This is a genomic window from Arcanobacterium haemolyticum DSM 20595, assembly GCF_000092365.1.
In the GTDB taxonomy this organism is placed as follows: Bacteria; Actinomycetota; Actinomycetes; order Actinomycetales; family Actinomycetaceae; genus Arcanobacterium; species Arcanobacterium haemolyticum.
This window is the reverse complement of record NC_014218.1, coordinates 1-57671: the sequence shown is the minus strand read 5'-3', so window position 1 is coordinate 57671 and position 57671 is coordinate 1. Positions and strand designations below refer to the sequence as shown.

The 57671-nt window shown below is 51.8% G+C and carries 36 protein-coding genes and 2 tRNA genes (1 of these 38 running past the window's edge); 8 read left to right on the top strand and 30 right to left on the bottom strand.

What is annotated here, in order from left to right:
• Positions 1 to 498, bottom strand: partial view of a LacI family DNA-binding transcriptional regulator gene (locus tag ARCH_RS00185; protein ID WP_013169300.1) — the 5' portion only. It extends 531 nt beyond the left edge of the window; the window shows 498 of its 1029 coding nt (coding positions 1–498); its start codon is at positions 496 to 498; its stop codon lies off the left edge, out of view.
• A gap of 174 nt (positions 499 to 672) precedes the next feature.
• Here ARCH_RS00185 and ARCH_RS00180 point away from each other — a divergent pair, with 174 nt between their 5' ends.
• Entirely contained in the window at positions 673 to 3696 is a 3024-nt protein-coding gene (locus ARCH_RS00180) for an alpha-mannosidase (RefSeq protein WP_041640250.1), read from the top strand.
• A complete protein-coding gene (locus ARCH_RS00175) occupies positions 3693 to 4931 on the top strand; it encodes a glycoside hydrolase 5 family protein (protein WP_013169298.1) in 1239 nt (412 codons plus the stop codon). Before ARCH_RS00180 ends, ARCH_RS00175 begins: the two co-directional genes overlap by 4 nt.
• Positions 4932 to 5055: 124 nt before the next feature.
• Here ARCH_RS00175 and ARCH_RS00170 read toward each other — a convergent pair whose 3' ends face one another.
• The 16 genes from ARCH_RS00170 to ARCH_RS00100 all read right to left on the bottom strand — a co-directional run bounded on the left by ARCH_RS00170 (position 5056) and on the right by ARCH_RS00100 (position 31495).
• Positions 5056 to 5931 carry a class C sortase gene (locus ARCH_RS00170; RefSeq protein WP_013169297.1) on the bottom strand — a complete coding sequence of 292 codons (876 nt, stop codon included), beginning with the start codon at positions 5929 to 5931 and terminating at the stop codon, positions 5056 to 5058.
• Between the two features lie 102 nt (positions 5932 to 6033).
• On the bottom strand, positions 6034 to 7500 hold the full coding sequence (locus ARCH_RS00165) for a SpaH/EbpB family LPXTG-anchored major pilin (RefSeq protein ID WP_013169296.1): 1467 nt from the start codon (positions 7498 to 7500) through the stop codon (positions 6034 to 6036).
• A 33-nt stretch (positions 7501 to 7533) separates the two neighbouring features.
• The gene (locus ARCH_RS00160; protein WP_041640248.1) at positions 7534 to 7719 is read right to left on the bottom strand and encodes an LPXTG cell wall anchor domain-containing protein; all 186 of its coding nucleotides are present in this window, start codon (positions 7717 to 7719) and stop codon (positions 7534 to 7536) included.
• Positions 7720 to 7729: 10 nt separating this feature from the next.
• The gene (locus tag ARCH_RS00155) at positions 7730 to 10162 is read right to left on the bottom strand and encodes a SpaA isopeptide-forming pilin-related protein (protein WP_041640246.1); all 2433 of its coding nucleotides are present in this window, start codon (positions 10160 to 10162) and stop codon (positions 7730 to 7732) included.
• 262 nt (positions 10163 to 10424) lie between these two features.
• Complete coding sequence (gene rarD / locus ARCH_RS00150; RefSeq protein WP_013169294.1) at positions 10425 to 11423, bottom strand: EamA family transporter RarD; 999 nt, start codon at positions 11421 to 11423, stop codon at positions 10425 to 10427.
• A 305-nt stretch (positions 11424 to 11728) separates the two neighbouring features.
• Complete coding sequence (locus tag ARCH_RS00145; RefSeq protein ID WP_013169293.1) at positions 11729 to 13573, bottom strand: BCCT family transporter; 1845 nt, start codon at positions 13571 to 13573, stop codon at positions 11729 to 11731.
• A 233-nt stretch (positions 13574 to 13806) separates the two neighbouring features.
• Positions 13807 to 14076, bottom strand: coding sequence for an Abi family protein (locus tag ARCH_RS09825; protein ID WP_145961595.1), 270 nt, complete (start codon positions 14074 to 14076; stop codon positions 13807 to 13809).
• A 135-nt stretch (positions 14077 to 14211) separates the two neighbouring features.
• On the bottom strand, positions 14212 to 16869 hold the full coding sequence (locus tag ARCH_RS09165) for a sialidase family protein (protein ID WP_013169292.1): 2658 nt from the start codon (positions 16867 to 16869) through the stop codon (positions 14212 to 14214).
• Between the two features lie 176 nt (positions 16870 to 17045).
• Complete coding sequence (locus tag ARCH_RS00135) at positions 17046 to 18761, bottom strand: bifunctional metallophosphatase/5'-nucleotidase (RefSeq protein WP_013169291.1); 1716 nt, start codon at positions 18759 to 18761, stop codon at positions 17046 to 17048.
• Between the two features lie 195 nt (positions 18762 to 18956).
• Positions 18957 to 20432, bottom strand: a complete 1476-nt coding sequence (locus tag ARCH_RS00130; RefSeq protein WP_013169290.1) for a SpaH/EbpB family LPXTG-anchored major pilin — start codon at positions 20430 to 20432, stop codon at positions 18957 to 18959.
• Positions 20433 to 20456: 24 nt separating this feature from the next.
• On the bottom strand, positions 20457 to 22904 hold the full coding sequence (locus tag ARCH_RS00125) for a prealbumin-like fold domain-containing protein (protein WP_231958047.1): 2448 nt from the start codon (positions 22902 to 22904) through the stop codon (positions 20457 to 20459).
• A gap of 764 nt (positions 22905 to 23668) precedes the next feature.
• Positions 23669 to 24358: a LutC/YkgG family protein gene (locus ARCH_RS00120; protein ID WP_049765777.1), complete on the bottom strand. Its 690-nt coding sequence runs from the start codon at positions 24356 to 24358 to the stop codon at positions 23669 to 23671.
• Entirely contained in the window at positions 24319 to 25845 is a 1527-nt protein-coding gene (locus ARCH_RS00115) for a LutB/LldF family L-lactate oxidation iron-sulfur protein (RefSeq protein ID WP_013169287.1), read from the bottom strand. Before ARCH_RS00115 ends, ARCH_RS00120 begins: the two co-directional genes overlap by 40 nt.
• Positions 25845 to 26633: a (Fe-S)-binding protein gene (locus tag ARCH_RS00110; RefSeq protein WP_013169286.1), complete on the bottom strand. Its 789-nt coding sequence runs from the start codon at positions 26631 to 26633 to the stop codon at positions 25845 to 25847. Before ARCH_RS00110 ends, ARCH_RS00115 begins: the two co-directional genes overlap by 1 nt.
• 63 nt (positions 26634 to 26696) lie before the next feature.
• A complete protein-coding gene (locus ARCH_RS00105) occupies positions 26697 to 28349 on the bottom strand; it encodes an L-lactate permease (RefSeq protein ID WP_187286518.1) in 1653 nt (550 codons plus the stop codon).
• 221 nt (positions 28350 to 28570) lie between these two features.
• On the bottom strand, positions 28571 to 31495 hold the full coding sequence (locus tag ARCH_RS00100) for a YhgE/Pip domain-containing protein (RefSeq protein ID WP_013169284.1): 2925 nt from the start codon (positions 31493 to 31495) through the stop codon (positions 28571 to 28573).
• A gap of 119 nt (positions 31496 to 31614) precedes the next feature.
• On the opposite strand from ARCH_RS00100, the gene ARCH_RS00095 reads away from it, so the two are divergent.
• A complete protein-coding gene (locus ARCH_RS00095) occupies positions 31615 to 32322 on the top strand; it encodes a TetR/AcrR family transcriptional regulator (protein WP_013169283.1) in 708 nt (235 codons plus the stop codon).
• Here the strand turns inward: ARCH_RS00095 and ARCH_RS09160 are convergent.
• Positions 32300 to 32905, bottom strand: coding sequence for a GNAT family N-acetyltransferase (locus tag ARCH_RS09160; protein WP_013169282.1), 606 nt, complete (start codon positions 32903 to 32905; stop codon positions 32300 to 32302). The two genes, ARCH_RS00095 and ARCH_RS09160, sit on opposite strands and share 23 nt — an antisense overlap.
• 126 nt (positions 32906 to 33031) lie before the next feature.
• On the opposite strand from ARCH_RS09160, the gene ARCH_RS00085 reads away from it, so the two are divergent.
• Entirely contained in the window at positions 33032 to 34267 is a 1236-nt protein-coding gene (locus tag ARCH_RS00085) for a sodium/glutamate symporter (RefSeq protein ID WP_041640244.1), read from the top strand.
• On the opposite strand, the gene ARCH_RS00080 is transcribed toward ARCH_RS00085, so the two are convergent.
• Positions 34254 to 35426 (bottom strand): ROK family transcriptional regulator, encoded by a 1173-nt coding sequence (locus tag ARCH_RS00080; protein ID WP_013169280.1) that lies wholly within the window; start codon positions 35424 to 35426, stop codon positions 34254 to 34256. The genes ARCH_RS00085 and ARCH_RS00080 overlap by 14 nt on opposite strands.
• 258 nt (positions 35427 to 35684) lie before the next feature.
• On the opposite strand from ARCH_RS00080, the gene gnpA reads away from it, so the two are divergent.
• Together gnpA and ARCH_RS00070 are read left to right on the top strand one after the other, a co-directional pair.
• Positions 35685 to 37841 carry a 1,3-beta-galactosyl-N-acetylhexosamine phosphorylase gene (gnpA, locus tag ARCH_RS00075; protein ID WP_041640242.1) on the top strand — a complete coding sequence of 719 codons (2157 nt, stop codon included), beginning with the start codon at positions 35685 to 35687 and terminating at the stop codon, positions 37839 to 37841.
• Complete coding sequence (locus tag ARCH_RS00070) at positions 37826 to 38917, top strand: phosphotransferase enzyme family protein (protein WP_041640240.1); 1092 nt, start codon at positions 37826 to 37828, stop codon at positions 38915 to 38917. Before gnpA ends, ARCH_RS00070 begins: the two co-directional genes overlap by 16 nt.
• Positions 38918 to 38991: 74 nt before the next feature.
• Here the strand turns inward: ARCH_RS00070 and ARCH_RS00065 are convergent, their stop codons facing one another.
• Positions 38992 to 40809 (bottom strand): LTA synthase family protein, encoded by a 1818-nt coding sequence (locus ARCH_RS00065; RefSeq protein ID WP_013169277.1) that lies wholly within the window; start codon positions 40807 to 40809, stop codon positions 38992 to 38994.
• Positions 40810 to 41360: 551 nt separating this feature from the next.
• Here ARCH_RS00065 and ARCH_RS09155 point away from each other — a divergent pair.
• Positions 41361 to 44309: a discoidin domain-containing protein gene (locus tag ARCH_RS09155; RefSeq protein ID WP_013169276.1), complete on the top strand. Its 2949-nt coding sequence runs from the start codon at positions 41361 to 41363 to the stop codon at positions 44307 to 44309.
• Positions 44310 to 44562: 253 nt separating this feature from the next.
• Positions 44563 to 46299 (top strand): RNA-binding domain-containing protein, encoded by a 1737-nt coding sequence (locus tag ARCH_RS00055; RefSeq protein WP_013169275.1) that lies wholly within the window; start codon positions 44563 to 44565, stop codon positions 46297 to 46299.
• A gap of 560 nt (positions 46300 to 46859) precedes the next feature.
• Here the strand turns inward: ARCH_RS00055 and ARCH_RS00050 are convergent.
• The 10 genes from ARCH_RS00050 to dnaA form a co-directional block, all read right to left on the bottom strand.
• Positions 46860 to 46932: transfer RNA gene (locus ARCH_RS00050), tRNA-Ala, on the bottom strand.
• Between the two features lie 20 nt (positions 46933 to 46952).
• Positions 46953 to 47072, bottom strand: coding sequence for a DLW-39 family protein (locus tag ARCH_RS10410; protein WP_013169274.1), 120 nt, complete (start codon positions 47070 to 47072; stop codon positions 46953 to 46955).
• Positions 47073 to 47094: 22 nt separating this feature from the next.
• A tRNA-Ile gene (locus ARCH_RS00045) sits at positions 47095 to 47168 on the bottom strand.
• Positions 47169 to 47373: 205 nt separating this feature from the next.
• Positions 47374 to 47808, bottom strand: a complete 435-nt coding sequence (locus ARCH_RS00040; protein WP_013169273.1) for a DUF3566 domain-containing protein — start codon at positions 47806 to 47808, stop codon at positions 47374 to 47376.
• Positions 47809 to 47843: 35 nt separating this feature from the next.
• Positions 47844 to 50408, bottom strand: coding sequence for a DNA gyrase subunit A (gene gyrA / locus ARCH_RS00035; RefSeq protein ID WP_013169272.1), 2565 nt, complete (start codon positions 50406 to 50408; stop codon positions 47844 to 47846).
• A 24-nt stretch (positions 50409 to 50432) separates the two neighbouring features.
• Complete coding sequence (gene gyrB / locus ARCH_RS00030) at positions 50433 to 52481, bottom strand: DNA topoisomerase (ATP-hydrolyzing) subunit B (RefSeq protein ID WP_013169271.1); 2049 nt, start codon at positions 52479 to 52481, stop codon at positions 50433 to 50435.
• Between the two features lie 182 nt (positions 52482 to 52663).
• A complete protein-coding gene (locus tag ARCH_RS00025; RefSeq protein WP_013169270.1) occupies positions 52664 to 53248 on the bottom strand; it encodes a DUF721 domain-containing protein in 585 nt (194 codons plus the stop codon).
• Positions 53245 to 54477, bottom strand: coding sequence for a DNA replication/repair protein RecF (recF, locus tag ARCH_RS00020; protein ID WP_013169269.1), 1233 nt, complete (start codon positions 54475 to 54477; stop codon positions 53245 to 53247). Before recF ends, ARCH_RS00025 begins: the two co-directional genes overlap by 4 nt.
• 5 nt (positions 54478 to 54482) lie before the next feature.
• Positions 54483 to 55601 carry a DNA polymerase III subunit beta gene (gene dnaN, locus ARCH_RS00015; protein ID WP_013169268.1) on the bottom strand — a complete coding sequence of 373 codons (1119 nt, stop codon included), beginning with the start codon at positions 55599 to 55601 and terminating at the stop codon, positions 54483 to 54485.
• Between the two features lie 359 nt (positions 55602 to 55960).
• Positions 55961 to 57556 (bottom strand): chromosomal replication initiator protein DnaA, encoded by a 1596-nt coding sequence (gene dnaA, locus ARCH_RS00010; RefSeq protein ID WP_041640490.1) that lies wholly within the window; start codon positions 57554 to 57556, stop codon positions 55961 to 55963.
• Between the last annotated feature and the right edge of the window lie 115 nt (positions 57557 to 57671).

Below are 57671 nucleotides of genomic sequence, written 5' to 3'. Positions count from 1 at the left end.
GGCTTCGTCGCCGGTGACGGAGGCTGTGTGTGGGGTTTCGGTTCCGACCACGACGGCGGGCATTCCAATATCGTTGAGTGTTTCGATTCGGGGATCGCCTGGGATTGGATCGACGACGACGACGCCGTCTACTCGCCCTTGCGCCCACCAGGTTCGGTAGGTGGAGATTTCTGCTTTGAGGTCTGGGCCTGTGTGGAACACGAGGTCATAGTTGTGTGTGGTGAGTGTTTCTTGGAGGCCGATGATGAAGTTGAAGAAGAATCGTTCGGTTGTGTAGGAGTCTGGTTGGCGGGCGATGAAGAGTCCGACTGCGTCTGCTTTGGCGAGTGAGAGGGATTGTGCGCGGGAGTTGGGTACCCAGTCCATACGGTTGGCGATTGCGAGGATGCGTTCGCGGGTGGCGTCGGAGATTCCTGGCCGGTTGTTGAGGGCGAAGGAGACGGCAGTGATGGAGACGCCGGCTTCGTGGGCGATATCCTTGATCGTTTTTCTACTCATGAGGGATACCTTTTGGCTTTCTGGTGCGATTCTTGCTCGGGGTCTATCTTAGTATCTTGAGGCGGTAACGTCAGTGTTATAACCTCACGAAAATACGGACTTGCTCTAAATCGGTTTAGTCACTAATCTGAATATACAACGGGAACAATGATGCTCTCAAGTGAAAGGGTCGCTATGGACGCCGGATTACTCCTTACTCGTGTGAAGCGCACACTCAGCGAACGAATCGCGCGCGCCCAGTACACGCCAGTCTCCCAGCTCCAGTTAGAAACATGGCGCGTCCCTGATGAACTAGTGGACGGCCAAGAAGTTATTGGCGAACCAACCACTCCGCCGTCGTCGGCTATCTTCACCCCACTAAACGTAGGCGAAACCTGGGGAAAACCGTGGCAAACCGTGTGGTTCAACGTGCGCGGAACCACCCCGCGAACCGTACCTGCGGGCGATACTGTGGAAGCGCATATCGATCTGGGCTGGGCGGATCATTCCGCGGGGTTCCAGAGCGAAGGGCTGGTGCGTGATACGGCCGGGCGCACAATCAAAGCCCTCAACCCACGCAACCAGTGGATCCCGCTCCCCCAAACGCCGGAAACGGACGTGCAATTCAGCATCGAAGCCGCAGCAAACCCGCTCCTGCTGGAAGTCCTGCCGTTCCAAGTAACGATGGACGGCGATAAATTCACCTCCTCACACAACGATATGTACACGCTGGCCAAGGCCGATATCGTGATCCGCCATACGGAGGTTGTTGGGCTCACTACGGATATCACGGTGCTCTACGAACTGCTCGAAGCGAAGGGCGTGGCCGCCTTTACGAATGACGATTTCGAAACGCTCTACGTGCTCAACGCCGCGCTGGATCGCGTGGATCTCGATGACATCCCCGGCACTGCCGCCTACGCGCGCGAAGCCCTCCAGCCGATCCTGTCTCGTAGCGCGCTCCCGGGCGCTCACCGCCTGTCGGCCGTGGGCCACGCCCACATCGATTCGGCCTGGCTGTGGCCGATCCGCGAAACGAAGCGCAAGGTCAACCGCACAATCGCCAACGTGGTGCGCCTGATCGAAGACGGCACCGGCCTGGTGTTTGCCCTGCCGGCCGCCCAGCATGTGGCGTGGTTGCGCGAAGAGGATCCGGAATTGTTTGAACGAGTGCGCGAATGCGTGAAGAAGGGATCGATTGTGCCGGTTGGCTCCATGTGGGTGGAACCGGATGCCGTGTTGCCTAGTGGTGAGGCGATGGCCCGCCAGCTCACGGAGGGCATTAGTTTCTTCCGCGAGGCGCTGGATTACGAATGTAAGGAAATCTGGTTGCCGGATTCGTTTGGCTATTCGGCGGCGTTGCCGCAGTTGGCGCGCGAAGCGGGGATCGAACGGTTCTTGACTCAGAAGATTTCGTGGAACCAGACTAACGTGTTCCCTCACCACACATTGCAGTGGGAAGGCATTGACGGTTCGCGGATCTTTACCCACTTCCCACCTGCGGATACGTATGGTTCGGAGATCACGGGCGCCCAGATTCGCCACGCGGTTGAGAATTTTAAGAACAAGGGTGAGGCGAATTGTTCGCTGCTTCCGTACGGTTATGGCGACGGCGGTGGCGGCCCAACCCGCGAAATGATGGAACGCCTGGATCGGCTTGAGGATTTGCGCGGGGCGCCGCGGATTGTGCGCGAATCGCCGCATGATTTCTTCGATCGCGCCGAAGAGGAGTTCCCGGAGCCTCCTGTGTGGGTGGGCGAACTTTATCTTGAGTTGCATCGTGGCACGTTCACGTCGCAGATCGCTACGAAGCAGGGGAACCGCCGTAGTGAAGCATTGTTGCGTGAGACTGAGTTGTGGTGCACGATCGCGGCGTTGGCGGGCGCGGAGTATCCGTACGCTGAACTTCGCGATACGTGGCGTAACGTGTTGTTGTGCCAATTCCACGATATTCTCCCCGGCACGTCGGTGGCGTGGGTGTATCGGGAAGTTGCAGATATTTATACGGCTGTTAAAGAGACGTGTGAACGCCTCATGAATGACGCTTTTGAGTTCTTGCGTCATGGCCGTACCCCTGTCCGTGCCCGTGCGAACGCCACATCTTTCTCCTCACATGGCGTTGTGGCATTGGGTGCGGAGCCATTCTCCGGTGGCGCCGATGATCGCGCGAATGCAGCCGAATCGAGCCTCTCCAACGGTGTACTCACCATCGATTTCGCACCTTCTGGCGCGTGCACCCAAATCACCGACGCCACCGGGCGCACGTTCATTCCAGAAGGCCAGCGTGCCGGCGAGTTTTCGATTTTCCAGGATTTCCCGAACATGTGGGATGCGTGGGATATTGATCCGTTCTACAAGGGGTCCGAACAGGTTTTGCCGCTTGAGTTTGTGGGGACGGGGATGGACGACGCGGTTGCTACAGCTCGCGCTCGTTCCACTTTCGGTAAGTCTGAGATGAGTATTGAGTGGCGGTTGGCGCCGGGCGCTGATTTTGTTGATGTTCATGTTGAGGTGGAGTGGCATGAGCGGGAGAAGCTGCTCAAGCTTGGGTTCCCTGTGGATATTCATACGAATAAGGCTCAGTATGAGACTCAGATGGGCTTTATTGAGCGGCCTACGCACACGAACACGTCGTGGGATAGCGCGAAGTTTGAAGTGAGCACGCATCGTTGGGTGCGGTTGGAAAATGCTGGCGCGGCCTGGTCTATCGCTAACGATTCCACGTATGGATGGGATGTGAGCCGGCACAGTTCTGGGCGCCGCGGAACCTGGAGCTTGGTTCGGGCAACGCTGGTGAAGTCTGCAGTGTACCCGGATCCGCATCAGGATCAAGGCCGTTTCACGTGGAACTTCCGCATCCACCCGAACGCATCGTTGCGTGAAGCAATCGCGGACGGCCAGCAGATCAACCTGCCTTTGCGTGACGTCCCCGTCAGCATCGCCGCCCCATTTACGGTTGACGGCGCAATCGTTGAATCTGTATCGATGGCACCGGACAAGAGCGGCGACGTCGTCGTCCGTCTCTACGAAGGCGAAGGAACCGAAACCACCGCAACCCTCACGTGGCCAGGCGTAACTGTGCGCGCAACGGACCTGTGCTACCGTGAATCGGCGCACGCGCCCGCAATCGCTTCGCACGGCGATACGCACACGTTCCAGATTGGCGCGTTCCAGATAGTCACCCTGCGCGTCACCCAGAATAAGGAGAATCAGGCATGAAATTCGGCGTCAACTACACACCGCGCATCGATTGGTTCCATTCGTGGCTGGATTTCAACCCGGATCATGTGCGCGCCGATCTTGATTCGATCGCCGGGCTGGGAATCGACCATGTGCGTATCTTCCCACTGTGGCCAGTGATCCAGCCGAACCGTACCCTGATCAGGGAAAAGGCACTCGACGACGTGGCCACCGTTGTAGAACTCGCGCACGAACGCGGAATGAACACGTTTGTGGATGTGTTGCAGGGGCACCTTTCGTCGTTTGACTACCTACCGTCGTGGGTGAACGCCTGGCACCGCCGGAATATTTTTACTGATCCGGACGTGATTTCGGGTGAAAAGGCGCTGGTAAACGCGCTAGCTACACGGCTGCGTGACGTGCCTGGGGCGTCTGGCTTAAGCTTGGGCAACGAATTCATTCAGTTCGCGGCCGATCGCCACCCAGAACAGCATAAAATCACTGCCGACCAGGCCAAGACCTGGCTGGGTGAACTCTTGGGCGTGGCTCGTGACGTGTGGCCGGAAGGGTTGCACGTGCACACGCATGATGACGACGTCTGGTTTGATACCGGCCACCCATTCGGGCCTGAATCTGCTGTGACATTCGGCGATCACACCACGGTACATTCGTGGGTTTTCGGCAAGGTTGGGCCACGGTTTGGCGCGGGCACTCCCCAGCTTGAATGGTTCTCTCGGTACTTATGCGAATTGGCTGCTGCCTGGGGCGATGCTCACGGGCAGGTTGGCCGGAAGGTGTGGCTGCAAGAAATCGGTTCACCTTCGAACTACGTAGATCCGGCCGATTCGGCTGCGTTCTTGACCGCGAATGTGGAGCGGTTGATGGGCGTGCATGGCGGCGGTACCTCGCCTCGCTTGGATGCGATCACCTGGTGGTGTTCGCACGATGTTTCCCGTTCGCTGGCCGATTTCCCGGAACTTGAACACACGTTGGGGCTGTTCGATTCTGAAGGGGCTGTGAAGCCGATCGGGCAGGCGTACGCTGAGGCTATCGCGGCTTGGAAGGCTACTTCGCCGGTTGCGGTAGGCGATCACGCTATGGGCGCGTCTACCTCAGGAGCGGACGTACCTTCCGCTCCTGAGGAGGATCGCCCTGTTCTGGAGCTGGAACTCACCCCAGAAACGCGCGATTTGGCCGATGCCAACCATGCTTTCTTCGATCAGTGGATGGAATCTGCGCTGGACGGGCAGGTGCCGGCGATTCGGGTGCGGTGATGAGCTCCCGGCAGTGCGCTTTGCTGGCCTTCCGGCCTGATCTCGGTGCCCAATGAGCGGCATACTGAACGGGAGTGCCGTATATGGCACTCCCGTTCAACTGGGCGCTTGTTTGGGATCCTGATTATGCCGTCATAGGCGCCTGAGCGTCCTTCTTTTTGTGAAGGCCTGCCAGGAAAAGCCCACCCAGCGTGAAGGTTACGGCTGATGCCTGGATTACGAGCCACCATGGGAAGCCAATATCAGTTGGGCCGCCAATGTTGTTTTCGTGCACTGCTGGTGTTGGGATTACTCGCGATCCTGTCACGATTACACGCTGGGAGTTGATGCCTAATGGAGTGCAGGTGATGAGGGTGAGAAGGTCGCGGTTTTCTTCGGGGAGGATCTTGTAGGTGTCTTCTGGATCGATCACTTCGATGCGTTCAATCTGATAGACGAGGGCTTGATCGAGGACTTCTACGATGATTTCGTCGCCCTTTTTCACGTTTACAAGATCGGTGAAGAGTTTGGCGGAAGCGAGGCCACGGTGGGCTGTGAGTACGCTTCGGGTTGATAGGCCACCAACTGGGAGCGATGTGCCTTCCAGATGGCCTACCCCTTTGAGAAGTGTTTCTTCGGTGGTGCCGTGGAAGATGGGGAGATCAATGTTGACTGATGGGACTTTGACTCGGCCCATCATGGCTTCTGGTCCTACTGCAAGGAGTTCGTTGTATCGTTGCCGGTTGGACTCCGCTGAGCCTTCTGCATTGTTAGCGTTGGCATGATAGGTGGCGCCAGATACGAGTTTCTTGTTGTATTCGTTGGCGGCTTCTAGCTGTTCAACTGCCGATGGGTTGCGCTGCTGGACTGCAGCGGCGTGATAACCGGTGAGGATGGCTGTCTGATTGTATTGGTAAAGCCAGGTAGACATGGGCGAATAGGTGAGAAGCGCGGTCGCCATGAGGAAACTTAGGGCAGCGATAACTGTCCATCGGTCTGTTTTCCAGTAATACTTCTTCACTAATGGCCTTTCTACCTACTGTTCTTGCTCTAGCTATTGTTAATGCACTGTGGGCTTGATGCAAAATGTTTTGCATCAAGCCCACAGCTTCAGCCTTTACGTTCAGGCAGCCTTGCGTGAACGGGCCTTGTAAACGGCGAAGACGCCGAGGAGGATCATCGCACCACCGGCAAGGGTGAGCACGAGGATGCCGGTTGCACCGGTTAATGGGAGACCTGGCACGATTGGCTTGTAGTTGTCGATGGCGATCTTCACCGGATCAGTTTCGTTCAAAGAACTGATCTTTACCGGAGTCACTGCATCAGATGGAAGAAGGTAACCCTTTGGAGCATGAGTTTCCTTCACTAGAAGGTTCATTTCTTTTGCCTCGCCACGTCCAATGTAGGTGGTGAAGCGAGCTACACCTCCAGCAGGAACAATGAGTTGCCCGATCTTACGATCCGTATCGGTCACTTTCGAATCGTTATCAACGTCCTGATAAATATCGAACTCTGCACCTGCCAGCTTTTCCTTCGACGCACTATCTTGCTTGGTGAGCTCAACATTTCGGAAGTTAACAATATCCTGTCCAGGAATCTTGTTACCGTTTATATTGACGTTGCCTTCGTTCTTGATAGAACCATTACCTGGTTGCAACTTAGTCTTCACTTTAACAGTAATTTTCTGTCCAGCTTTTAGTTTTGCTAACCCTTCTGGGGTAAAAACATACTTCACAAGATTATTATCAGTCGTTCTCGTGTAGTAGCTAGTTAGGGGAATAGCACCATCCATTTTAATATCGGCATCTATAAGTTTTGCACCACCTGGTAGCTTGTCCGAAATTTCAAACTCACGATATTCAGCTAGTTCAGGAATCACATATTCAAGATCCCAAGTTACAACTACACCTTTTTGATAATTCTTCACAATGCCAGGCTGATCAATGGTTCCCCCGATTTGAAGTCCTTCAATAGCGGTAGCTTTCTTCGAAAGTGGCGTTGCTTTGGACCAAACATTCTTTGGATATGCAACTACATCATAATTCCACCCGTCAGTTTTCTTTGGACTACCTAAAGCGACATCCTTTTTAGGTTGAGGAATAGTCACAACAAAAGGTTCAGAAATCTTCTTAATATAACGAGAACCAATGGATTTTTCAGTAACTAAGTACGCCCCAATCTTGAGGTTATCAAATTTCACCTCGCCATTAATATTAGTTTTATCTGATTTTATGGGAGTAAGACCTAGCTTCTCAACGGCATCAAGATCAATCTTTTCCGCTTTCAGATCCGCAACTTTCTGCCATCCTTCAATTTTGCTAAGGTCAATATCGTTAATCTTCCGGATCTCAAAAGTTACGCCTTCAAGTGCATCTTTTTCATCTGGATTTGGTTTTTTAATATCTTCTTCTTTATCCACGGCCTTTTTGTGAATAGTTAGACTACCTTCTTTTTCTTTATCGATATTAACGACTTCCGCAGACGATCTCTGGCTGTTCGTCTCTGCTACTGCAGCACTCACGCCGAGACCGACAAATGCCAACGTCGTCGTCGCTAGAAGAGCGACTGAACGCTTAAAATTCCGACTCATCAGAATTTTCCTTTCCTAGTGTGTAATTTGCCATCACGCGTGAGATTTACGTGAACGCCACAGTGCAAATACTGTTGCACCGAAAAATATCAATCCTCCAAAGAGGAAAGCTTGAGAACTCATTCCGCCAGTCAATGGGACCTTGAGAGCCTGAGCTCGAGTATTTTCAATATTTCCAAGATCTGCAACGATAGCCTGATCATTGATAGAAATATTCACATCTTTACCATCAGTTTTTTTCTGGATTAATTTCGAATGTACGCGTCGAATTTGAATCAATTAAGTACCCAAATGGGGCTTGAGTTTCGGTCAATGTCCAAGTACCCCACTCAAGGTTATCTACACTAAAGACACCATTATCATCTTGTTCTACAACAACAGGTTCACGCGAAATAGAATCCTTTTTCGTTAGCTTCCATTTAGATCCTATTAGACTTTCCTTGGATTCAGAATCAATCTTTTTCCACCGAACTTTTCCAGGTAAATCTTGATTCGTGAACGTACAAGAAATCTTATCGCCAGGTTTTACAGACAGCTTCTTATCTTTGGCATTAAAATCTTGAAGCGACTTTCCACTTTCATCAGCACAAACCAAATTTTTGAGTTTATAACCTGACAAGTTCTTTTCACTCAAAAGATAATCTCCAGGTTCAATTACTTTAAGGATTGTTTTATCCGATGAATCAGCGTTCCAAGAATACTTTTTCTGTTCGGCCCCTTGCTTAGAAGCAGTTAATTCAAAATCTTCAGGTTTCTTTGTGCCACCATGGTTATTCTGAACAACTTTCTTCAGTTCGAGAGTGGCCTCTTGAAGCTTATTTGTGAATGTACACGTCACATCTTGATTGTATTTAAGGTGAATAAAATTCCTATTACCAGATTCGTCATGTTCGATCTTCAGATTCTCATTCGCAACTTGGTCATGGCAAACTAACGATTCAAGCTGGTACCGCTTCACGCGTTCATCATCAGCACGCGTTGGAGACTCCGTCAATTCATATCGCCCAACATTAACAACTTTTTTAACGGATGATTTCCCTTCAAAGACAGGCTCTTTTCTAGACTCTCTTTCCTCCTGCCAGGCAGCGAGAGTCCAGTCTTCAGGAACCAACATCTCGGCAGATTTCCCAGCGTCCACTTTTTTCACAAGAGTTAATTTAGGTTTTGGTTTATTAAAGAACGTACATTCCACACTAGAGCTATGACCTGCTTCAATACTCAAATTCAGGGTTATAGTACCCCTCACCCCCTTATTTTGCGAAAGGAGGCGCTTTTTTCCATCAACAGATCCATCAGAATGGCGTACTGTAGAATAACATTTCCACTGCGCTTCGTATGCATCCTCGCCCGAAACCGAATTCTCCGCCATTTCTTCAGAAATTGCTAGCTGTTCACCCGGAATAAATGGAATAGGTCCAACCTGATTTTCGACAGTTTTACCACTCCCGTCAGTATCTACGCTCACCGCTTTATTCCTACCGGTTTGAAGCGATAGCTTAAATTGGTCTGTTGAATCTAAACGATTGCCAAGCAATTCCTTTTTCAAGGTAACCGTTGGAGGAACACCACAGGAAGCAAGATCTGTCGACGACAGAAGATTCTCATCCTTACGAGTACCCTCTATCGTTTTCCGCATTTTATATTCAGATTTCGATGAAACATCCGTCTTCAGAACGCTGATCGCTTCGCCTACGAATATTCGCCCATCATAATCAAATGCAATACCATTAATAGTCGATTTAGGCTCTACCGAAACTTCTTTCACAAGAGTGTAGTCGTTGCCTGAAATTTCATGCCGCACCTTCGCTTTGGCTTCATCCAGAACGTCGGAAGATATTGTGGCAAGTTCAAAAATACCGCCGCCTTCATCACTCACAGGCTCAGCATTAATGAGGAACATATTTCCAGAAGAATCAAACGCGATATCACCATTATTACTAGGACGCCCATCACTAGTATAAAAACGAGTCAAGTCTTTCACCACTGCTACTACACTGTCCGAGAATCTACCCTGACTCATAGAAGCTTTGACTAAAACCGCAGCAGCTGAATTCTCACCTTTCTTCCCGCCTGGCTTTACGTTCGTCCCCGTCATCGTAACCGTGGTAGAAAAATAAAAATCCCCATGTTCATCCACTGCGCCGGAAATGAACCTGTTTGCTGCTAATTCAAGTCTAGAATAGTCACCTTTTAAAAGATCGATCTGCCCAACCTCAGCCCAATCTTTTCCTTCAAACCGATAGAGAATTAATTTATTTTCCTTCGCATACGGATATCTACTACCATCAGCAAACACTCTTCTATATGCCCAAGCTACATCACCCTTGGGACTAATGCCTAAGCCATTGTAATATTGATTTGCTTCATCATCTACAGCAACAGGAAGATCCGGAACGTTTGATCTAGAAATATTACTATTTTCCCCATAGTTAATTTTAGTAATACGCCCATCTCCACGCAGAGAGTACACCTCACCAACACCGCACGTAAATCCACTCTTTTTACCTTCGGAAGTAGAGCCGACAGTAGGAGTGAGGTCAGCAGATTTTTCAGCAATGTCAACAATTTCAGGTGCGGCAGTATTACCCTCCCCATCAACCACCGGGGCGGCCAATGCAACACCCGCCAGCGTGAGCGCCGTCAAAGAGCCAACAGCCAACATCACCATTCTACGGGCCGACTTTCGAACATTTATCACTCTAATCAACAGCCATCAACCCCGCAAACACAACACTCACACAAAAAACTACTTATCTAAATGAACACTAACAAAGAAATCAAGAGTTCATTTTAGACAAAAGCTCAATAAAGGATTTTATTCACGAAATTGCCATGTCGTAAATATGTCATTGCTATTTTTAGTCAGCAGAAAAGGCAAAAGGGGTTGATTCTAAAGTCAGGAATAACTATAGGACGAGTCAGTTTTACCGCGGCTTCTCCACCAGCTCGCCCTTGCGAGTCCGGAAAAACCGCGCCCACGAATCAGGTTCGGTACGGGGATGACGAGGGCGCCGACGTCGCCAAGGACGCACCGCAGGAACCGACCAACGCACGCGCTTAGACAAGGCGATAACGCCGTCGACCCCAAGTAAAAACACCGAAAGCCAAATCCCAACGTACGTCCACCACTGCGTGGGGTCAATACGCTCCCCAAGCAAAATCGCAACGATGATGACAAGGACGGGCTCGACGTACGAAAGAAGCCCAAACATCCCATACGAAAGCCACTTCACCGCCAAAACATACGTAATCACACCCAAAACAGACAGTGCGCCAAGCGAAAGCAAAATCAACACAAGCGAAACCGACGAAAACGCACTCTGAATCGAATGGCTCCCAGCAGCAACCCACAACGAAACCGGCAACGCAAGAGCCATTTCCCAGGCGAGGGCGCCAACGCCGTCGGTCTCAAAATAACGCCGAACCACAAAATACGCCGGATAGCCAAGCGCAATAAACGATGCAACCCAGCCAATCCCGCCAGCACGCCACGCCTCATACGCAACCGCACACGCAGCAATAACCGTTGCAACCATCATCAAAGGAGTCATGCGCTCCTTATAAAAAACGCGCCCGATCACAACCATCACAAGCGGCATCAAAAAATAACCCATGCCCACTTCCAACGTACGCCCAACCTGCGGCGCCCAACCAAACAACCACATCTGGCCAGCCAACATCGGCGCACAAAACGCATACGCAATCAGCTTCTTCGGATCAGAACGAACCCGATCCCATTCGCCCGTAAACCAGGAAAAACGCTTTGTTATCAGCAAAACAAGGAGGACGCCAGGAACGGTCATCACCATGCGCCAAGCCCACAGCTCCACGCCGGTCAGCGGCTCGGTCAAGGCCGCGATATACGAAAACATCGCAAACGCCACCGACGACAACAAGGAGATAACAACACCGCGGTTAGACATGGAACCCCGCAAAAAATTGAGCTGGAAAGTGAACGGGTGAGGCCAAGGCTGGCCCCACCAAACAGGTTAGTGGGTTTTCAACAAGCCCGGCTGAGCGAACCGCTGTGAGGTTGCACTATTTCGGGCGGTTTGGGGCGGGTGGGGTGGCTGATATGGGCGGGGTTGGGGTGGATTTGCGGTGGCTACTGTGCGACTCGGTGCCCGATCGGCGGGAGGGTGAACAGGAGTGCCGTATATGGCACTCCTGTTCACTGTGGCGCTATTTTGGCACCATCACGCATTGGCTTCCGGCACCAACCAGCTGGCTACGCCTTCGGATTTGCCTTCGCTTTCGGATTTGCCTTCACCTTCGGCTTCGCGGCACCGGCTCCGCTCGCATGTGCCATCCGCGCCATGCGCTTCTTGGCCCGGCGGATTTCTTCGCGTTCGCGATGGTGACGGCGCTCCACGGCCAACTGGCGGTTGAAGCGTTCTTGTTCGCGCTGATCGAGGTAGATTACGTCGCCGCGCAGATCCTTCACTATTGCAAACATGAGTGCAACAACCACGAACAGGAATGGCGTTGCAGCAACGATGGTGACGCTCTGGATCGAATTGAGCGCCTTATCGCCGCCGGATACAAGCAAAGTCAGCCCGATTAGCGCCGTGACCAGGCCCCACGCGCCCGTAAGCCATGGCGTTGCGGTGGAGCGTCCGCCTTGCGAAAGCGACCCCATCACGGTGGAAGCCGAATCCGCGGACGTAATGAAGAACGTGGCGAGCAGCAACACCGCAACGATTCCCATCACGAAGCCACCTGGGAGTGAGTGAAGCAGGTTGAAGAGCTGTGCTTCCGATGCCCCATCTGCGTAAATACTATTTCCACCCTGTTCCATGGAGATCGCGGTTCCGCCGAAGATCGCGAACCAGATTGTGGAAAGGCCCGCCGGCACCAGCAGCACGCCCGTACAGAATTCGCGGATGGTTCGGCCACGGGAAATTCGCGCGATGAACATGCCCACGAACGGCGACCACGAAATCCACCACGCCCAGTAGAAAATCGTCCAGGAGGAGATCCATTCGCCTGCGGTTCCGTCTACGGACGACGCCGTTCTCCCCGCCATTTCGAAGAATTGGGAGGCGTATGCGCCAAGGGACGTTGGGAGCAGGTTGAGTTGCACGATCATCGGCCCGAACGCGAACACAAACACCGCGAGCGACGCCGCGAACACCATATTCACGTTAGAAAGGATACGGATTCCTTTTCCGACGCCGGACATTGCCGATACGAGGAAAGCCAGCGTTAGTACGGAAACGATTGTGACGATCAGGCCTGTGTCTGGATTTTCTACGAAACCCGCGGCTTTAAGGCCGGCGCGGATTTGGAGAGCGCCGAGCCCGAGCGAGCAGGCGGTTCCGAATACGGTTGCGAAAATGGAGAGGGCATCGATTGTTTTGCCAACGAATCCGTTGGCGTGTTTTTCGCCGATGAGCGGCGTGAATGCTGCTGAGATGAGCTGGCGGCGGCCCACGCGATACGTGGAATATCCGATGGCTAGCCCAACAATCGCATACATTGCCCACGGATGGAGCGTCCAATGGAACATGGCGGTTGCCATCGCAGTGCCGACTTCATGCGGATTGTGTCCTGGCACGCCGTCGCGATAAAACGCGAGCGGCTCCGATGCTCCATAGAACATAAGGCCGATTCCCATACCGGCCGCAAACATCATGGCGATCCATGACGAGTTAGAAAATTCTGGCTGTTCTTCAGCTGCACCCAGCCTGATCGTGCCAAACTTACTGACGGCAATAAAAATAACAAACGCCACGAATATGGTTGTGAATAGGACGAACGCCCATCCCAAATTATTGAGCACCCATGCGAATGCTGCGCTTGACGCTGTGGAGAAATTTTCTGGAGCACACAGCCCCCACACCACCGTCCCGAGAACCAGGATCATAGCGGGAACAACAACCGACCACGCGATCGTCGTATCTTCTGTCTCCGACGCAAGCTCAACTGGTTTTTCTTGAATATCTGCAGCGTTGATATGTTGCTCAACTGAAAGAATTGCCGCAAGCGCGGACGTGGCGCTGGAAGTAGCATCTAATGGCTTATTTTCGGTCTTTTCTTCTACGTTACTATCAGGTCTATCGTTACTATCCATAGGAACATTCTTCCCGAAACTGCCGCGTTTGCCAAAAATCGGGGCTTTTGTGGGCGATTTAGGGTTTTTATCTGGTGGGATCGTGGCAGATTTGCGGCGGCTACTGGGTGACCCGGCTCCCGATCGGCGGGAGCCGGCACAGCGGTGCCGTATACGGCACCGCTGTGCACCGTGGCGCTTTTCTAGCCCCATATCCAAGGTTATGCGGCCACATACTCACCTCATAACCGTGTTCAAGCACGTGGATAATAGTATCCGCTCAAAAAATCTTCAGTGGAATGAATTCGATCTAATAAACGCGTTGAGTACTGGTTACTCTTCAAAATCTGATCCACAAGTCCAGCTATTAAAGCGATCATAGCTGCGGGAGTCTTAGGATTCACATAATCTCGTTTCACTCTTAACGCAATATCAGGCAGTGCAACATACCCATCAAACTTACGATTCCACAGACGCCCTTGATGCGCCGCAATATTCCTTAGATAAGTCATATTCTGAACCATTTGAAGGAATTGATCAGCTGAGTCGATATCTAAAGATTTTATCGCAGTATTTATTAGAGAAATCCCGGAGCGCTGTGTGGAGTACGCTCCGGGATTTCTGTGTAGTGGCGTGCGTGGTGCCGCCACTATTTTTCGTCAGTCGTGACGGCGGCGGGTGGCTGTGGTTCCTCCGATGATGCAGAGGGCTGCCAGGACGGTGATGATGCCCAGGGACAGGCCAGTCTTGGCCAGACCTTTAGATTCAGCCTTGGTGTCTGCCGTGATCTTGGTGTCTACCTTGTCCTGTGGAACATCCTTCACCTGCGGGCTAGGATCCTCGCCTGGCGGAACTGGTGTTGGATCAACAGGGCGTGCTGGCGTGTCACACTTGAGTTCATCACGATTTGGAGCAGTCCACGACCAGGTGGTCTTCGCCCCCTTAGCTAAAGTGAATCCGTCCTTGAGAATGGCGTTAACCTTCACGGTCTTCCCGTAGAGGTATTCATAAGTAAAGAGATCATCCTTGGTTGGGCTGATCACCTGACCGTCAACAGTAACCTCATAGGTGACACCTTCTACAGGACTGACCTTGACATATGGAGTGACCATACATGCTGCTGGATCAGACGCGTCAGGAGTAATACCATCAACGTGCGGGGTGACACCCTTAACCTCAGGAGCCGGCTCAGGCTGCGGTGCCGGCTGCGGTGCCGGCTTTGGCTTTACATCATCCTGTGGAACCTTCTTAGCCTCTTCCAGTTCCTTCTTAACCTTCTCAAGTTGAGCCTTGAGGTCAGTGTTTTCCTTGGTGAGTTTGTTTATCTTGGAACGAAGAGCATCGTTTTCATCGGCAAATTCAGAAAGATTACCTTCTAGTCCTTCGATGGACTTGGCGTCTTCTTTGGCTTTCTCCTCTAAATTCTTGGCGGATTCAGTGGCTTGATCGCGTTCAGATTCAGCCTTCTTCACCTTGGCGTTGAGATCTTCGATCTGCTTGTGCTGTTCGGCAACCTTCTTTTCGGCGGCAGCCTTCTGCTTTTCGGATTCGGTGAGCTTAGCTTCTTTGACAGCAAGATCCGAGGCTACGCGTTGTTTTTCAGCCTTAGCAACCTCCAGTTTCGCGTTGATAGAGTCAAATTCTTTCTGCAAGCGTGCTTTTTCAGCGCGTGTAGTTTCCGAATCAGCCTTCAATTCATCTAACGCTTCAGTTTTAGCCTTGATATCCAGAGCTAGCTTATCTACATTTTCTTGTAGTGCAACAGCCTTATTCTCTGCTTTTTCAAGGTTTTGCTGTAACTTCTCAAGCCCTTCTGCTTGCTTGGCTACCTGCTTTTCTAGCTTAGCCTTCTCAGATTTAGCCTTTTCAAGATCAGCTTTAGCCTTATCGAGTTCAATTGCTTCTTTTACGCCAGGGCAGGTGCCAACCCAGTCGAGGCCAAAGCTACGGTAGTAAATACCATGCTCTTTTTTACCATTCTTTCCATCTTCAGAAAGCATCCCTATACGCCCATCATGCTGGGTAGTAATAGTAACGTATCCTGTCGATCCTTTATTAAACTCTTTTGACGTCCAATTTTCCCCATCATTACAAGACAACCATACAGTCCCATTATGACGGTCATTATCTCCTATATTGCTCGTGGAATTAGCAAATAGTAGAACTTTAGATCTTGGATCTTCAGATGGAATTCCTGGGAATACCTTTAGAATTTGACCATTTGTTCCATGATCAACAACATCTGGCATCACAGATTCTCTCTCCCATGAGAAACCACCATTTTTAGAAAATGCTTGTATACGCTTACCAAGTCTTTTCCCATTTTTATGGCGTGAAGTGAGCAATAAACGCCCATCTGACAATTCGACTACTTTATTTTCATCCATATCCGCGCCGACAGCATCACCCGCGTTCCAGGTGGTTCCGCCATCTTTAGAAATAAAAGAAAATGCTTCTTGTTTTGTCCCCGGCTCTCCTTGTCCAAGGGTGAATTGCTGTATTAACCAACCTTTATGACTGCGATGAGTCAATTGAATCCCCTGGCCAGATGTCGCAAATCTCCACTTGACATTCCCATCAGGAGTTACATTTTTGGTTATAATTCGAGAATTCCAAGTCTTTCCATCATCAATTGATTCAGAAATTTCAACTTGCACTACATCATGGCTTGCTGCATCATTACCACTCTTAGATTCATGTAAGCCCGCACGATAAGAACGCACGTGAAAATTAAATATTTTGCCTGTATCCCAGTCAACAACATAAGAGGGATCAGAACATCCACTAATTTTTTCCATATCTGAAGTAACAGTACCGTCACAGATATTATTTTCTTTTTGCCAAGATTTTCCATTATCAACAGAACGATATTGCACAATAGAATTAGGATTTGGTGAGTCTCCACCATTTTTCCAATGACGACGTCCAAACAATTGAGTCCATGAAGCTTTTTCAGAACTCAAAGGACGTTCGTCGAAAGCAGCAATAAGATCACCTTTGGGTGTGGCCGTAATCGCAGGAATTCGATAATTAATCCCCTCAACATTTTCTTGAATCGCAATAGGTTCTGTAATATCACTGAAGCCAAGGCCTATCTGCGCCGAAGGCTGCGGCTTCAGGCCTTCCTTCGCAGGCAGATTGACTGCCTCTGCAGTACCTAGTGTTTCTTCAGATGCCGGAGCAGCAGTAGCAGCTTCTGGATGCGGCGCTTCCGCGTCGGCTGCGTGGCCGAGCGGCGCCATCGCCAAGCCCGAAAACACGAGCGTACTAGATGCGATTCCGGCCAGAACGGCCTTGCGGATGTGCTGATATTTCATGGTGTTCTTTTAACTCCTCTATGAGATCGGCATCATTGCCGGTGGATAGAGTTATCCATAACTTCAAATAATAACCAAAAAAGTATCAGTTGTCTGATCAATATTGAAATCCATCATCCTTTCACCCATGAATGTGCAGGCGGAAAAATTTCCGCCTGCACATCACCGATCAACCATCAGTTAACCTTCACTTTACGCCGCAAAACCACACCAATCATGAGCGCTACACCCGCAACCCCACACACCCACAGCACCGACGAACCCGTATTCGCCAGCGCCCCCGGAGCTACCTTGCGCGAGTCAGATCCAGTCGCACCAGGAGCCGGGGACAGAACCGGCGCAGGCGATAGAGACGTTTCAGGAGATGGAGACGGTGCAGGGTTTCCGCACTGCGTCGTCGTCAAAAACTTCTCCAACGCCTCAAAATCAGTATCAAGCGTGCCCTCGCCCGCAAGCACCCGCGCGCCTTTGAAGGCCTCAACCTTGTTTCCGCCGTTCACAACGTAATTCGTCACGGCCAAAACCACGCGATCCGCGTCCTTGATTTCGGAACCGTCAGCGCGAACCAGCCCAGAAATCTTCGCACCGGCCGGCGCGCCCGCATCGTACACGAAGTCAAAACCGGCTACTAACGGGTACCCAGCACTATTGCCCTCGGGCACAGAATCGGCACCCTGCTCCAACGCGGCCCGGAGCTGCGCACCAGTAGCCTCGATCTTCATCACCTTATTTCCGTACGGGAAAACGGCCCACACATCCTTCATGGTCACGGGCCCGGCAGGCAAATCCGCCCGCACGCCGCCAGCGTTCACCCACCCAAAATCGGCGTCTGCAACGCGGCGGAAAGCTTCGGCGGCAACGTGCCCAAGCTCAGTCGGCTTCGCCAGCGCACGCTCCGAACACCCAACCTGCTGAGCAAGCCGCGCATCCAATTTATCCTGGTATTCACCCGCCACCTGCGCAATTGCCGGATCCTCAGCCACGGTACCATCCACCTGAACTTCACGATGCTTCGCAACCACATGGCCGTCGGCACCCCGCACAAAATCAATCCGCGCCACGGAACCATAATTTCCCTCGGGCGCAACGGCGAAACGGCCATCTGGCAGCATGGTGACGTCGTTGCCCTCCTGCTTCGCCTCGTTTTCCTCACGCAAAACCACGGAAATCTGCGGGACTTCCTGGAGAAGTTTCGTTGCGTCGGCCGCCTTCGGGAATTGAGCAAGAGCGACGACGATGTCCACCTCACCCAACCGTACCACCGCCGACTTCGCGGCGGAAACATAATCTTCCTCCATGACCTGGCCGCTCACAGACGTGGTATCCATGCCTGCGGTCAAGCCAATGTAGCCGATCTTCAAGCCGCCAACTGTGCGCACTGCGGTTATATTTTCGGCACCGTTAAACGGGTGGCCTGCCACCGTGAGGTTCGACGATACCCACGGGAACCGTGAATCGGCAACGTTCTTGCGGGTCTGCTCCACGCCGTAATCGAAATCGTGCTGACCAAACCCAGCCAGATCCACGCCGATCTTGTTGAACAGATCAACCATCGCTTCGCCATGGAACACGGCACCAAACAGCGTGCCACCGCCCAGATCGCCGCCAAACACCAGGTCAGAGGGCACGCCGTCCGCCCGCTGATCCTTCACAACCGTGGCCAAACGTGCCGCGCCGCCATGGAAATTAGGCGCATCCTTCTTACCTTGGTTCACAGGCATCGCATCGTGGCCATCCTGGAAAAACAAAATCGAAGCCTCTGGCGTTGATGCTGGATTCGGCGCCGAAACTGGAGCTGGCGCCTCAGACCCTTCGGCCGCCGCCACCGGCAACACCCCCAACGATGCCAACACTGCAGCGCCACACGCCGCCGTAACCCGCACACCCTTCATACCCGCATTTCCTCTCCATTGAGAACATCATCTAGTAGATATGCTGGCGGGGCGCGCTTTCGTGCGTTTCCATGCACGATCGCGCGCCCCAAAACCCAGCTCACCTTCAGCATACCGCGGTATCACGGACGTAAGGAAAAATAGGTTCCCTCTCCTAAGTTTACCTAGAGTAATAAGCGTTTCTCTGGCCGCTCATCAATCCTCCACGCCCTGCCGCGCCTTCCGCGATTGACGAACCGCAAACGCGCCAAGCCCTAGCAATCCCACGCCAATCGCACTCATCGCCACAATCCCAGATGCACCCGTCAGCGGCAACCCCGGAACCAGCGGCTTGTAGTTGTCGATAGCAACCTTCGCCGTTGCAGGCTCCCCCATCGCGGCCAGTTCCACCACGGTCACCGCGTCAGACGGCAACAAGTATCCCGCCGGCGCCTCCGTTTCCTTCAAAAGAATCGTCCGGTACACGGACTCCGAATCGCCACGGCCCAGGTAAACGTTCATTTCCTTCACGCCGCCCTTGGGAGTCACGAATGAACCGATCTTACGATCCGCCGAGTCCAGCTTTTTGTTGCGATTAACGTCGTCGTAAATATCAAATTTCGCGCCCGCAAGCCGCTGCTGCGAGGTTGCGTCTTGCTTCGTCACCTCAAATTTTTGGAAATACACGGAATCTTTGCTGGTGAACTTGTTTCCATTGATAGTCAATTCGCCCGAATTATCAACGTTTCCAGTCGCGTCGACGTGCGTCGTCTCAATCTTTGCCGTAAGTTTCATTCCCGCCTTGAGTTTCGCCAAACCACTGGAAGTAAACTTAAATGTAACTTTGCCGTCCGCTTCCGTGCGCTCGTAATCGGAACGCAACAACATCACCGAATCCAAGACGAGCGATTCAGTCACGTGCGTCGCACCCGCCGGCAACGTATCCACCAGCGTCAGTTCCGTATATTCGGCCAGGTCAGGGATATCATATGCGAGTTCCCACGTCACCTTCGCGCCCGCCTTATCAGACTTTACAACGCCCGTTTGCTCCACCTCCGTTTTCTTTTCCAAGCCGTCAACGGCTACGGCTTTCTTGGAAAACTGTGTTTGTTCCGAAAGAACATTTTTTGGATAGGCGACGACGTCGTACTCCCATCCGTCAATCTTTTCCGGCGTGCCAAGCGGCATATTGTCAGCCTTCGGGCGTGGGATCGTCACGATGAACGGCTCCGCCTTGCTCTTCACGAACTGCTTGCCGATCGAGGTTTCGGTGACCAGGTATGCGCCCAGGGGCAGGCGGCCAAATTTGGCTTTGCCTTCATAGTTTGTCACCGCACTCTCAGCCTTCTCAGTATCAAGACGTTCAGGCTTAACGTCAGCGGCCGTCAGCTTCGCAACGTCTTTCCATCCCTTGACCTTGGTCAGATCGATGTCCTTGATCTTTTCGATCTTGAAGGTGATGCCTTGAAGAGGTTTCTTATCCTTCGGATCGCCGGTTTTCGCAGCCTCGTCGTTCTCCGCTCCCTTCTTAAAAACGGTGACGCTACCACGCTTGTACGTGCCAATATTTTCGACCCGAACGTCGTCGTTCCCTTTATTTTCCGCGCCCGCTGCCAACGCGCCACTTGTGCTTACGCCCACAAGCGCAATCGCGATCGCGATCGCCGTTTTGCGGAAGATTTTCTTGGTCATTAACGTTTCCTTTTCGTTGTATTTTTAGGCGTGCGCGCGCCGTGAACGGATAACTGCGAATCCTGCGATGCCCAGGAGGAACAGCCCTCCGAGCACGATTGATTGCGTTCCCATACCGCCCGTCAGTGGGATGACTGGCGTGTGGGCTTTTTTGTTTTCGATCTTGCCTAGGTTTTGTTGCGTTTTGTCCGGGCCGATTGTGATGGTCTTCTTCTGCGACGCATCAATCAAGTATCCAAACGGCGCCTTCGTTTCGACGAGTTCCCATTCACCCCACGCAAGGTTTTTCACGTGGAACTTTCCGTTGGTTTTTTCGGTATCTTTTTCGCTATTTTCGACGACGGTGATCTTGTCTTTGTCTGTGCCACCTTTACGAACAAGCGTCCATTCGGAGCCTTCAAGAAGTTTCTCTTTGGCTTCGGCATCAACCTTTTCCCAGGTGATTTCGCCTGGGATCTGTTTATTGGTGAAGGTACACTCAACGTCTTGGCCGGGCTTCAGGTCGATGAAGTGCTTGTCTCCAGCAGTCACAAGTTCAATCGGTGATTCGGCTGATTTCTCAGGCTTCTTCGCATCTTTACAAACCAAAGATTCAAACGCATATCCGTTAAGCGTTTCTTCCTTGAGTTCATATTTGCCTGGATCGATTTCCTGCTTCTGCCACTTGCCGTCCTTGAATTCAAACGCACCTGAATGAACGGTTGGTTTTCCTTCAGAATTGTCAACACGTTGTGCAGTGAGCTTTCCGCTCCATGACTTCTCATCAAGCACACCTTGCCCACCAAATTCATTCTTCACTTCTTTCTTGAGTGTGAGCTTCGCCTTTGGGGAATCATACTTGTTGGTGAACACGCAGGTGATCGGAAGGTCTTCAGTAGTTTTTGCATACAAGTTCGCTGGCAGAGTCAATTTGGTGTTTTTTAATGTCACACCCATTAACGGTTTCTTTTCATCCTTGTCTGAACCCTCATAACACTTCGCTGAATCCAGCTTCCAATTCGCAGGAAGGTCCTTCTCTTCGATCGAGAGTTCCTTACCCACAACAAACTTCGCCGGGGTCGTAAACACCTTCGCGCGACCACCTTTTCCGGTGGTTGTTGGCTTAGCCTTTAGATTTTGTAGATCTTTTTCTGGGTCTTTGAAAGTCACGTCTCTAGAATCAATACCAAAGCTAAATTCATTTTTATTTTCAGACTCAGGCCCATTGACTAATTCTTTCGAGATCTGCAAGGTACGAACTTGTTCTAGTGAAGCCCACAGACACCCAGAAGTTTGTTGATTTTCTTTTGTTTTCAAAGGTTTGTCTATCTGAGAATCATCAATTTTATTCTCACATTTATGTCCATTTGCCTGCGAAAATCCATGAAGGCGTAAGGTATATTCAACGTTACCTACTGTAATTTTCTTTTCGAGATTTGTTTCTTTGTCAAACGATAACGTGTCATCTGCTTCATCTGCTGTCGAATCATTTCCATTATCTGTCTCGGTTAATGTATAGGGGAATGAAAACGTTTGACCTAGAATTCCAACTTTAATATTTCCTAAAAACACCCCTGGAGCTCCAGAAACAATCGTTACTCGATTGTTGTAATGAGTGAACATACCAATAGGAAACTTCTCTCCAGGCTTCACTTTATACTCATTCGCTATTGGCTTAAAAGCCAATACACTGTGCCCATTACCGATGTTGTAGCCATCACCAAGTTGACCCATTTTTATTTTTTTCGGTAAGTAATGAATACCTTTATCTTCAATCCGTTCGTTTGGATTCAGGCGAGTATACGGTGGATACAGGCTAGTACGCAGTGGATACCACGCTCCAGCATAAAAAACATACTGCCTTACATCAAGATTCTTTATGCGACTAACTAAGTCTGACTGAGCTTCTGTCAACTGAAATCTGTTAGATGTCCCTGCAGAACGTATGGTCGTTTGACCTGAATATCTCTCAAAAATATAAGTCTTATTATGTTCTAGCTCATATTCCATACTAGATCCCAGTTTAAGAAAGTAGTTTTCATCTTCTTTTTTTGGAATCACTTGAAACGGTTGTCCATGAGAGACCAGAGCAGTCTTATTTTCACCACTTTTAACCTCTGGCGATTTTCCTGTAGAAATCATATCGCGTGTTTCACCACTAGGAATAGCCTGACCGCCTTGAGTAGTAGCAACCCCAAAACGGATCTTGTTACCCGCATCTAATTCAGGATGGCCCTTAGTCGTGTGCCCAACGAGCTGACCAGTGACCTCACCGATCTCGATTTCTGGAAGATTTTTTCCATTTTGGTTCGGAAGAGTCTCTGGGGTAGCCATGATTTTAGCCCCAGGAGCAGGAGCCTCGGCAGCGCCCGAAGTGCCATTCGCCGCATAAGCCGGCACCAACCCGCCCAGTCCAAAAAGTAGAGCCGCTCCCAGAAAACTAGTAACTGATCGGCGGAAAGACGTCGTCTTCCCAGGATGCTGCACGCGCATTGCCACCGTTATTCTCCCTATCGTCAAACAAAATGTCTTTGCAACCAAGCGGCTGCAAAGACCAAACACAATCGCCTATATTAATAGACGCTAGCTGGAAATATTCTGAAAAAATCCTGATTACGGTTTGTTAAGTTAGGTTGCTCATATGGATGTTTATGCCGCGTGATTTTTTGGCATGAAATCGCCAAATTTCACTTGCATTTCTTCGCCAATGTGGTGTACGTTTTCGATTTTTCGCGTTCGCGCCCGGGAGCCGGAAAATTTTTGGGCGAGTAGCCGGGATCGAGTAGCCGGGATCCAGCACGTTTGATGACGTTAGCGACGACGTGCTCCCTGATTATTTCGAGAGTAGTGGCAAATATTGCCACTACTCTCGAAATAATCAGCATTACCAACCCATAAGTTATTGAAATCGGACATATGGAAGCGCCAGACCCATGATTTTCACGAAAACGCAGCATTTTTGGCTCAAAATACTGCCTCCCTATGTCGATCGGGGCTTAATCAGCGCACGGCTAGTGTCCGCCCATGCACCCCAGTTGATGCCGGTCCGGCAAACGTCCGCCAGGACATCTTGCTAGTGTCAGCACACGTTGGCGCCAACACCTGCTGACGCCAACGGGGGCCGGATCTTGGAAAAATCCAAGATCCGGCCCCCGAGCTCAGCTATTCAAACTCCGAGTTGGTTATGGCTAGCTACAAGGTAGGTAGCCAGGCTAGCTCAAGCCGCTTCATGCGAGCCCAAGCCAGCCAAACCCCAATCAGTCAGTCACGATGATGACGCGCAGGTTTCGCGGCCCGTGAACGCCGTCAACACGGACAAGTTCGATGTCCGAGGTGGCGGATGGGCCAGCGATCCAAGTGATTGGGCGGGTTGGGTTCTCGTTGAGAACCGAAACGGCCTGTGGAACGGTTGGGTACACGTCCTTAGCGCGGAGCACGATCACGTGGGTGTCTGGCACCAAGGTGATGGCGCGGCGGCCCTGATCTGGTTCACCGTCAAGAACAATGGTGCCGGACATGGAGATTGCCACGCGGGAAGCGGTCACAACGGCGTCGATCTTGTCCAGATCGTAGTTGCCGAGTGCCTTTTCACGGGAATCTTCAGAAACGGAACGGCCGTTGCGGCCAGCCGCAGCCTTCCATTCGTCGTTCAGACCGTGAGGAACAACCACCGAGGAGACGTCTTCCAAGTACTTGTCGATAGCATCTGGGATGCCGGCTTCATCGGTAGTCACAACAACCGCGGTGTAATCCACGAGCTTTTCGATCAGGTCGTCGATTACCTCAGGCGCACCTGGAGCGAACTCGCCTTCGCGAATGTATTCGCGTGGTGGTTCCGGTGCTGGTTCGCGCTGAGAGGCGGCAAGCGCATCGTTAATGCGCTGCATGATTTCGTCGCGTGCGCTGCTCACTTTTCGGTCTCCTTCTTCTGCTCTTCCTTGAGCCATTCACGGAATGTTTGTGCTGGTGGCGCAGGAACGTCACGAACCATGGTCCACCGCTTAGCGATTGGGAGTGGAACGTTGTGAATCTTGCGATCCTTACCGGCCACGGTACGCCCTGCCTTCACACCCTTAGTGGCGGCAGCCCACACCTTGCCGTTGCCCATCACCTTGGAAGCGGCCTTCATGGAGACGTCCCAAATATCTGGGATACCGCCACGGTTGGCTTCGGTGATGCGGTGGCGCAAATCAACCAGAACTTCTGGAATGTTGATCTTCACTGGGCACACTTCGTAGCACGCACCACAAAGCGAAGATGCGTATGGGAGCGACGATGCTGGATCGTGGTGATCCATCGCGCCAAGAAGCTGCGGGGTGAGGATTGCGCCGATTGGGCCTGGATACACAGAGTTGTATGCGTGGCCGCCAACGTGTTCGTACACTGGGCATGCGTTCATACATGCTGCACAACGGATGCAGTGGAGGGCCTGGCGGCCGATTTCGTCAGCCAGAACCTTGGTACGGCCGTTGTCCAACAGAACGAGGTGGAATTCCTGAGGGCCGTCACCTGGGGTAACGCCGGTCCACATCGAGGTGTATGGGTTCATGCGCTCACCGGTGGAGGAGCGTGGGAGGAGCTGAGCAAAGACTTCAGCATCCTGGAAGGTTGGAACCATCTTTTCGATGCCAACAACGGAGATGAGGGTTTCTGGAAGGGTCAAGCACATACGGCCGTTGCCTTCAGATTCGAACACGGAAAGAGTTCCGGTTTCAGCAATCATCATGTTGGAGCCGGAGATAGCAACCTTCGTCTTCAAGAAGAGTTCACGGAGGTGTGCGCGGGCCGCCATAGCAAGAACGCGTGGTTCCGTGGTTTCGATTGGAGCTGGAAGATCCTTCATTTCACGGTTGAAGATCTCACGAACTTCCGCACGGTTGCGGTGGATTGCTGGAACCACGATGTGGGATGGCATATCCTTACCGAGCTGAACGATCATTTCAGCCAAATCGGTTTCGTGGGCAACGATGCCTTCCTTCTCAAGAGCCTCGTTGAGGTTGATCTCCTGAGTAACCATGGATTTGACCTTGATAACTTCTTCAGCGTTCTTTTCGCGAAGGATTTCAAGGATAATCTTGTTGGCTTCTTCCTTGTCACGTGCCCAGTGGACGATACCGCCACGCTTGGTGACGTTTTCTTCCATCTGTGCCAGCAACTGTGGAAGGTTGCTCATGGTCTTGTGCTTAATGGCCGAACCGGCATCACGCAGTGCCTGCCAATCTGGCATTTCTTCAACACGCTGTGCACGCTTGTTACGGATAACGGTGGTTGCGTGGCGAAGGTTCTTGCGCAGCTGGTTATCACGGAGTGTAACTGCTGCACCTTGTGGGAAAGCGGTGCCCCAATCGAGTGTGTGCTCTGGCAACGGATCGCCATTGACCCACTGTTCGTTGTGGCGCTTCCCGAACTTCGGAATACCTAAAAACGTACCCATTACACACCAGCTTTCGTGGTTGTTTCTGGAGCCGACCATGGCTCATCTTGAGTACCGGCAAGGACTTCTGCAAGGTGCATTGCACGAATGCCAGCACGGTTACGAGAGAGACCACCAGCGATGTTCATGAGGCAGGAGTAATCGCCTGCAACGAGAACATCAGCCTTGGTAGCAATAATGTTGTTCATCTTGTCGGTCAACATCGATGCAGAGGTTTCATGGTTCTTCAAAGAGAAGGTTCCACCGAAGCCACAGCAAGATTCGGCGCTTGGGAGATCAACCAGATCTATGCCACCAACCTTGCGCAGGAGCTGGAGTGGCTTATCGCCAACCTTTGCAACGCGGATCGAATGGCAGGTTGGGTGGTAGGTGACGCGGTGAGCGAAGTATGCGCCGACGTCGTCAGTTCCCAGAACGTCAATCAGGAACTCGGACAGTTCGAAGGTCTTTTCTGCAATCGCAGCGGCCTTCACTGCCAACGGGTGATCATCCAGCGTGTTAGCAACCATTTCCTGCTGTTCGCGGATGGAACCGGTGCAGGAACCGGATGGAACAACGATCGCGTCCCATTCGCCGTCAAGAACTGGTTCGAAGGTCTTCACATGGTTCTTGATAAGCGGCATCGCTTCTGGATAGTAACCTGTGTTGATGTGCATCTGCCCGCAGCAAGCCTGGCTTTCCGGGAAGAACACTTCAACCCCAAGGCGTTTGAGTAGATGCATTGTTGCCTGCGGTGCCTGCGGGAACATGGCGTCCGCAATACAAGTTGCAAATAGTGCTACTTTCATTTCTTTTCTTTCTTATCGGTGCATCATTGAACGATTACGTGCATCATGAGACGTTTAGGTGCATCATTGAACGATTGGCACAATTCCTTGCGTTGCCAGGAAGGTGAGAACGCACAAGATAAGGAGCAACGTTCCAGAGAACGGGGCTGCCTTGCGCAAGATTTCTGCTTCTGATCCTGGCTTGTTGATCGCGGTAGCCGCGATAGCAAGGTTTTGTGGAGAAACGATCTTTCCTAGGCCGCCACCGATGGTGTTGGCGGATAGGAGAACGTTTGGATCTAGGTTCGCACCGGCAGCCGCTGTGGACTGGAGGGAGGCGAAGAGTGCGTTCGCGGAGGTTGCCGAACCAGTAACGGCGGTTCCGATCCAGCCAAGGATTGGGGACAGGAATGCGAATGCTGCGCCGGTTGCTGCGAGTGCAGCACCGATTGCGGCGGTTTGGCCGGAGAAGTTCATGACGTATGCGAGGGCCATCACCAGCGCAATAGTGAGGAGCGACCAGCGTAGCGCGTGGATCGTGTTGAACAAAACGGCAAAGCCGCGGCCGAAGCTGAACGTGAAGCGTTCGGTGGAGTTGATTCCGTACACAAGTGAGACGATCAGTGCGGTGAGCACGATCATTGTGCCTGGGTTAGACAGCGTTTGAACGTTGAGGATCGCACCAGTTGATGGTTCACCGGTGTGGGTGAGGAGCGATCCATAGAGACCTGGCCATTCCACTGGGATGGTGGTTTTTGCCAGAGTTTCCGGGATGTTCACGCCGATTGTCCAGAGCTTGGCGATCGCGAAGATCACAACAACTAACCAGTATGGCATGAGTGCAAGGGTGATGCGGCCTGCGTTTGGCACGCCTTCTGCGGAAGATTCGGAGCGCCATTCTTCCGGAGTGGTTGGGGTAAGGAGCACGAGTGCGCCGGCAACCACCGCGAACCCGAGGAGGGATGCGAATACTGCGGTGAGTTCGTAGGAAACGTAGTGTGCGGCCACGAAGTGCCCGATTGCGGTGACGATTCCCTGCAGGAGTGCCACGTGCCAGAGTTGGCGGATTCCACGCGCGCCATCAAGGATGAGGAGCAGAAGGAATGGCACCAGAACGATGATCCATGGGGTGAGGGACGACGCGGTGTTGGCAACTTGCGCACCGGAGACCCCGCCGATCTTTCCAGCAGTAGTGACTGGAATAGCCATAGCTCCGAATCCAACGTTAATGGCGTTACCGACCATGGTCACGAGCGCGGCCTTGATTGGATCGATTCGCAACGAAACGATCATTGCGGCAACGATGGCCACTGGCGCACCGAAGCCGGCAAGGCCTTCGAGGAGGCCACAGAATGAGAAGCCGAGGAGGAGGGCTTGGATACGGATATCGCCCTTTCCTACTGCCGAGAAGACGGATCGGACATCTTCATCACGTCCAGAATCTACCGTGAGGTTGTAGAGCCACACAGCCGCAACAACAATATAGAGGATCGGCATGATGCCGAACGCCATACCGAAGAGTGCCGAATTCGCAGCCATTGCTGTTGGCATCTGGAATCCGAAAACCGCGATAATGAGTGCGATTATGAGGGATCCGAGCGCGCACCAGTGTGTTTTCATCTTGAACACGCCAAGCATGATGAAGAATGCGATAAGCGGCAAAATACCTACCAGTGCGGATAGGACGGTTGAGCCGCCAATGGACTCAGTGGACGGCACGAAAGTGACCGCGTGCATCACCGTTGAATACAAATGTTCTCCTAGGACAAAAGTAATGGAATGATTCCATTGTCAGATAACCTAGCGATATTAACAAACGGCAAAACGAACAAATCCCACGATTTCCGTAAGTATATTTCGATACCCTTACTTTTCGTTGATTTCCCAACGTTTGTAAAACGTGAGACTTTTCTTCGTTAAATCATCACACTGCACATTCGTGCACATCCACTGAAATATCAACCGGCAGTAGGGGCAAGTGCCTCGTCGTGAACACGCGGACTATTCCGCACAATCCTCACTTTTGAGGCAAATAGACTGATGGTAAACGAAACCACAGTCCAGAACACAAGTACTAGGACTGTTTTCCCAACTATGCCATCCACACCCCCACCGGCGATGAGCGAACGGAACGCAAGTTGCGTATCACTCATCGGCAGGAACCAATGGATCCACTGGAAGAATCGCGGCGCGGTTTCGATCGGGAACGTTGCACCCATGGATGTGATCTGCAAACTGAGCAACACGATCGATAGGAAGCGGCCACGGAACGCGAACGCAGCCACGCACGCCTGGTTGATCGCCATGAAGCAGATGCTGGCAAGCACAGCGAGAGCACTCAACCCAACCAGGTTTGCCGCATGGAGCTCACCCATCGCGTTTACAACAACCATCATGATTACTGCTTGAACGATCGCGAGCAACGTTGCAGTTACCGCAGGTCGCGTTACTGCTCGCACCCAGCGGCCGCGCGCACGTTCGTCGTGATCGAGCGCCGGTAGCACAAGGAAGAGCGCGATTGTTCCCACCCACAGTGCCAGCGACATGAACATTGGCGTGAATCCCGCCCCGTTGTTTGCTACGGCGTGTTCGCGTACAGGTTGCACGTGCACGACTTTTCCAGCGGTTTCGGCCACGTTCTTTTGTTGTGGCGTGGTCAGTTGCGGAATTTTGTGGGCGCCTGCTGCTAGGCCGTCGTGGAGTTTGTGGGCTCCGTCGTTGAGTTTCGTTGCGGCGCCGCCGAGTTCGCCTGCTTTGGTGGCAGCTTCGGCAGCACCCGCGTCGAGTTTGTGGGCACCTTGATCGAGTGCCTGCACGCCGTCTTTCGCGCTTTGGCTTCCAGACGCGAGTTTATTCGCTCCGTTCGACGCCGTTTCCACCCCATTCTTCAACTCACCCAAGCCGGTGGCCAGTTCGCGCGACTTTCCTGCCGCCGTGTTTGCTCCGTCAGAAAGCGCGGTCATTCCGGAGGACAGTTCGCCCATTCCAGCAGAAAGTTTTCCGGCACCTTGGTCCAGTTTGATGACGCCCGCTGTCAGTTCGGGCAGTTTCCCGTTCATTTTCCCAATTCCGTCGGCAAGCGCCCGCGTTCCGGCGCGCAGTTTCTCCGATTGCGCGGCGTTGGTTCCGCTGATCTTGGTGAGTCCCGCGTTGAGATCGTTGATTCCACCGAGCAGAGTTCCGTCTCCTGCCGACGACGCCGTTCCCACCTTCTTCTTCAACTCACCTATCCCTTGGCTTGCTTGAGCGAGGCTTTGGGTGAGTTTGGCGCTTCCGTCGCGAAGTTGTGCGGATCCGTCTGCTACCTGGTCAATTCCTTGCTTGAGTCCTTGGGTTCCTTCGGTCAGTTTCGCCATGATTTTGGTAAACGGTTCGAAGCCTTGGATTTTGGTTGTGACTGAAAATGCGCCTTGTTCAACAACTTTCGTTCCGGCACGTAATTTTCCTGAGGTTTCAGCAAGTTTCTGGAGGCCAACACAAGTTTCCGACGTCTTAGGTTCGCATCCTTGCGCCAACTTATCCACACTTTCGGTGTAGGAATTCGTTGTTTGCAGTAGGTCTTTAGCTCCGGCTCCAAGCTTCTGAACATCGCTAGTATCAATCATAGAAAGCGAGTCGGTCAGTAGCTTAGTTAGTCCTGCTAATTGAGTTGCTCCTTGTTGCAAGGAAGGGGTGGTGCCATTCGGTTGAGTAACACCAGAATGTAGTTTATTTAGTCCTGCGTTGAGGGCTTCAGCTCCAGCTGTGAGGCTCTTGGTGGCTGATTCTGGATTAGTAGGAGTGTAGTCTCCGGGTTTTCCTACGCCGTCACTCATGTTATTGAGGGCGTCAGGTAGTGCTGCAGCGGCGCCTGCGAGTTTGGCGCTTCCTGCCTGCGCTTGGTCAACACCTGCAGTATATGCGTTGATTCCTGGCAGAAGTTGTTGTGCTCCTTGGTCTAGTTTAGTTACGCCATCGCCTAGTTGGCCTGCATGAGCGGTGAGTTGGTGGATTCCACCGGCTAGTTGATCGGCGCCGTTTTTCACGTCCGCGGTTCCGTTTTTCGCTTTAGTGATCCCTGCACTCAGGTCGGTTAAACCTGCAGATAGTTTCCCAGAACCATCAGCGGCGCGCCCGGCTCCGGCGTTGAGTCGCGTGAGTCCGTCACTTAAGGTCACGGTTCCGTTGGCAAGGTCATTCATGCCGACGACGAGGCGGCCAGTTCCTCGCGAAAGCTCACCTGTTCCTCGGGAGAGTTCCCCAAGCCCATCGGCAAACTTCTTAGTGCCATCGGTCAATTTGGTTGTGCCGTCGGCCAGGGTAGCAGAACCGTCTGCAGCAGAAGTCAAACCGGTGCGTACTTTTTCAATGGAGACGAGCAGGCGATCAGTGATCCGTGTGGCTCCGCGTTCATTGATACGGTTCGTCATGGCCTCAGATACGGTTTTCGCCATGGTGCCGGCTAGGTAGTTCACGCCGTCGTCGGTTACTAAACGCAACTCTTGTGTGGCAGACGAACCGATGTCTGTACCAATCTTCGCAACGTTCTTGGAAAAATCGCGCGGAATGTAGAGGATCGCGCGCACTCGTTCGTCGTTCAGACGGCGCGTAGCTTCATCACGATCCATGGTTTTCCAGGTGAAACCCACATCTTCGCCAGATTCGGGGTGAACTAGGGCGTCGCTCAATTCGCGCCCAAGCGAAAACGTTTCTTGCGTACCGGTTACCAGTGTGCCAGAGTATGGCTGATCCTCGTTCACGATCGCTGCCGTCATTGTGTAGAGGCGATTCGTGGGGTTCTGGTACGTCATCGTGAGTAAGCCTGCGTATAGCAACGGGATCAACGCTACCGCGAAAATAACAATCGCGGTTCCTAAACGTGGCCCCTTCAAACGTGTCATCATGATCGATTCTCCTTTTGCCTTATCCACCCGAAACGATACACCTATGTATCCAAACCGTTCAATACACACCTGTATCGAGTGATGGGGTAGACTAATCTCCAGTAGATAAAGGAGTCCACATGGAAATCCACACCAGATCACTTCGGCGCCAAACGATCACAAAGCTCGCTGCCACACCCTTATCACCACGCAGAAAACGCACCCGCACTAAACTGTTAGATGCAGGCTCTGTTCTGATTATCGAAAAAGGTATCTTGGGAACAAGTGTCGGGGATATTTGCGAACGTGCCGATTTTTCCCGTGGCGCCTTCTATTCGAACTTTGCAGACATGGATCATTTCATCCAAACATTGGCAGATAACCAATGGGCTAGCATCATGATCGCCATGAACAAAACCTTCTCATCAGAAGATATCGCCAGTGCCCGCGAAACCTCAGAAGACGCAACCATCACCGCAGTCGGAAAACTGGCACAACGCATCCTCGATGCACTCCCGCTTTCTCGCGATTTCTACCTGCTTGCGATGGAATTAACCATCTATCTTGCGCGCTCAGAAGACAAAGATACGCCACTTCGTGAAGGCGCAAACGCATTCAAAGAAGAACTCGGGCATGCACTCGAAGTCAACATCGCTGCTATCGGCCGCGAATATATTTTGCCGCTCGATGACACCACCGAACTCATTCTTGCAGCCGCAGAACGCTCCATGAACCTGGCGCTCTCCGAAGGAAAAACGAACCTCACCGAATATCTGGTACGTGTATTGCCGCAACTACTTGTACGGCTCACACGCCCAATCACACCTACCAGCGAACCTCAGGCATAGGTTGGCCGTCACGGCGGCGGATCATTTCGATCCAGCCGTCGTATTCCCCTGCCTCATTCTTGCGGATCATATCCCAGCGGAGATTCATCTCATACCCATACTTGGCATACAACCGGCCAAGCCCGCGCCCAGCACGGAACTGCAGGTGTAAGAAATCAACCTGATCCCCAAGCCTATTCAGTACGCTCTCTGAATGCAGGTAATCCAGTAATGCCTTGCCCAGCCCTTCACCCTGGCGTTCCGGATGGAGCTGGAGGCGTTTAATCGTGGCAATGTGCTCCGGCTGCCCTTCCGGAACCCCAAGCGCCCACCACGCAAAACCAAGCAAATCACCAGAATCCGCATCACGCATCACACACAGCCACGCTTTGCCTTCAGCCATAGCTTTTTCATGGTCAGCAAGCAAAGCCTCATAGTGAGATAGGGGATCTCCAGCTTGTGCACCGATGGCTGCACCCGCCTCAGTGTTTCGCTGCCAAAAATCGATCATATCGGCACGTATAGTGGCAGATTCGATCACGGAAAGTGTTTCAAAAGATAGATCACGCACGGGAAGCATCTTACCGTGCAGAAAGATAGCCATGCGCTGTGGGCGTCCCACATTCTGCTCTGAGAGAGGAACATGATAGTGGGATGGGATGGTTTTGTGATAGTTTGCAAAGAGAAGTATCGGTTTTTCTGGTACCTACCCGATGTGAAAGAGGTATTTATGACGATTGAATTTTCGATGATTCAAACAATAGGTTTCGCCGTTCTCTTGCTGTTCTTCGGCCGTTCCCTCCGGAACCGCATCTCATTTTTCGAACGCTTCGCCATCCCTGCACCAGTGATTGGCGGCTTCACGTTTGCCATCGTTAATTTGATCTTTTACCTTACTGAAACGGTATCTTTTCAGTTCGATACCACGTTGCAGAATTTCTTCATGATTCTCTTCTTCACGTCGATCGGATTTGGCGCGAGCCCGATAGTTTTGCGTCAAGCGGGCCCGAAAGTTGCCACGTTCTTGTTGGTTGCGCTGGGTCTAGTTATTGCCCAAAACCTGATCGTTTTGGGATTGGCTCCGATTCTTGATTTGCCGGGTCCGCTGGCTTTGATGGTTGGGTCAACCGCGATGAGCGGAGGCCACGGAACATCAGCGGGTATTGCTCCTCTGGTTCAAGCGGCCGGCTTCGAAGGCGCCGAATCGATCGCCTACACTGCAGCTACTTTTGGTTTGGTTGCCGGTTCGTTGATGGGTGGGCCGATTACAACTCGCCTGCTACGTCGTCGTAACCTCATCGATCTTCACGATAACGCGCCTTTCGACGATTCGTTCCTCCACGAAAAAATCCACGCACTTGACGCGGAACGTGTGCTCACCGGCTTCATGTCCCTGCTCGTAGCCATGTTCGTTGGAAGTTATGTGACTGACGGCCTGAACTTACTGGTGGGCAACTGGACCTCAATGGCACAATTCCCTGCCTACATTGGTCCGATGATCTGCGGAATCTTCGCACGCTGGTACTCAGATAACCGATTCAAGCGCGAAGGTGGCGAAGAAAGCGGCGCCAAAGAACTCGTGCCACACCAGGAAATCGACATGCTCGGCACGGTTACGCTCAGCATCTTCCTTTCCATGGCACTCATGTCTGTGAAACTGTGGGAACTTGGTTCATTGGCGATCGCGCTAGGCGTTCTCCTGCTTGCGCAGATGCTTCTTACCGCGCTCTACACGCGTTACGTCACGTTCCATGCGATGGGCGCAACGTACGACGCCGCCGTACTGGTTGCCGGCCACGTCGGATTCTCTATGGGCGCCACGCCAAACGGCATGGCAAACATGGAAGCGATCGCGCGCAAGTACGGCCCTGCCCCCACCGCGTTCTTCGTTCTGCCTGTAGTTGGCGGGATGTTCATCGATTTCTTCAACATCCTCACCATCACAAGCTTCCTCACTCTGATGTAGACGTTCCGCGTTCGTGAGAAAGCACGCGGTATGCTCCGCGGGCCGCGCCCATGAGCGGCGAATTTTGGCCAAGCCGTGCCGGTTCGATCACCAGTTTGGCTGTGGCCGTTGAACTGGCGCGGGAGAACAAGGCAGCACGCAGAGAACTCATGAACGTGTTCATACTGGACAGCGATCCGCCCACCAACACCTCATCTGGATTTACGAAGTTCACAAGCGGGCTGAGCGCGTTGCCAACAAGTTCACCAGAGCGCCGAATGATGGTCATGATGTCTGGAGTTTGCACGATCGTTGCTTGAACCAGATCGCTCATGGATGCCAGCTCTAGGCCCACTTCCCGCGCCTGCCGCAGGATTGCGCCACCGGACGCCTCGGCTTCCAAGCAGCCGACGCGTCCGCACGGGCACGTCACATCCGATCCGGTTGTGACGCGGGCGTGCCCAACGTCTCCAGCCATACCTCCGCCGCCAGCGAACACTTCACCGTTGATAACTAGAGCACCACCGATACCTGAACCGGCTTTAATGTATATAAAGGTGCCGGTTCCTTCTTGGGAGCGAATTTCGCCCAGGGCAGCCGCGCGGGCATCGTTTTCAATCCAGGCAGGGCACCCGGTGAGTTCGTGCACAATTGCCCGCAAATCGACGTCGTGCCATCCAACCATACGTGCAGGCATGATGATGCGTTGCGTGGTGGAATCTACGGGGGCGCTCACGGAAATGCCGTAGGCAACGATTTTGGCGCCGGGGAAGAGTTCATCGCGCAGATCATTCCAGAGCCCAAGCATTGTTTCCATGGTGTCACGTGGTGAATCGAGGCGTTCAAAACTGATTTCGCGGGCTTCATCGATCGATTCGAGGGAATTGACGATCCAGTAGCGGATGTGGCGGGTGCCGATTTCAGCTACGGCCACCACGTCAGCTTCGTCTACAGGCTCCAGCTTGCGGGCTGGCCGCCCGCCGGTGGCCCGCCGTAGTTCGGCTTCACGCACAAGCCCACGTTCTACTAGCGTACGCACCAGATTTGAGGCGGTGGAAGGGGAGATGCTTAGTTCACGCACAAGATCTGACCGTTGGATGGCCGCGCCTGTTTTAATGAGTTGATATGCAGGATGGATTAACCGTTCGCTCACTGTAGACGTCTTGCGTTCTGCATCCATATTTCTTGTCCGATCGAAGATTCTTAGAGGTTGCGAATAGCGCCTTTTTATGTGACGCCTGCGATAGTTCCCCTAAATCATATACCTTTCTTTAAATAAAAATAATGTAAACCCAATTTCTCTCAGACATATTCCCAGCCCAGCTACCTGTGCTACCATTTTTGCAGTTGAGGAGATTCAAGGATGCATCCTCTCAGCAACGGATTTTCCATCTTTATGTTGAGGCGTTCATTTCTTGCTAACTTTTTGGAGGAACCCATGTCAACAGGCCGTTTTACGTTGCCAAGCGAATCGAATTTCGCTGAAGTTTCCCGCGCTCTAGCGGAAAAGTGGGGTGCGGATGCTATCCGTAATTCTGATGGCACCCATCTTGATGACGATGTTTTATCCATGGGGAAGCGCATCTACTCTGCTTATTTCCCTACTCGTGGCCACAACGATTTTATGGAAGAGCGTATGCACACGGTGCCGATGGTCTTTTTGCTATCGGAGCGTACGCTTGCTGAAGATATCACGCTTGATGTTCCGTTGATGGACACATATTTTGCGGAACAGCTCCAGGTGAATCGGGATGCTTCTCCGGCGGAGTTTTGGGAAGTTATTGATCGCACCACGGGCGATGTTGTGGATGCGTCTGAGTGGGAGTTGGATGCACAATCTGATGTTGTCCACATTCATTGCGCGAAGCCGATGCACGAATACACTGTGACGTTCTTGGCGTACGTGATTTGGGATCCGGTGCAGATGTATAACCACATCACGAACGATTGGGGCGATAAGGAGCACGAGATCGCGTTCGATCCGCGTGATCCTGAGGTTCGCGATTTCATGTTCACCACGTTGCGCACGTGGTTGGCTGATAATCCACATGTTGACGTGGTTCGTTTTACCACCTTCTTCTACCAGTTCACGTTGATTTTCAACAATGAACGTAAGGAGAAGATTGTGGATTGGACTGGTTTCCAGGTCACGGTTTCTCCGGGCGCGTTGGCTGAGTTTGAGGCCGAATACGGCTACCGTTTGCGTCCAGAAGATTTTGTGGATGCGGGTTCGTTCGGTTCGTCGTTTGTTTACCCATCGCAGCGCCAGCGCGATTGGCTTGATTTCACGTCGCGTTTCGTTCAGGAAACGATGCGAACGATGGTGGATTTGGTTCATGACGCGGGCAAGGAAGCCATGATGTTCTTGGGTGATCAGTGGATTGGCACTGAGCCGTACAGTGAAAACTTTGGCACGTTGGGTATGGATGCGATTGTGGGTTCGGTTGGCGATGGTTCAACTACCCGTATGATCGCTGATATTCCGGGCGTTCGTTACCATGAGGGCCGTTTCTTGCCGTATTTCTTCCCGGATTCGTTCTTTGAGGGCGCCGATCCGTCAATTGAGGCGTGGGATAATTGGCGTAAGGCTCGCCGCGCGATTTTACGTTCGCCGTTGCAGCGTATGGGTTACGGCGGCTACCTTTCGTTGGCTGCGAAGTTCCCAACGTTTGTGGACGCGGTTGCGAAGATTGCCGATGAGTTCCGCGATATTTATGATCGGAGCGGCGGCAAGAAGTCGGCTACCCATTTGAATGTTGCGTTTGTGGATGCGTGGGGTAAGCGCCGTTCGTGGCAGGAATTCACGGTTGCGCACGCGCTTCCAAACAAGTACAACCGTTCCTACTACGGTTTGCTTGAATCGCTTTCGGGTATGCGTGTAAACGTGACGTTCTTGAGTTTCGACGACGTTTTAGCGTACGGAATAGATCCGTCTATTGACGTGGTGATCAACGCTGGCCCGGCAGGCAGTGCCTATTCTGGTGGTGACATCTGGACTAACTCTGAACTCGTGTCTTACCTGCGTTCCTGGGTCCGTTCCGGTAAGGGCTTTGTGGGTGTTGGTGAGCCTACCGCTGTGACACACGGTGGCCGTTACTTCCAGCTTGCAGACGTGATGGGTATTGATAAGGAAGTCTACCGTAGTCTGAACGTGGATAAATATTGGCCGCAGACCACTGGCGAACACTTCATGAACCAGGATATTGATCTTGATTCACTCGATTTCGGAGATCCGATCATTAATACGTTCCCGATCAATGAATCGGTCACTGTTCTATCTGATCGTGATGGCGAAGTCCAGTTGGCTACCAACAACTATGGTTCCGGCCGTGGTGTCTACCTTTCTGGCTTACCATACTCTGCTACTCACGCTCGTCTCCTTGAGCGTGCGCTCTTCTTCGCCGCCGGCAAGGAAGATGAGTACAGCATCTGGAGCTCGTCCAACCCAGATTGCGAAGTGGCACACTACCCAGAAAAGCGCCTGATCGCCGTCGTGAATAATACGGAAATCGAGCAAACCACAACCGTGACGCTCGATAACGCAACCAGAGAACTCACCTTGCCTGGTTCTGGAATCGAATGGATCGAATACTGATGGACGCCACGTCGATAGCCGAAAAGTTCCTGATTGCAGGGAAAATAACCACAATCGTACCGTGGGGCGATGGGCACATCAACCGGACTTTTCGCGTAACAACCACGGCTCGGGACTACGTTCTGCAGCAGATCAACACCACGGTTTTCCGGGACGTAACTGCGCTTATCCGGAACATCGATCTGGTGACCGGGTATCTAACCGATGCCGGCCACGAAACGCTGGAGCTCATTCCAACGCTCGATGGGGGACTCTACTATGAGGATGAAGCGCACGGCTGCTACCGGATGTACGTGTTTATTAACAACACGGTGTCTTACAGCCTGGTGGATTCCGCCGAAACGCTAGAGAGCACCGCGGAAGCATTCGGGGAATTCCAAAACCAGCTGGCAGGGTTCGATGCGTCGCTGCTGGCCGAAACGATTCCACTGTTCCATCACACGCCAAACCGGTACGTCTTGTTTGATGCGGCTGTGGACGCCGATCGGATTGGCCGGGTGGCTGGCGTTTCTGAAGAAATCGGATTCTTTGAGGAGCGTAGGGCAGAGGCATCGGTTGTGACTGACTGTTTGGCCGATGGTTCCATTCCTGTTCGCGTGACTCACAATGATACGAAGATCAACAATATTTTGATCGATGCGGATACGGGCACGGCTCGGGCGATCATCGATCTGGATACTGTGATGCCAGGTTCGTTGCTCTACGATTTCGGGGATGCGTTACGCACGGGCGGCGCCGTGGCTGCTGAAGATGAACAGGATGTGGCCTTGGTTGGCTTCAGCCTGGAACTCTTCGAAGCGTACTGCCGTGGATTTATTCGGGCTTTGCGTGATTCGATCACCCCGCGGGAGCTAGAATTACTTCCCGATTCGGTGCGGTTGATGACTCTCGAATGCGGGTTGCGGTTCCTCACCGACTACCTTGATGGCGATAACTATTTTGGTATCGCCTACCCAGAACACAACCTAGTTCGGGCGCGTAACCAGATGGCGCTTGTGCGTGATCTGGAAGAAAAGATGAGCCGGATGCGGGAGATCGTTCGGGAAGTTAGCGGGGAATTCGGGCTGAATTACTGACTCTCCTACACTGTTGACCGTGAGGGGTTTGGGTGGCGCGTGCCACCCAAACCCCTCTGGTTTACAGCGTTGACCTATTGTGGCCCTGACGTTTTCGCCTTCGTTTCTCGGTGAGAATCGTAGAATGTAGATTTCTTTGAGAACTCTTGATCGATCAGATCTTTTCCTCGGCGTTCAAGCAGCGTTGGTTTTCCAGAGAAAAGATCCGTTCCCAAACCCAGTTGGCCGCCATTGACCTGAGCACCAATCGAGGAGAGAATCGTTGGGAAGAAATCGAACGGAGCATACTGGCGGTTCTTCGTGATCTTATCGGAGGTATCTAGCCCTGGAACTGGGTTCAGAATCATATTCACAATCGTGCGGTTGTACGCCGGATCCCATCCTTCAAAAAATTCGCCATCCATTGACAGGTGATCGCCAGTAATAACAATCGTGGTGTTATCACTCCACGATTGTGCCTTAATCCACTCCACAAGTTTGACCACTTCGCGTTGTGAATAGTGGATAACATTGGCATATTGCTGAGCAAAAGGAGCATCCGTCATATTCTTCGAAACATAGCCACGTGGGAAGTGCGTATCTGCATTTTCCAAGATGAAGTAGAAAGGATCTTTTCCTTCTCCAAGCTGTGTCAGTGACTTTTTGGCATACTCATAAAGCTTGTCATCTTCTACACCCCACCACACATGATAATCATCTGGAATGTAGCCTTGTTTCTTGAAATATGGCGTATCTTCAACCTTGAATTTTCCGTGACGCCGATAGTACTCTCCCGTACCACCCCATGAAGAATCAGAACCAACCATATACGTGGTAGCGTAGCCATGCTTATGGAGAATATCGCCAATCGTAGGGAAATCAGGGAACGACATCTGAGATCCGTCTCCAGCCCCAGATGACAGCATTGGCGTGCCAGCCCACATATTCACCATTGCAGCCACAGAATGGCCCGATGCATACGTTTGCTGAGGGCCGCCATGCTTCGTATTATCCGAGAAAGACACCCCCGTATCTGACAACGCCGCCAGTTCAGGCATCAGATTATCACGCGAATACCCACCTAAATCAGACGAATAATACGAATTCTCTATCGACTCCATATAAATATGGATCAAATTCCTCTTCTTTTCAGGCAAACGAACGTTCTTATCATTAGCAAAAACGAAATTACCTTCAATATAGTCAGAATGGACATAAGACTGACGCAACACGCCTGCTAACGGAACTTTTGCAAACGCATAAGGCACTGCACCCACCATGAGAGCAACCATTACCAGCATCGACGTCCCGCGAAGATAACGGAAGCGGAACACTTCGTCGTCGTCCTTCCTAGAGAAAAATACGACGTCAGAACGAATAAAACCAATCAGCGCGCCAAGAAGCGTCAAGAAAATAACCGGCACAACCATCTTGTTAAGAACCTCAAGATCCTGCTGTACCGTAGACGAACCGTTACCCTGGGTCAAAAGGAAAACGAAGTGATCTGCTGGAATATCACCCAGCGTTTCGTTAAACCACTTCGGAATAAAAAACAGCAGGCCCGTCAGAAAACCAACAAGCGCGCCCCCAACAGAGAAAAGAATCATCCCCAGAATCTTCCTTTCTCCCCTCTTCTCCAAACCGCGCCGTTTATACGCAAAAGCCAACGCACCCAAAAGCAAAGCACTCAGCATCGCAACGGAAACGACGTAACTTAACAGAACAGTCCACGAAGGCATAGCCCCATAAATACCCACATTCCCAAGGAAAAATACCATCCCGTAAAACGTGACCGCATTCGCAACCACACCTACCGCAAGGCCCCTCAACGCCGATCCAAGCGACCGGCCAAAAACCCACAACGACAACGCCACCACAGCAGCAAGCAACACAATCTGAATACCAATAACCATAACGAGTAAAGAATCTGACCTTAAAAAAACGAAAGACAATTACTGTGCTATGATATGCGGAACCCCACACAATAGTGAAGTGAGGTTTGGTGGTTTTGCAGGGGTTTAAGAAGTTTTATGCCAACCATTCGGAATTCCTATGGCAGCTTCCTCCCAGATTGAGGACAGGGGATACGCGGCAAGCTATTGATGTACATCTCAACAAGTCTATAATCAACATTCACCCACAACTTAACCGTTCAACTACTTCTAAACTCAAAACTCCGAGTATTACTACAATTAACGCAAAGAAATATTCCACAATTGCAGAAAAGTTATTCTAAATAAAAATATTATTACGTCCGCTAATAAGAAAGCGGAATATTTTTGTAAATATTTAAAACATATCCTACGAAATGTCGTACTCTAATACATAGGGAACATCTACCTCCATAGATGGCCTTACATGAAGATAAAGGAGTCTTCATTACATCTCTGCAACGCATTTTCAGCGTCAGCGTCGAAGTTGAAAACTGTTGTAGGGAGAAGAAACACGCGTTTTAAGGAGAATAATGAAAAGTCGTAGAATAATCGGAGGGGCAAGCGTTGTTGCTTTAGCTCTAGCCGGTTTATCGCTTCCCGCAGTAGCAGCCGATGAAGAATACGAACTTACTTATGAAGCAATAAATCAGAGCACCATTAAAGCTGTGTATGTTTCATCGGAAGCTACGTATGAGAATCCTGGAACTATTGATTCTACTCTGGATGGTAATAATGAAACATTCTGGCATTCAGATTGGAAAGCTGGAGCACCCGCACCACATGAACTTATTTACGACCTAGGTAAAAATACTACAAATGTTGGACGTATTTCATTAACTCCTCGCCAGGATAATCTTTCAGGTCACGCTCGTGTTATCAATGTATACACATCTTCCGATCCAAAATGTTCTGTTAAAAATACAACATTGAACGCAAAATGGGATAAGCGTTTGGAGGAGAAAGGAATTTCTTACAATGAGGATAGAACAACAATTCATGTAGATTTTGAACAAACTACTGCACATTGTGTACGAATCTCATTCCTAAAGTCCTGGACTTCATCCGGTAATGAGATTGACCATCGCGGAATGGAATTTACAGATTCGAGTCTTGCCGAATTTAATGTATCCATTGTTACCGGAAAACAGCCAAAGCCAAAGGAAGAACCTCGTCCTCCGGTGGAAAAAGTTATTCCAAACAATATATTCAAAGCAGGAATTGATGTAACTTCCGTAGATCGTAAAACCTGGAAGACTCCTTCAGACACTCCCGCATGGCCTTATCTAGACAAAGATGGATCTTTCCACTACGTTCATGCAGCAGCGTTATATAAGAAAAACGATCCGCGTCATTGGCAATTCTATAAAGGCCAAAATATGGATCACATGTTCTACGATGGAGAATTAAATAATAGTGGTACAAATGCTAATACTACGGTTATCTGTAACAATAGTGTGACTGGTAAAGAATCAACATACTCACCAAACCATAACGATCCAAATGCAAGCCACTCTGAGAAGAATTATTGCGATCTTATTAATGTGTGGGTTGATCCAGATACTGGTGACTGGTACGGATTAGTTCATAATGAATTTACACCAAGCCCTTTTGGAGATGGTTATCATTACGATGGAATTGATTATGCGGTCTCAAAAGATCAAGGAAAATCTTGGACTATTGAAGACCATGTAATCACTTCTCCTTATAGTACAGAACGAAATGACACAACGGAATTCCCCCATCAGACTTATCATTATGGTGATGGAGACCCACGTCTTTATGTTGATTACGCATCGGGTTATTTCTATGTTTTCTACGGTTCTCGAATTTTAAATAAGCCACCTTACGCAGCTTGGGTAGCATTCCATGAGCATGTAGCACGCGCACCAATTTCTGAAAAGATGGCAAAAGGTTCTTGGCAGAAATGGTACAACGGCCAATGGAGCGAACCAGGAATCAAAGGTAAAGAATCAAATATCCTTCCGGTAACAGAAGAGAATCCAAACGGATATACCCCTATTGATAAAGAATATAATCCTAAGACACAAGGATACGTACAAAACCAATTCCAAACGGATCAGATACCAAAAACATCTCCATTGTTTGTTATGGATATTTCCTACAATGCGTACTTAGGTTTATACATTGGACAGCCACAAAATCCCGATCAAAGCGGTAATGCATCGCAAGAGTTTTATGCTACAGACAACTTAGCAACCCAAAAGTGGATCAAAATTGGCGATACTGGAGAAAAATACAAGAGCGCCTCTTGGTATCGTTGGTTCTTAGATACTGCCAATAAGACCAATAGTGCAATTGTAGGGAAAGATTTCCGAGGATACTGCTCTTTTGGATGTGCTAAGCCTCTGTATTCTGGCAATAGATTGATTAATGGGGCTGAGTGGAACACTTCACTTCTTAATCTTACAGTCGATGCAGAAAATCCATACAAGCCAGTAGAGTCTGACATTTCTTACACGATTACCAACAGCCAAGGAAACACTCTTAAGGATCAGACCACCAATACAGAAGCATGGACCTTCAAGTATCTTGACGATGGTTCTTACATGATTCTGAATAAGGACGGTAAAGCGTTAGGTGTCGATTCTTCATCGGATGCAGGACGTGCATGGACTACAAAGCCTACACTTTTGGATGCGAAGAAAGAAGATGTTGGACAGCAATGGTTTATTGTTCCAACAACAGATAAAACCAGTGGCGAGCGCAACGGAAAATTCCGTCTCATCAACCGTTACAGCGGACATGCTCTTGGTTTTAACGATGCAACAATAATTATTACTCCACAACGCTCGTGGGACGGAGACGCTAAACTAAGCGGTTTGGGAGCAGAAAAAGAACAAATCATTACGTTAACTGCCGCAGGAGAGAAACCAAAGACCGGCAATGAAGATCTTAAGAAGATCGAAAAGCTCGAAGCTGACAAGGCTGAACTTGAAAAGAAGCTCGATCAAGCTACTAAGGATAAGGAAGTAGCTCTTACCAAGAAGAAGGAAGCTGAAGACGCTGCCCAGAAAGCTAAAGAAAGTCTCACTAAGATCAATGACGAGCTAGCTAAACTTCAAAAAGAATATGAAAAGGCTATCGATGGCAAGGAAGCTCTCAAAACTAAGATTGACACACTTAATAAACAGAGACAAAATCTAGAAAATCAAATCAATACGGCCAAGACTGAACTTGAGAAGGCAAAGAAGCAACTTGAGGAAGCTAAGAAGGATCCGAAAGAAAATCCACAACCTGGACCTAAACCTGTTGATCCAACACCAGTTCCGCCAGGCGAGGATCCTAGCCCGCAGGTGAAGGATGTTCCACAGGACAAGGTAGACACCAAGATCACGGCAGACACCAAGGCTGAATCTAAAGGTCTGGCCAAGACTGGCCTGTCCCTGGGCATCATCACTGCCCTGGCAGCCCTCTGCATCATCGGAGGAACCACAGCCATCCGCCGCCGCAACAACTAACAATAACTAACACACAACCTGCTCCCCTGAAAGAATCTCTTTCAGGGGAGCAGTCACGTTTACACAAGACGAGATGAGCAAGGTCGTCGTCAATTCTCCTCAACTAACTCCCCTACATACAGCAATGATAGGGGAGAGCCGGCGAGCCAGAGAGTCGGACAGTCGAGCGAGAAAGTTGCAACAACGTTGGAGCGAAACTTGGAAACTTGGAATTAAAGTTGGAATTTAAACTTGGAATTTCTATAATAACACTATGGAATGGGACGAAAATCTACTTCACAAAACCCTCAAACAGCTCCGACTTTTCGGCGATGACACCACCCTTATCGAGTGCAAACGAGCCAAAGAAGGCACCCCAAAAAACCTTGGCGAAACACTATGCGCATTCGCCAACATGCCTGAAGGCGGAACAATCCTTCTAGGCGTGGATGAACGCTCAGGTTTCCGCGTTACAGGAGTCCCAGATCCAGCCCAACTAGAAAAAAGTGTTACTTCCTTATGTAGAAACGCGGTGGACCCAGCTCCGCAAGTCTCATTCACACATATTAAAGCGTATGGAAAAGACGTAGTAGCCGTTACGGTTCATTCCTTACAACCATCGGAAAAACCTGCCCGTTATCGCGGAACAGCATATCTTCGGCAAGCTGACGGCGATTACGCAATGAATTCCAACGATTTTCGGATGCTCCAAATCTCCGCTCTGCACTCCTCAGAACGTGAGAATTTCGACCGCCGAGTCCTCCCCGGCACCAGCATCGCAGAACTTGATTCCACCTTGTTAGACACGTACTTGCGCAACGTTCGAAGAAACAGTACAAGACTTAGTAAAATCGACGACGATGCACGGCTTCTCCAGATCCTCAATATCACCGACTCCGACGGCAATCTTAGGCTCGGTGGCCTGTATGCTCTTGGCTACTTTCCCCAAACCACTGAACCAGCTCTTGGCGCCACAGTAGCAGTACGTTTAGCCCGCACCGATTCCCTAAAGCGCAACCAGAACCTTAAAGATCTAGAAGGTCCTTTGCCAGAGCTCATCAATGAGGCGATGCTATGGATTCAACAAAATACAAACACAGTAACGGCCTATAAGCCGAATGGGCATATGGTTGACCGCCCCGAGTTTCCACCATCTGCTATCCGCGAAGTCGTAGCGAATGCTTTTGTCCACAGAGACCTGGGACCAACGCTCGATGTAGGGAAAAGAGTTGACATACGAGTCAGCGATAAAGCACTCATTATTCAAAACCCTGGCGGGTTACAAGGAATTTCTGTTGCTCAACTTGAAAGCAGCGAATTAACAAAAGCTGCCGTAAATCAACGGCTTTACGAAATCGCTAAGAATCTGCACACTGATGATGGACAGCGTGTTATCGAAGGCGAAGGCGGGGGCATACGCGAAGTCTTAGCCGCAGTACATGAAGCACGCCTTCACCCGCCTAAATTTATCGATACTGGTACACAGTTTAAAGTTATCTTCCCACGTGGAGAACGCTTTAACGAAGAAGATAAAGAATGGTTAGATAGCCACGAAATTACGCTTAATGCAATGCAAGAAGACCTCCTTATTGCTCTACGTGAGGGCGCCAGAATCTCATTCTCATATCTATGCAGGGAGTACCACTATCTTTCTGAAAAAGCCTTACGGTCTGCGGTTAATCAGCTCATCGAACGCGACATCATTGTTGAAACAGATGAGGGATTGGCACTCTATAATTTCGCTTTCTCACCCAAAGAAAAACGAGAAGCGCAGCCAGACAGGGAGGTAACCCGAGTTCCTAACGACCTCTCTAAGCTAGGAAAGAACGTTCCCATTGTTTATAACCTCCTGTTCAGTAGCGATTCTCTGACGTTGAAGGACATACTTTTCCGCACAGAATTAACAGAAAATCAAGTTAGGTATGCTCTTGGGCCTCTATTGGAGCAAAAACTTGTGGAAATGCGCGGCGGACAGGGGAATCGTGGTACACAGTATTACATTCCGCGATAAATAGAAGACTTGTGCAAAGTTGGAGCGAAACTTGGAAACTTGGAGTTAAAGTTGGAAAATTTTCCAACTTTAACTCCAAGTTTCCAAGTCTGAATTACCAGTTTGGCATTCAGCTATATTGTTAGTTTCCGAATGAGCGGCTACCGCACAGCTAATAGAAGAGGCATGCCGCGGCACATGGGGCTATTTCGGCGCCCAGCAATACAGCAATGCCATATACGGCACTGCTGTTGAGCCAGCCGCTTTTTTGGGACCATGCACACGGCAGGGAAGCACGATGAGGGCCATAGGCGGAACCGACCAGCGCAATGGAGGAACCAACCAGGGCCGTGGGAGGACTCAACCAGGGGACTGTGGGAGGAACCAACCAGGACAATGGAAGGAACTAACCAGCGCAATGAAGGGAAACCAATAGGGAGGAGCAATGGGAGGGGAGTTGAGCCCGCTCAGCCAGGCTTCACTCAAACTTCAAGCCCCAGCTACCCTGAAGCCCAACTGAAAACCGCCCTAGCCCAACCAAAAAACCACCCCGGCCTTACGACCGGAGCGGTTTTTCACTGTGGAGCTAAGGGGACTCGAACCCCTGACCCTCTGCTTGCAAAGCAGATGCGCTACCAGCTGCGCCATAGCCCCTTTTGAACCGAAGTTCGATTCTATTCTACAGGATCTGTGACAGATTGCCACATCGCCTGACGTTGCATCGTTTCCGATGCTCTCAGGAAGAATGCGTATCCTCCAACTAGCACGAGACTGAAAAGAACGAATTTCTTCATCTCTCCTCCTTCTGCGCTAGCGTGGGCCTAGATGGACTCGAACCATCGACCTCTACATTATCAGTGTAGCGCTCTAACCGACTGAGCTATAGGCCCGGAGTGCATTCTCAAGGAGTTTTTCAATTCCTTGGTGCCGAATTAGATTAACTCACTTTCGAACCAAGAATCAAACCACAAAGCCCTGACATAATGCACGTCACATTTTTACACGATTTTCACACGATTTCCGAATGGATCGCCGTACGAAAACCCGCCTTGCAACGGCCGCCGCTTAGCCGTGCGGCCGCGCAACAGCCACCGATTATTCGTCGGTCACCGTTACGTGCAGGCCGCCAACGAGCATCGCCACAAGGTTGTAGATCAACGCCATGAGCGCACCAAACGCAGTCATGAGGATGATTTCCACAACGGCCACCACTACGGAGAAGGAGAGCACGCGCCCGAACTCCATGAACTGGCCCAGTTGCAGCAATGCTTCCGAATTTAACGTTTTTAACAGGCCGTCGATCTGCGACCACACGTACATGGAATCGAGCACGAACCACAGCACGGCGGTTGCGATCACGATCATGATGCCTATGGCCACGGACATGAGGAAGGACAGCTTCAGCGCCGACCACGGATCCACTCGGGAGATGGTCATCTTTACGCGCCGAATACCAACTTCATGGGTGTCCTGCACTGCCATTGTATCCACCATGGTGGGGGTTGCGATCGTTTCGGTTGGGGTTGTCATCTCAGTCTCCATTTACGAATGGTCCACAGCTACGTTTATTCTACGTCGGTGGTGGTTTCAGCGTCTTGTTCCGAAACAGGTTCAGTTGTTGGTTCGACGACGTCGGTGGTCACCTCTTCGTCGTCTTCTTGCTTTTCTAGGTTGAGGGCGATGGAAATGATCTTGTCGCCCTTGTCTGGGGTAGCAAACTTGACGCCTTGGGTGTTACGGCCGGTCAGGGAGACTTCGTCCACAGCGGATCGAACGACTTTGCCGGATTCCATGATTACCATGACTTCGTCGCCCGGGTGGGTGATGAGTGCGCCCACAAGATCGCCGCGGGCTTCAACCACGTTGGCAACCTTGATACCTAGGCCGGCACGGCCTTGCACACGGTACTGTTCGATGTCGGTTCGCTTGGCGTAGCCGCCTTCGGTCACAACAAAGACTTCTGCGCCTTCGTCAACAACGTCCATGGCCAGCAGGCGATCGTCTCCACGGAACTTCATGCCCGTCACGCCGGAGGTTGCACGGCCCATTGGGCGCAAGGTGGCATCGTCGGCAGTGAAACGCAACGATTGGCCGCCGCGAGAAACGAGGAGAACGTCGGCGCCGTCGTCGAGCAAACGAGCCGACACCAGGCGATCCATCGTGCCGTCTTCACGTTCGCGCAGCTTCACCGCGATCAAACCGCCCGTGCGCGCCGAATCGTAATCGGCAAGGCGAGTCTTCTTTACAAGGCCGTCTTCGGTGGCGAGCACAAGGTAATCGGCCTGGTCGTAGCTACGGATCGACACCATGGATGCGATCCGCTCATCAGGCTGGAACGCGAGCAAATTCGCGATGTGTTGGCCCTTGGCGTCACGTGCGCCTTCAGGGAGTTCGTACCCCTTGATGCGGTAGACGCGGCCCATGTTCGTGAAGAACAACTGCCAATCGTGGGTGGAGGTGACTTCGAAGTGTTCAACGATGTCGTCATCACGCAACGTGGTGCCCTTGATGCCCTTGCCGCCACGGTGCTGCGCACGGTATTCACTCACCTTGGTGCGCTTCACGAAGCCCGAACGGGTGATGGTCACAACCACGTCGTCTTCAGGGATCAGGTCTTCATCGGACACTTCGCCGTCGAATGGAAGAATCTTGGTACGGCGATCGTCACCAAACTTGGCCACAATATCGCCCACCTCGTCCGAAACGATTGTGCGCTGGCGCTCCGGCTTGGCCAAAATATCCTGGTAGTCGTCACGCAACGCAAGCTTTTCATCGCGCTCATCCAGAATCTTCTGGCGCTCCAAGGCGGCCAAACGGCGCAGCTGCATCGCCAAAATGTGATCGGCCTGGATTTCGTTGATGTCCAGAAGCTTCATCAAGCCTTCGCGTGCTTCGTCCACGGTAGGGGAGCGGCGGATCAAGGCGATAACTTCATCCAGGGCGTCAAGAGCCTTAACTAAGCCCTCCAAAATCATCAAACGCTCAAGAACCTTGCGCAGGCGGAACTCGGTACGGCGGCGGATGACCTCGATCTGGTGGTTCACCCAGTGGCGTACGAAGCCATCCAGGGAGAGCGTACGCGGCACGCCGTCCACCAGCGCCAACATGTTGGCCGGGAAGTTGTTCTGCATCTGGGTGTGCTTGTAGAGGTTGTTCAGGACAACCTTGGCAACCGCGTCCTTCTTTAGAACGATCACGATGCGCTGGCCGGCGCGGCCTGACGATTCATCGCGGATATCCGCGATGCCCGGCAGGCGGCCATCCTTGATGCCTTCAACCATCTTGTCTAGCAAACGATCCGGGTTCACCTGGAACGGCAAATCTGTAACAACCAGGCACTGGCGGCCGTTGATTTCATCAACTTCAACGATCGCGCGCTGAGTGATGGAGCCGTTGCCCGTGCGGTACATCGATTCGATACCCTTGGTACCCAAAATCGTTGCGCCCGTTGGGAAATCTGGTCCCTTGACGCGCTCGAGGAGCGCATCCAAAAGTTCTTCACGCGTGGCTTCAGGGTTATCGAGGAACCACTGAACGCCGGCGGCAACTTCGCGCAGGTTGTGCGGCGGAATGCGGGTGGCCATACCAACCGCGATACCTTCGGAGCCGTTCACCAGCAGGTTCGGGAAGCGGGCCGTGAGAACGGTTGGTTCTTGCACGGAACCATCGAAGTTTGGCACGAAATCAACGGTTTCTTCGTTGATATCGCGCACCATTTCCACGGCCAACTGGGCCATGCGGGCTTCCGTGTAACGCGGGGCAGCGGCGCCCAAATCGCCTGCCGTACCGAAGTTACCCTGGCCGGCCACCAGCGGGTAGCGCATGTTCCATGGTTGCACTAGGCGAACCATCGTGTCATAAATTGCGGCATCACCGTGAGGGTGGAAGTTACCCATCACGTCACCAACAATCTTCACAGACTTAGAGAACGACGAATCTGGCCGGTAGCCGCCATCCCACATCGCGTAGATCACGCGGCGGTGAACTGGCTTCATGCCGTCACGAACGTCTGGGAGTGCGCGGCCAACGATAACGGACATCGCGTAATCCAGGTACGATGTTTCCATTTCGCGCTGAAGATCGACGTCCTTAATTAGGCCGTGGTTGTATTGGATCATTTCTTCTGCCATGAGTCTTAAAACCAGCCTTCAGCTTTAGATATCGAGGAAACGGACGTCGTGTGCATTACGCTGAATGAAGGATCGGCGGGAGGCCACATCTTCACCCATGAGCACGGAGAAGGATTCATCCGTGGCTGCGGCTTCACCGATGCTCACGCGCTTGAGCGTACGAGTTTCTGGGTTCATTGTGGTGTCCCACAATTCGTGATCGTTCATTTCACCAAGACCCTTGTAACGCTGGATGCCCTGGCCTTCGGCCTTCGGCAGGCGCTTTCCGGCTGCCAGGCCTTCTTCCAGTTTGATATCGCGTTCCTTATCGGAGAACACATATTCGTGTTCTGCGTTGGTCCACTTCAACCGATAGAGCGGCGGCATTGCGAGGTAAATGTAGCCGTGTTCGATCAGCGGGCGCATGTAGCGGTACACGAGCGTAAGCAGGAGGGTGGCGATGTGCTGGCCGTCCACATCTGCATCGGCCATGAACACGATCTTGTGGTAGCGCAGCTTGTCGATATCGAATTCTTCGCCAACGCCTGTGCCGAATGCGGTGATGAGGCTTTGGATGGAATCCGAGGAGAGTGCGCGATCTAGGCGAGCCTTTTCCACGTTCAGGATCTTGCCGCGGATTGGCATGATGGCCTGGTGGTTTGGATCGCGGCCGTTCACTGCGGAGCCGCCTGCGGAATCACCCTCAACGATAAAGATTTCGCATTCTTCTGGCTTGCGGGAGGTACAATCCTTGAGTTTGCCTGGCATTGCGGCCGATTCCAGAACGGACTTGCGGCGGGTTGCTTCGCGGGCTTTGCGGGCTGCGAGACGCGCGGTTTGGGCTTGCATTGCCTTGCGGATGATTTCTTTGCCTTCTGACGGGTGCATATCCAGCCAGTCGGTGAGTTGGGCGTAGGTGGTTTGCTGCACGAAGGTGCGCGCTTCGGTGTTGCCCAGTTTTGTTTTGGTTTGGCCTTCGAATTGGGGTTCGCCGAGTTTGACGGAGATAACCGCGGTGAGGCCTTCACGGATGTCATCACCGGTAAGGTTGGCGTCTTTTTCTTTCAAAATCGCCTTGTCACGAGCGTATTTATTGATAATGGACGTGAGTGCGGTACGGAAGCCTTCTTCGTGGGTTCCACCTTCGGTTGTGTTGATGGTGTTTGCGAAGGTGTGGAGTGATTCGGAGTAGGCGTTAGTCCATTGCATGGCAACTTCTACGGAGATCACGCGTTCTTTATCTTCGGCTTCGAAGTAGATTGGGTGTTCGTGGACGGGTTCCGATTTCTTGGTTTTGATCAGGTGGGTGACGTAATCGTGGAGCCCGTTATCATATTGGTAGGTGACCTGGGTGTGCTTGGTTTCGGTTGCGTCATCTTCGCCGGTTACTTCATCACCTTCGACGACGGCGGTTTCGCGTTCGTCAATCAACGTAATTTTGAGGCTCTTGTTCAAGAATGCCATCTGGTGGAAGCGCTGACGCAGGGTGTCAAAATCGAATTCGACTGTTTCGAAGATGTCAGCGTTTGGCCAGAACGTTTGGGTGGTGCCGGTTTTATCGGTGGGTTCGCCCTGTTCGAGTGGGGCAACTGGCACGCCGTTTTCGTAGGAAATGCGCCAGACGTAGCCATCGCGGCGAACTTCGGTATCCATGCGGGTGGACAGTGCGTTCACAACGGAGATACCCACGCCGTGCAGACCGCCTGAAACCGCGTAGGATCCGTTGCCGAACTTGCCGCCGGCGTGAAGGACGGTCATAACAACCTGAACTGCGGCAACGCCTTCGGTTGGGTGAATATCAACAGGGATACCGCGGCCGTCATCTTCAACTTTCACGCCGCCGTTATCGAGTAGCGTTACGGTGATTTCTGAGGCGTATCCTGCCAGGGCTTCATCAACGGAGTTATCCACGACTTCGTACACCAAGTGGTGTAAACCGCGTTCTCCTGTGGAACCGATGTACATACCTGGACGCTTACGAACAGCTTCAAGACCTTCGAGAACCGTAATGTTTGACGCGTTGTATTCGGTACCTTGAGCTACTGTACCTGCGCGCTGTTCGGTATCTTCGGCTGTCTTTTGTTCATCTGACACGCGTAGACTTCCCCTCGTTCTGGTGGGCACACCCAGAACGAGCACACGGAGTGTGTGCTACATCATAGGACGTGCGTAAAATCGGTTCTGCTTGATTTTGACCCTAAATTGGTAGGGACCTACCTCAAGACATCTCACATAATTATAGCGTGTTTTTGGCACTAAACATAGAGATGATGCTCTTAACTGTAGGTATCGCGCGGGCCGCGCCCAGGAACAGAGAGCTTGCCGTGCTTCCATGACGGCACATATGGCCCATTGAGCACGATTTCTTTGACAACACCTTCGCCTAATTCTTGCGCCAGGCGCGCATCCAAGTGGTGGAGAAGCGACCGCATTTGGGTTTCCCACGCCACGGTTCGCGCTTTGAGTGTGAGGGTTCCATCGGGGGTAAATTCAACAACGGCGCAGTTCGCAGCCACGGATTCGCCCACGATTTCGGGCCAGCGAGCAGCTACGGAGGCCACGTCCAGTTGAGATTTCCAGCCGCGTTCTTCGATCGCTTTTTTCATCAGTTCGAACACGGGTTTCGGATCGCGATAGGACGGGCGTGCGCCTGACCCCACCTCTTGCCCCGGGCTGGGGACCAGCGGAGCATCGCCGATTGGCGTCGGTTTCGTGGCTGCCAACGTTTCACGTGAAACGGAACGACGACGCACAAATCCTTGATCTGCCGCCATTCTACGGACCCGTTCGAGTATTTGGAGTGGCAGAACGTCACCGTGTTTGTGCGCCGCTTCACGTTTGGCTACCTCAATACGGCTCACGGCTGCTCACCTCGAGTCACAGTCCCGCCGTGAACATAGAATGTGGCACCGTCAAGTTCATCCGGCAAATCGTCACCCACCGCGGCAGTCACGAACACTTGGCTGCCTTCGCGCACGATGGCAGCCAATCGTTGGCGCCTGCGCGCATCAAGTTCCGCGAACACATCGTCCAAAATCAAGATAGGTTCGCCGTCGTCGGTCCAATTCCCCGAATCGTCGTCACGCAACACGCGCCATGACGCCAGGCGTAACGACAGCGCGTATGACCACGATTCGCCGTGCGACGCGTAGCCTTTCGCGGGAAGCGTGCCCAAAAAAGTCACAAAATCATCGCGATGCGGGCCCACCAAATTAACCCCGCGTTCAATTTCTTGCTCGCGCCACTCGCGCAACGTAGCCTGCAAACGGGCAGCGGTGGCCGATTCGTCCTGCAACTCGCGCTCGTGCTGCGCGATCTCAGCCGCCAACGCGCCCGAAGAATCGGCCGAAATGTCAGTGATAGCAGGAAAATCCCAGCCAGAACGCGCGTCAATATTCGCGGCATAATCAATCCGCGCAACGCCCTTCCCGCCCGAAACTTCGCGATAATACGCCTCAACATACGGGCGCAACGCGCTCACAATCCGCGCGCGCTGGCCGATAATCCGCGCACCCAACGCGGCCAACTGCGAATCGAAAATGTCCAACATCGTTTCGTCCACAGGCCCACCGCGGCGCCGAGCCTTCCAGATAGTTTTCAACAACGCCGCGCGCTGCCGAGCAACCTTCTCATAATCGGCCTTGACCTGGGCCATTCGCGGGCGAAGCTGAACCATCACGTCATCCAAAAAACGGCGCCGAACACCCGGATCACCCTTAATCAGCTCCAGATCTTCCGGCGCAAACACCACCGTGCGAACAATACCCAGAACGTCAGAGGGCTGGGCATTCCCACGGTTAATCCGCGCACGATTCGCCCTGCCAGAAAGAATTTCCAACTCAACCATCGTAGGCGAATCGCCATGCATCACCTTCGCGCGCACCACCGCAGCGTTCGCACCCTGGCGTACCAGAGCCGCATCCGCGTTCACGCGGTGCGAAGAAAACGTTGCCAGATAACCGATTGCCTCAACAAGGTTAGTCTTCCCCTGCCCATTTTCCCCAACAAACGTGGTGATCCCGGGCGAAAAGGAGACAACAACATCGCGGTACGAACGAAAATCGTTCAACGCGAGGTCAGAGATGTACACGGCGCTTAGTTGTTACCGAATGTTCGAACTGGCATGAGGAGTAGGCGGAAATCTTCAACAGATTCGCCGTCCTTTTCGGCAGTCATCACTGCAGGCTTGGTTGGATGAGTCACGGAAAGGCGGACCTTTTCGCAGTTCATCGCCGAAAAACCTTCCTGGAGGAAGATCGGGTTGAAGGCCATCTTCACGTCTTCGCCAACCACGTCAGCCGGCAATGCTTCGGACGCCTGAGCCTGATCGCCTTGGCCCGCTTCGATCGTCACTTCGCCTTCGGTGAAGGAAAGGCGAACGGCCGCGTTCTTCTCCACCACCAAGCGGGAACGCTTGATCGCATCGAGCATATCGGCACGGTTCATCACCATGTAGCCTGCACTTTCGGCAGGGAAAAGGGAGAGGACCTGCGGATATTCGCCGTCGATCAACTGAACTGTGTTCTGCTTGCCGCCGGCTGCAAAGCCGATGAGCGAATCAGACAAAGAAATTTCGATTGGGCCTGCGGATCCGAGTGCCTTGGCGATATCGAGGAGACGGGATGCACGAACCAAGATTCGCTTGGAAATCGTGGTGTCAGTAGGAGTCCATTCCAGATCGCGAACCGCGAGGCGGTAACGATCGGTAGCCATAAGAGCGATCGAATCGCCGTTGATTTCCAAGCACACGGAAACTAAAAGTGGCAGCGTATCATCATTCGACGCAGCGATAGTGACTTGGCTGATTGCTTCTAACCATGCGGAACCATCAACGGTGCCGATTACTGGAGGCATATCGGTGCCGTCAGTGTAATCTTCGCTTGCCATGGTTTTCATGGAAAAGTGGGACGAACCGCATTCGATGTCAAGTTTGGTTCCATCAAGGGTGAGTTCAATAGGCTTGCGCGGGAGTGCGCGGCAAATATCTGCAAGAAGACGGCCATTAACAAGCACATCACCTGCGTTAAGAACGTCCGCCTCAATATCAACATGAGATGAAATATCAGAATCGCGTGAACCAAGGGAAACGATCCCATTTTGTGAGGCCTGAATTTTCAAACCAGCCAGCACAGGGATTGCTGGACGGTTCGGAATGGTTCGGGCAACCCATGTGACGGCTTCTGTGAAGACGTCATGTTCAACGATAATTTTCACCGCAACCTACTTTCCTCATTTTTACTATCTAACACTGTACGCGATTACCCGCAGACTCCGGAATGCAAATGACATATTCGTGGAAAGATTCAAGTTATTCGCAGTCGGTGGCGGCCCGAATTACATGTAACTATCTAGGTAGTAGTAGTAATAGGCTCTGTGGAAACTGTGGATAAGTGATTCTTTTCGCGTAATGACAAGAAAATCGTCAGTGGATTTTTAGTGGGGTTCCGTGCGAGAAAAACATGTAGTTCTGTGGATGAGACAAAAACAAGTAGTTTTTATCCACAGATCCACAGAATTTATCCACAGTTATCCACAGGTTAAATCACAAGTTTTCACACAACACGATTTTTATGTCATTCAGAGGCGATTTGAGCGTGATCTTTCGCCGCATTTCTGATGATTGTGGTCAGTTCAGAGACTTGAGTGAAGATCGTTTGCTTTTCCGTCATGAGTGCTTCAACCTTCCGTACCGCGTTCATCACAGTGGTGTGATCACGGCGGTTGAATTCTTCCGCAATCTTCGGCAAAGAAAGATCTGTGAGTTCGCGGCACAAATACATGGCCACATGGCGTGGCTGCGTGAGCGATCGGGTACGTGTTGGCGATTTCAGATCAGCCAGAGGAACGTTGAAATAGCTGGACACTTGCGCCACGATCATTCCGGCCGTGACCTGGATCGACGTCGGATCCGAAATCATATCCTTCAACTGTGATTCCGCGAGTTCTAGTGAAATACTCTGCTTGGTTAGATCCGCAAACGCCCGCACGCGGCGCAGGGCGCCTTCCATTTCTCGCACGTTCGTGGTCATCTTCGACGCAATAAATTCCACCACGTCACGCGGCACATCCAACCCTTCGGCCACAGCCTTCCTATTCAAGATAGCGATACGCGTTTCGAGGTTTGGCAGATCGATTGCTGCGGTAATGCCCGAATTGAAGCGGGAAATCATGCGGTCTTCGAAGTCCACAAGCAGGTTCGGCGCCACGTCAGACGTAATCACGATCTGCTTGTTTGCATTAATAAGTGCGTTGAACGTGTGGAAGAACTCTTCCAGTGTGCGGGAACGATCGCGCCCGGAAAGGAATTGAATATCATCGATCAGCAGCACATCTACGGTTCGGAACTGATCTTTGAAGTTGTGCATTTGGCCATTTGCCAGGGCGTTAATAAAGGCATTCGTGAATTCTTCGGCCGAAACGTAGAGTACTTTTCGGTTGGGGAACATTTCCTGCACTGAGTTTCCGATCGCGTGCAAGAGGTGGGTTTTGCCCATTCCGGATTCCGAATAGAGGAAAAGTGGGTTGTAGGTGGAGCCTGGTTGCTCTGAGACGGCCAGCGCGGTTGCGTGCGCAAAACGGTTCGATTCACCGATCACGAACGTTTCGAAGGTGTAGCGCGGGTTGAGTCGCGCAGATTCGCGGGTTCCCTGCGAACGATGATCGTTTCGACGCGGGGTTGGCGCTGTTGGTTCCGTCACGTAGTCCGGTTTAGGGAAGATAGAGGTAGGTTCCGACGACGGCGTAGCAGGCGTAGAAAATGTTGGCATATCAACGTTTTCTGGTTGAGATACGGAGCGAAGTGGCCGCACTGGTGTTGGTTGTGGAATTGTCGTGATCGGAGTTGAGGGAGTAGCAACAGGAGCAGGAATTTTTGCTGCCGGCGGTGGATTGACAGCTACTTCTGAAAGTGACGAATCTACTGAAATATCGAGGGTAAGTTTGCGGCCGATAATCGCCGAAAGCTTATCCGTCAATGCCTGAACAACGCTGGTATTTAGCAGATTCCGCGTAAATTCGGTAGCAACCACGATCATAAAACGATCGTCAACGATGGCAAGTGGCTTTGCAAGGCGAACAAAGGCTGTTTGTGAGTCAGAAAGACGGCCTTCGGCTCGCGAAAGTTCAATTGCGGCCGCCCAGGCGTCCTGAGCAAAAGATCCGTCTGACATGTTTTCCCCTTGTGCGTTGAATGCGGTTCTGTCTTCCATGATAAAAGACTCCGCGCATAAATACCGAAGTTATCCACAGATTTAATCGCAGCTGTGGATATTACATCTGTGTAAT

Coding starts and splice junctions, on each gene's coding strand:
- ARCH_RS00180 (WP_041640250.1), top strand. CDS start 673: ATGGACGCCGGATTACTCCTTACTCGTGTGAAGCGCACACTCAGCGAA.
- ARCH_RS00175 (WP_013169298.1), top strand. CDS start 3,693: ATGAAATTCGGCGTCAACTACACACCGCGCATCGATTGGTTCCATTCG.
- ARCH_RS00165 (WP_013169296.1), bottom strand. CDS start 7,500: ATGAGTCGGAATTTTAAGCGTTCAGTCGCTCTTCTAGCGACGACGACG.
- ARCH_RS00155 (WP_041640246.1), bottom strand. CDS start 10,162: ATGTTGGCTGTTGGCTCTTTGACGGCGCTCACGCTGGCGGGTGTTGCA.
- rarD (WP_013169294.1), bottom strand. CDS start 11,423: ATGTCTAACCGCGGTGTTGTTATCTCCTTGTTGTCGTCGGTGGCGTTT.
- ARCH_RS00145 (WP_013169293.1), bottom strand. CDS start 13,573: ATGGATAGTAACGATAGACCTGATAGTAACGTAGAAGAAAAGACCGAA.
- ARCH_RS09825 (WP_145961595.1), bottom strand. CDS start 14,076: ATGGTTCAGAATATGACTTATCTAAGGAATATTGCGGCGCATCAAGGG.
- ARCH_RS09165 (WP_013169292.1), bottom strand. CDS start 16,869: ATGAAATATCAGCACATCCGCAAGGCCGTTCTGGCCGGAATCGCATCT.
- ARCH_RS00135 (WP_013169291.1), bottom strand. CDS start 18,761: ATGAAGGGTGTGCGGGTTACGGCGGCGTGTGGCGCTGCAGTGTTGGCA.
- ARCH_RS00130 (WP_013169290.1), bottom strand. CDS start 20,432: ATGACCAAGAAAATCTTCCGCAAAACGGCGATCGCGATCGCGATTGCG.
- ARCH_RS00125 (WP_231958047.1), bottom strand. CDS start 22,904: ATGCGCGTGCAGCATCCTGGGAAGACGACGTCTTTCCGCCGATCAGTT.
- ARCH_RS00120 (WP_049765777.1), bottom strand. CDS start 24,358: ATGGCTCAAGGAAGAGCAGAAGAAGGAGACCGAAAAGTGAGCAGCGCA.
- ARCH_RS00115 (WP_013169287.1), bottom strand. CDS start 25,845: ATGGGTACGTTTTTAGGTATTCCGAAGTTCGGGAAGCGCCACAACGAA.
- ARCH_RS00110 (WP_013169286.1), bottom strand. CDS start 26,633: ATGAAAGTAGCACTATTTGCAACTTGTATTGCGGACGCCATGTTCCCG.
- ARCH_RS00105 (WP_187286518.1), bottom strand. CDS start 28,349: ATGCACGCGGTCACTTTCGTGCCGTCCACTGAGTCCATTGGCGGCTCA.
- ARCH_RS00100 (WP_013169284.1), bottom strand. CDS start 31,495: ATGATGACACGTTTGAAGGGGCCACGTTTAGGAACCGCGATTGTTATT.
- ARCH_RS00095 (WP_013169283.1), top strand. CDS start 31,615: ATGGAAATCCACACCAGATCACTTCGGCGCCAAACGATCACAAAGCTC.
- ARCH_RS09160 (WP_013169282.1), bottom strand. CDS start 32,905: ATGGCTATCTTTCTGCACGGTAAGATGCTTCCCGTGCGTGATCTATCT.
- ARCH_RS00085 (WP_041640244.1), top strand. CDS start 33,032: ATGACGATTGAATTTTCGATGATTCAAACAATAGGTTTCGCCGTTCTC.
- ARCH_RS00080 (WP_013169280.1), bottom strand. CDS start 35,426: ATGGATGCAGAACGCAAGACGTCTACAGTGAGCGAACGGTTAATCCAT.
- gnpA (WP_041640242.1), top strand. CDS start 35,685: ATGTCAACAGGCCGTTTTACGTTGCCAAGCGAATCGAATTTCGCTGAA.
- ARCH_RS00070 (WP_041640240.1), top strand. CDS start 37,826: ATGGATCGAATACTGATGGACGCCACGTCGATAGCCGAAAAGTTCCTG.
- ARCH_RS00065 (WP_013169277.1), bottom strand. CDS start 40,809: ATGGTTATTGGTATTCAGATTGTGTTGCTTGCTGCTGTGGTGGCGTTG.
- ARCH_RS09155 (WP_013169276.1), top strand. CDS start 41,361: ATGAAAAGTCGTAGAATAATCGGAGGGGCAAGCGTTGTTGCTTTAGCT.
- ARCH_RS00055 (WP_013169275.1), top strand. CDS start 44,563: ATGGAATGGGACGAAAATCTACTTCACAAAACCCTCAAACAGCTCCGA.
- ARCH_RS10410 (WP_013169274.1), bottom strand. CDS start 47,072: ATGAAGAAATTCGTTCTTTTCAGTCTCGTGCTAGTTGGAGGATACGCA.
- ARCH_RS00040 (WP_013169273.1), bottom strand. CDS start 47,808: ATGACAACCCCAACCGAAACGATCGCAACCCCCACCATGGTGGATACA.
- gyrA (WP_013169272.1), bottom strand. CDS start 50,408: ATGGCAGAAGAAATGATCCAATACAACCACGGCCTAATTAAGGACGTC.
- dnaA (WP_041640490.1), bottom strand. CDS start 57,556: ATGTCAGACGGATCTTTTGCTCAGGACGCCTGGGCGGCCGCAATTGAA.